This is a genomic window from Nostoc sp. CALU 546 (genome assembly GCF_048836525.1).
The window spans coordinates 1-57,671 of the sequence record NZ_JAWJTF010000003.1 but is presented as its reverse complement, the minus strand read 5'-3'; the positions used below and the strand labels follow the sequence as shown (position 1 = coordinate 57,671).

Below are 57,671 nucleotides of genomic sequence, written 5' to 3'. Positions count from 1 at the left end.
AAGTATAAGCAGCAAAAGCTATTTGTTTATTCTCGCTAGCTTCTAGGCGCTTTCTAAAAAAATTAGGCTCATAAAGTGTAACATTTTCTTTTTTAGCCCAAGAAGAACTAGTTACAGCAGTTTCAGTTGGCTGGGCTGGCTCAGGGGCAACATCTAAATGAATAATGTCTGAATCAATAACTTTTATATCTATAATCTGTGAACCAGGGTCAATAAATGGTTGACGACGATTCTTGTGAAATACATTCATGTTTGGTTCTAATTCGGGAGCATCTGTCACAGTAGAATCTCCTTTTTGTTGATCAACAAGGGAGGCAGGAGGCAGAGGGCAGGAGGCAGATCGCGCTTCGCGTCTCCCCTTGGGAGAAGGAAAACTGCTTTCTGCCTCCTGCCGCGACCGGAGTGAGCTTGGGTTTGAGTCCCTAACTGTTATCTCTGATTCAGTGGCACTCCTAAAGTGGGGGTCTAAATCCCCCACCAAATTCTTCCCTTCTGCCTCCTGCCTCCTGCCTCCTGCCTCCTCATCAATTGTTTTGACTGTGCCATCTTTGAGCTTGATAGTAAAACGTAAGCTATCAAGTTGATTTTGATGCCATTCTTCTAGAGCTATAGCCCCGGCAGATAGCTTTTCAAAACTTTCTCCTCCCTGTGCGGCTATAAAATCATCTACACCCTTATCTGGCCCTGGCAGCGTTACTACTTTAACGACAGCACCAAATTCTTGTAATAAGCTTCCTGTTTTCCAAATATCTCTTTGAATATTGAGCTTAGTTTCAGGCTTAGTTTCATAATCAAAGCAGATTTTGAAAACTCTATTAGGAGTAGCGAAAACAGCTAACTCATCAGCCAGATAGGAATCACCAATTTTCTTGCCCCACTCGTTTTTCGGTGAGCGATAGCCGGAGGAAATTCCCGGTAGTCCGATGGCTGCGTGACCATGCGATAGTAGACTAGCCGCCTTCTTCGCACCCTCTGTAATGACAAGTGGGATATTGTGTTTGCACACACAATACCAAAAACCACTCAAGCGATCGCTATCGCTGGGGTTTACTCCAGCTTTTGAGTAAATATTTTGGGCAATCACGCCTGGGACATCTAGCAAGAAAATACTCAAATCAACTGATGGTGGATGCTCATATTTGATGAACTTGCCTTCAACCAGAACAGTGAACCCATCTTTTTTTACGGTTTTGGGTCTAGGGCGGTTTGGCTTATAGCATCCCCATTCTTTAACTTGAGGTTGCTCACCAGGGGTAAGATTAGCAAATGTGCGCGGATCTACTCCAGAATTACACCACCAGCCACCTGCATCTAAGTGGGAATAGAGTTCTAAAAGCCTAGTAGAGAGGCTACCTGTATTTGTACGTGAAAGTTTGTCGCTGATCATGAGCCGTTCCCAAGCTTCATGTTCGCCACCGACATAGCTAAAATGAAGACTAGAAAAGTTGAGATGTGCAATATCTGGTGCGATCGCACTTCCTACTACGAGTTCGTGCCAATGTTGCGGATCAATATGTTCTGGGTGATGAGGGATATGTTGAGTATTTTGTGGCTCGAGTTTTTCACTAGTTATAGGAATTGTGTGGTTGCTAATCAACTCTACTGTTAAATGCTCATCGCCAACTTCATGAAAATTAGTCACTTCACTCTGCTCATAGTCTTCATGAATGTCATTCTTTTGCACAACATCTTTTTCTAAGATGGAGGAATTATCTACAATTTGAGCAAATGATATATCTTTGATTTCACCTGCATCCGTGACGCAATCATTTCTGTTTGTAAAATATTGATATTCCAGAGTATTATTGCTTTCGACTTGTATACTTAAAAAGTCAACGACTGTACCCGAAGGAGGAAGGTTTTTAGGAAAATTCGGGTTGGGTAAAACTGGAGGTAAATCAGGAACAGGAGGAAAATTTGACGGTGTTATATCATTACTACCGGGGAGAAGTTTAGGCAATAAATATGCCATCATCTCTTCTACTTGTTCTATTTCCTCATCTGTTACACCTTCAAAGTTACCTTTAGACCATTTCCAACCACCATCCTTATCAGGAGTAAGAAAATAAGTTTCTTCTCCTATTTCAATTTGACATTTTAAATCAATAGCTGATTCTATTGATTTGTAAATAAACTCTCCTAAAGGATAAATAAAAGCTCTAATAAAATGCTGACTAGCTCTAGCGTAAGCGGAAGTGAGTTGCAAATGTCGTTCATCAAACATATCTATTTGGGTGTAGCAGAGTAAAGGGTAAAGGGTCAAAAGAGGCTCTTGAGCAGGGGGAGCGGGGGGAGAGGAGAAGCAGGGAGAGAATTAAATTTTTCTCATTCCTCAAGAGCCTCCCTTGCTCAAGAACAGCTTCCTTTCTACGTTCTTGTCTAACCGCAACAGTTGCAGAATCGTCTTTGCAAATATTTGTTATGAACAGGGTTGTCGATGATGAGAGAACAAGCTTGACGTAATACCTCATATTGTTGCCAGTTAGCCCCTAAGCATTTGATATCCATGAGCTTACCTTGGGGTGTAATGCGATTAAAAATAATATGAATATAAATATTACTAGGTTGAATATCTAAAAAACAGATATACTGCAAATCATGCCAGCCGATACCGTGAATATATCGGTTAACAATTTTCAGACAAGATTCTTGATTTAGTTGGATGTAAGTGTTTTTTAGGTTGATGATAGTATATATGCCCAAATTCCTCAGCTTTCGTCTAGTTTTAGATAAAGTCTTAAACTCCTGAATAATCTGAAGGGGAGACAGACTAATATCAATAAAACTACCATTTGCTAAAATTTTCTCTTGAGATAGTGTTTGAATTAGTTCAAAATTATTAATTTTCAACTCTTCAATAGTCATTTTCATAACAATCAAATTCCACTATCAGATTTATTTTGATTAATCATGCTGCCGACTTCTTTGAATGTTAGTCCAGAATTATTAGAAATAGCTTGAGGGTTTTCGGGAAGCGGAAAGCGTGAATCAACTTGCTTAACTCGCAAAGCTAAATCTTGCTGTGAGGGAAATTTCTGTGTACTCTTTCTAGCTAATAAACTGACAATCCTTGCCCATTTAAGTTGATTGTATTTATCAATATTTTTGAGCGGCTCATTAATTTTGATAGTTTTGAGTAAAGGAACAGATCCCTCCTTTTGATTGGCATAAGCCGGATTAATAAAAACACATTTCCCAGCAATTAACTTCAGAAATTGAGCCGATTCAAAAAGCTTTCTAGTTTTCTCTTGGTCGCTGATGCTCGTGCTATTATTTTTACTACCAGTAGAACGGCTTTTTTGCTTGTACTTAATCTCTTCATCACCTAAGAAGTTGGAAAACAATTGCGCCGACTCGTTCTCACCAGGATTGAATATAAACTTAGTGCTGCAAGCACCAAGGATAGCCTTAGCGATATCTTTACCGTAGTTCTTCTCAAGCTGCCCCATATTTTGGAAGCCGATAATACCGCAGAAGCCCTCAGAACGAGATTCATTTAGCCATCTATATAAATCAGGTAAGTATATTGAAGGTAATTCATCCAGTGCAACGATGAGTGGATCAAGTCGCTTTTTGGCAATGTTACGGGCGATGGTCATGTGTAAAATGCTGGTCATGAGGGGCCCTACTGCATCTCGGCGTTCTCTGTCCAACCCAAAGATAATCATTTGCTTACCTTTAATTTCCAAAGGTAAAGTTGTCTTACCGATGAAACAGCCCAAGGTGTTTTTCGCCATAAAGCGAGTGAACATAATACTGGCGGTAGCGACAATGCCTGCAACGGTTTTTTCACTAGCTGCGGAACTGAACAACTGACCAAAGGCAATTTTTACCCAAGGGTTAAGTGAAGCAGCCATGAGGCGTTTGACCATTTGTTCACTAGAAAGTATCGCCGCGCAAGTCATAACATCCGCGAATTGACCGAACTCTTTAGCTAACATCAGAATTGCCTGAGTCAACTGATCCCCTGAAGGGCCGAAGAAACCATCTTCAGTTGAATTGCCCAGAAGTCGGAAATTCTTATTGATAACAGTGGAAATTTGTCGGGACGATTCGGCATCACTACTATCTCGAAGAAAATCTAGAGGATTGCAAACTTCAGATTCAGGAAATCCAGGTGCAAAGATGTGAACATCATAGCCCTTATATTTAGCATAGGCAGCAACTTTCGCTTGAGAAGGGTATTTGAAGTCATAAACTATACATGGAAATTCTTGATCAATTGCGGAGTAAATCATCGGGTTAATGGCGCTGAATGTTTTACCGCTACCGGGAGCGCCGATGACGGCTGTACCCCGTTGCACATCAGGGATATAGAAAGTAATGCCACCACCTTTTCTTTGATGCTTACCAATGTAAAGTGCCGCACTATCACATTGGGGATTGGCAATTTGCAAGATGGCTTTTTTCTGAGCAGTAGCAGTTTCTTTACTACCACCCCAATAACTGGTAGCGATTTTCTTTTTGTTATTATCGCCAAAAAATACCCTGAGCAAAATGTAAGCACCAAGCAAGGACAAAACTGTTAGTCCATTGGGGGTAAAAAGAGAGTGAGTGTACTTGCCAATTGCGTCATTATGATTTTGTAATTGCTCAAACTGAAATGTTTGACTAGTAGTTGTGTTAGTTGTCGCTAAAAACTTGCTCATAAAGGTATTGGAAATCGAAGGTCTACAAGTTTTGCTCTAACCGAAAATTCTTGAAGTAAAAATACTAAAGCATTAACAAAGTCGCAAGTCGCAAGTCGCAAGTAAGTTTTGTAACGGGGATTTAGAAAGAGCCACAAAACTTGCGGCTTGATAAAAGCCGGGGACTTAAACTGAACCGTTTGAAAGTTCTTCACTTGCGACTTGATGATTAATCTGGAAGTGTTGAGGGTTGACCGAAAATAATGGGGTCTTTTTCTTTGTATTCGATAAACGGAACAGGCCCGATAAAGTATGGGGAACAGGTGCGACCAACAAAGGGAATGGTTTTGCAAATGCGGAAGAACATGGCAGTTTCCATAGAACCGCTTGCTTCATGAATATCCCAAATCACTTGTTTAAATGCCGAACCAAAAGGATTTCTACCAGTTGGTTCTTGACCATCGTTAAGCACTTTCAAGATGCCAAAGCCACCTGTTACCTTCTGCACTTTGCCAGAAATCCATTGAGTACCTGTAGTCCTGCCGATACCTGCCACCTCTGCATGAGCGCAATTATTCTGTAGGCAAGGAACATTAAACCCTTGTTGATAACTACCGGAAATTGAGCGAGTCCGGTTTGCTTCTATATCTCGCAGTACAATGTCAACTTTACCGATGAATGAAAGGTCAAGTGTTTGCAGCCCTGGCAAATTATCCCAAGTCAGAGTAGACAATCCAGGTACTCCATTAATTTTGGAGTCTTGCCAATTCCAAAATCTATTAATAGATGTGTTTTCAATGTCGGAAATAGATGTTAGTGAGTAATTTTTTAAATTTATTACTCTTCCTAATGGAACGTCACGTAAACGAGAATCTCGGCTGGCGTTACCTATTGTGCCCCCAGTAATTCCAAATCTTCTCAAAAAATCGCTCACAGGTTTAACACTTGTAACATTTCTATTACCTAAGCCAGGAATCGCTTCGGTTAAAGATGGTAAAGTTTGCCATTGAGTTAATTGAAAATCATCTAATGTTAACCCACTTAAATTGATTCCTTGTACTGAAGCTATGGTTGAGATATTTAAATTTTCTATTGCTAATTGAGGTGTTTCAAAATCTCCCAATTCCATAAACTCGCTAATGCTTTGTCCTGCCGTCCAGGTTCTAGTTTCTGTACCTCTTGTGCCTGGGTAGGTAACACTGCCGCTAAGAGAAATAATCATGTCACTGAATTTGAAACGCGACCAATCAGGAGTAAACCCATTAGGAGAATTGATAACGGGTACTTGTGCTGAAGCCTTGGGCAGCAAAAAGCCTACAAAAGAATTCAATAGCCCATATCTTATGAAACTATGAATCAATAAGCTACCTACTAAACCCAAAAAAATGAAGTAACGTAAGGCGTTTTTATTGGGTCGTAAAGATGATTTCATAAGCCATTACCTTGCGTTAAATTATCAGAACTCTTACTCAAAGCAATTAATTTGTTAACTAACTCTTGAGAGATAGAAGCCTTATTAGCAGCAGTAGAAATGTCATCACCTGCTTGTAAATAACCAATTAACTTTTGCAAGCGCTGGTGTATTTCATCTTGCTGAAGAATCCATCCACTTTTAATAGCGACAACAATACCGCCTCGAATGTGGTTAATTGTTTGCTGTGTTTTAACTAATGATTGCAATTGAGGCTTCGGGGCTGTTTGTCCTCGTGCGACATCATTCTGAATTGTCACCTGACTATATTTAGGAGTGCCATTACTTGTTGCTAGTCGAAAACTGTAAGCTTTACGCTCCCCAGAGGATGACTGCGTAATTACTGTTAACAAAGTGGTAGATGTTTGCGGTATTCCGGGAATGTTTACTCTCTTGATCCGCCGCAGATGAATCAGCCCTGCACCGGGGCTAGAGCAATTCTGATCCAGTCCCTCTAAGCAACCGTCTGTGTCAAGCAGAATTTGCGACGGATCATCTAACCAAACTTTTTTAATCGTCTCTCCAATTTCATAGAAAGAAATTGCTACACCGTGACCATTCCAAACGTTGATAGTTTGTAGTTTGGCCTGCGTCCCACTAGCCATTGATTGAAAGATGGTGCGAACGACTGGTGCAGCAATTGTGGATAGTGGAGTCGCGGCGAGAGCCAACGCTAGAGTGCCGCTTGTAACTGTGGTAATTATGCTTTTCATGGCAACTCTAAAGAGCGATTTACATTAAAGGTAACTTTGGTTCCCTGTGGAATAAACCAAGTATTAGGGCGAGAAGTAATTTCTTGAGTATTACGTTGATTACGTTGGCTGATGTTTTGGCTAACTTGACCAAAAAACCCTGACATTAACGCACCAGTGAGATTGCGCTGATTGCCACTACTACGTTTGCGAATCCTGCCCGTGAATTCATCAGAAATTTCTTCTTCACTATCCGGTTGGTTCATAATCTCCCCAACCTTCCCTAATGCAGACACAGCACCGCCAAACAAGTCATTTCGTGCAATCTCGCCACCCCTGTCTTGAAATCTCCGAGCCAAGAGGGGTTTACCACCAACTCCTGTCACGGAAATCGCACCCGCAGAAATCGGATATTCTGTATTATCTAATATGATCGCTCTGACATAAGCGACAGCGTAACTGCCGCCATCAACCGAACCTAACTCGACTGCAAATATTGTTCCCGAAGGGATTGCCACTTGCCCATAGTTATCGCGTAAATCCTCTTGCAGTCTAGCGACAGACCTAGTGTTATTAGAGGTTGGTGTTTGTGTCTGTGTCTGCCCTGAATTATTAACTGTGGTTTGAACTAATGGGGTAACAATCACACCACTAGCAAAAGTGCCAACTGTCAAATAACGAGTTTGCTTACCTTGGAGAATTTGGCTTTCTTGAGGTAAATAATTGTTAGCTAAACTAATCTTGTTAACTTTAGGAGTTGCTTGCCACCTGGGGCGGATCTTTTCAATCGAGTCGCTTGAGTTTTGCGGTGTGGTTTGGTCAAAATTATTTGTATCTGTTTGTTCATTTTGTTCATTCGGTTGATTTTGAATTGCTTGAGCTTGAGCAAGATATGGATCTAATGAAGATTGTTTACTGGTGCTAGTTTCGGTGTATGCGATTTTGCCGTAAGAACCGATGCCTCGGAGTTTGTTCAATTGTTCAAGGGGATCTAGGGGCGTGAGTGTCCGTGCAGATATAGATGGTCTTGGAGAAAAACTCGTGCGTGTTGATGACTGAGTGTAGGTTCTAATCTGTTGTGGTGCAGTTTGAGTTACACGACGTGGTTGTGTATTTTGAACAGAACGTGGCGCAGGTTGTGGAGATGGTGGGCTAGATGGCACGACCTTTTGGTTTACTGAAACTGGTACTGGCGCTGGTTGGTCTAATTTATTTTTGTTAATGCGACCTAACTCATCTTCTTGATCCGACAGAGCGAGTTTTGCACGCGCATCACCGTCTCCCTCATCACTTTCTTGGGCTTGTTCAGTGGTCGGTATTTCCTGCGTTTTCAGAGCAATCTTTGGTGCTGGTGCGGGATTGAAAACACCATTGAGCATCAAAAATATTGCTAAAAATCCAACTCCAAAAGGGACAGCAATTATTGCTAGTCTTGACCAAGGAGAAGTGACAATTGTGTGCTTAGTCGGTACTAATAAACTTTCCGGTTCTGGTGCTTTATTAGCATTAGTTTTATTAGCATCATCTATTTCAAGCAAATCCTCTATAGTTGATACAGACCCTTTACCGTTGTCTTCGCTCATTTCCTTCTCCCGAAGTTTAAATCTACAATTTCTGTAATTTCTAATCCGGCGCGACGGGCTGCATAAATCTTCTTAGCTAACTCAGTGGTATTAGCTGGGATATATTCTGGATTAGAAATTGAAGAAACTGTAACGGTTTTATTGAAAGCAATTCCTTTACCTGAGTTATACTCACGGTCAAAAGTTACCAGTGTACCAATAAAATCTATTTCCCATTTCCCTGATTTAATTTGACGTGGTTGGGATATGAATCTGGGAATTAAAGATACTTGAGTATCACCATTGAAAATACCTGTCGGAGTGATTGATGCTAATTTCTTGAGAAAGGCGGGGCGAAATCCTTCATTTTCACTTAAAGCAAATGCAGCATCATAGGCTCTAGTCGCAACCCGACTATTAGATTTATTATTAAGTTTACCTACTTCTACCCCAGTATCTTGCTTAGTGATAGGTTCTCCTTTCTCATTAAATGCTTTTACTAATCCATCCCAATTAAACGTAGTAATAAATGTATCAGATACAAATTTTTTAATTACTTCATCAGACCGTTCTTTTGGGTCTACTGCTCTAGCGGCGATTGTCTCTCCTGATGAAAGTTGTACTAATGCCAATTGTTTTTTATTTAAAACACTAATTGCTCCATAACTTAGAAACTGTAATAACAGAGAAAGCGCAGCCATTGAAAATCCAGCTAGAGAAATTATTCCAACTCTTGTTGTTACATATTTGTTGTAACTAAGTAATTGTAATGGTTCTTTTGGTTGAGTTTTATTTTGATGATTTAGCATAGATTTTATTGTCAGAATTCAGGAGTCAGAATCCAGGAGTCAGAATGTTGGAGAAGAAGAGTGAATCCTTTTCAATCAATAGAAGAGTTATCCGCTCATTGCTTTTAAATTCTGGCTTCTGAATCCTGAGTGCTGAATTCTTACGTTTTATTTAGCTAATTTTCCGACTAAACTACCACCTTTAGTAGCAACACCTTTAGCAACCTCAATGGCAATCCCACTGTAAGTTTCAGCCGCTTTATTAATTTGAATTAAAACAGAAATACCACCACCAGCCGCTAAACCTGTAGCTAAGAATGGCGCAATTATACCAATTGTAAATAGGAAGAACATTGGCTGATAAGATTTAGAATCAGCGACTAATTGCCCGGCGAATCCAACAATGATATTGAAGCAGAGCTTGCCAAAACCTATACTGAAATATCCGACTAACCAACTGTAGATTGATTTAGCTCCGTAAGGTAGCAGAGAACCACCAACAGCTATAGGCCCCAGCAGCGCTGTTACGAGCATAGTCAATTCAATTCCCCATTGGTAAGCCCCATTCATTCCGACTAAAATTATCGTAACTATGTCAGTAACAGCAGACCCGACAAAAGCATTAATGGGAGATAAAATTAAATCAATTCCATTTGCTTTACCATCTTTCACATCATTAAAAGCATCGATAGCGCCATCAATGGCATCTACAAACCAAGAAAAAGCCCCATTATTTTTGTTAAACTTATCTGGATATTTTTTGGTTAAATCTTCTTTAGCTTGATTCAAACAGTTGATTTCTTCTTGTTGGCTTAAAGATGAATTTCTACATTTATTTACAGCAATACCAATAGCGCTACGTGCTGCTTCAGTTCCCAATGCACTTTCATACGCTTGCTTGAGATCGATTCCTGCCGCCGCTTCGCTAAGAACTATATTATTTACATTATTAATATAGTTTCTAATCCCCAAAGTTGACTTTCCTAGTACATCCCCCTTATTACTGAGCAAAAGAATTACTATTAACGGCCAAATAAAATCAGTATAAGCTCTTTGTTCTTCCCCCGCCATCATTTTTTTTGTCCATTCAACGACGAAGAAAGTTAGTGTTGCTATAGCGAATAAAGCTCCGACTGTACAAATTGCTGAATAAACACCACCTGTAATAGTTTCGTTCCAAAGCTCATCAAATCCTTGCGCTATTGAAGCTGCATTTTCTTTTGCTAAATCAGCTAAATCGCCACCATCTAATTGCGCTAGTAAAAACATGATTTGAATCCTTGCTCAATACAGTAATTTTGAAAGATATTTGAACGGTACATCAGTCAGCAGAAGTAGGATCTAGCCGTGCATTAAGTACGACTTCATGTAGTAGAGACAATCTGCCATCATCTTGGGAGTTCTCCTTTTTCCGTTGGGAGTCAAGATGATCTGCCACTTGCGTCAGCATCAGGTTAGAGTAAGCATTGTCCTGTCGGGCTAACAGCGAATCAGTACGTTGTTCTGCTAACATCGACACAATTAAGCCGTTCTGAGCAGCGATCGCTTTGAGGACGTTCTGAGAAGCGTCCATATTCTGAGCTTGGGAGGCGATATCACTGGCTTTTTGAGCAATTTGTGCAGTAGTATCAATTTTTTCTTGAGTTTGCTGCTGTCCTTTTTCGCTGACCACGCTAGCGACAGAAGCCAAAGCTAGGTCACGTGAGAGTTTCTGTGCTTTTTCTTGGGCGACAGGATAAGAATAATCATCCTTAAGTGAATCCTTCAATTGATCAGCCGAAGCAATCGGGTCAGGCGCACCCAATTGCCCGATAGAACTATCAATTGCCGCATTAGCGTTTTCTTTGATGTCTGCCCAGGCGTTGTTAATTTCATCAGATGCCCAGGCTTGAATTTCACCAACTTCACTTTGAAGATCCGAAACGATAGAACTAAAAAAATCGTTAATGCTGATGCCATAGCTAGGTGCAGCAATAAATAAACTGCCAAAAGTAGCAGCAGCTATCGCACCAATAGTTAATTTCTTCATGATCGGTTTCATATTAAGCAACCTGTTTGATTTTTGAGCGGGAAATCAAATTTTTAGCCAATTCTGATAACTCTTCCCCCCGAATCATTCTGATATAATCCTCACTAAATTTGACTAACCCAAGCAGAGGATTATCTTGATAGTGTTTGAGAAACAAACTGCGTAATTCCTGCTCGTTGGGATTATTAGCAACTGAGGCTAATAAACAGTAAGCAGGATAATAGCGACAGAAAGTTAGCTTGCCGTTATCATCAAGCAACCACTGAGAGTAAATCCCTGACTTTTTTGGATAAAAAGCTTCTGTACTATTGACCCTGATGATTTCGGTAGGATATTTAAAGCGAACAATGAACGGGTCAACGGCTGATGATTGAATCCTGCCTACTAAACGTGTAGTGATATTGGCAAATATCTTTTGTGCAGATGCGCTCTGATATATAGTCTCTGGTTCTTGGGCAGAAATAATAACGCGGATACCAGACTTAGCGCCATTGGCACACAATCGCCCAATTAACGAGGCGATAGCATCGAATTGGAATAAAATTGGTGCTTCATCCAGGAAGAATATTGAAGCTTTTGATGATAATGCGCGACGTAATGCAGCAGAGTATGCACTAAGAGCGAGTATGGCAGCATCAGCTTCACTCGATAAATTACGTAAAGCGAATACTAGCAATTTGGCATTAGTTCTAAAACTAGATGGGCGTGAGATGGATTGCCCGACCCTGGTACTCAACCAATAATTTATTCTCAGCCTGATTTGCTCTAAGGCTTCGGAAATCTCTTGACTCTTACTAGCAATAGAATCTAATTGTATAAAAGCTGGAGAACAAAAATTATAAAAATCTTTGAGCGTCGGAGTTTCGCTCCATTCTTTAGTCCCAAATCCAAAATGTATTGCTGACTTGTAGCGTGATTTAATTTCATCATCATTAAAAAACGTTTTTAAAGCTAAAGCAATGATTGACTCAATATTGGTGGTAATCGTTGGGCTGACACCAATCATGCTCGTCCCCATCACCATTGTCATCAGCACTGATTTGAGAAATTCCTTAAAATCGTTCAATCGCTCATTTCTCAGTTCTGCATCCAGAGGGCGCAAATCAGGAAGTTCAAAAAGATTGTTTGATTCTTTGGAGATGTCAAAGTATGCTCCATCTTCACCCAGCAGATTGGTGTAGTCGGTGAAAGTGGATGTCCCATCTGGCTTGGGATAGTCTAGTGCCACTACCGGAATATCTTGTGCTAGCGCCGGAGTAAGAATACCTGCCACCAGCACAGATTTACCTGAACGAGTTGCGCCGAAGACTGCCAAATTCTTATGATTCTGGTACAAGTCTAGATGTACTGGTGTGCCGCCTTCTTCTGCGATTAACTCAAACCCACTGCGATCGCCTGTAGCAGTCCTGATCAATGGCATCAGCCCTGGTGCTTCCGAACTAAAATATGGCAGTCGGCGGTTAAAAGGCTTGGTTAATAGTGGTTCCCAAACAAATGGGCAACACTGCAACCATAGTTTCCAGGCGTATTCTATTTCTCGGTCTACTACTGCCGGACGCAAGAAATAGCTGGCAAGATATCGGCAAGCTTCGTCTAATTCCCGTGGGGTTGGGCGGTGGACGAGGAAAGCAACTGCGGTATGCACTACTACACTACCTTTATATATTGTCTTCTGCGCCTCTACCGCTTCTTCAATATTCATCCCCGATTTGACATCAATATTTCCTTTATCTGTAGATAAAGAAGTGCTGGTAATTGATTGCTTGGTAATGCGTTGAAGATTTGTTTTAGAAATAGCTTGATTTGCCTTCGTTAGCTGACAAATAATCTCTGTATCAGAAATACTATCTCTAGAGATTAATTCCCATAGATATCGCAGTTGGGCTTGTTCGTCATACCATCCCCCTGGTTTTTGGCTGAAGTTAAGCGCCCCAACATATTTATTTTGTAGTCTTATCCATTTCCTATCAAAAAATGGCACAGATAGCTCATTCTCTAACAGATGGTGGCGGATATGAAAATCACTAGTTTGAGTTTCTACTAGTCCATTGGCGGAATCTATCTTTAGAGGATTAGGAATTGCTGGTGGCGATGACAGATTGAATTGCTGCCAAATCATTTCCCATATTTCTTGGGCACTCAGCACCCTAATCCCAAGTTTCATTTTACTACTTAGTATGGCTGACCATTGCAAAAAACCATTGCTAAAGGAATTTTGGAGGATATTTTCAATTCTAGTATTGTTATGGGCATGAATTTCTCCAGTAAAAGAAAACCAACCTTTTTCTAATTTTCTGATAACCGATTCGATAAAATCATGAGAGCGTTCATTATCAGAAATAACAGTGTATGTACACCATAGCCGGAGAAACTTATTCTTTCTAGTGCCACTTTGAGTTAATTCTTTAACTCGCAATCTTTCACTACGAATCAATAGCTTTAACGGATCTTGAGAGCAAGTTGACTCTAAAGAAGATAGTTCCTTTTGCCTATAATAATCCGAGGTAAAAGACCCTAAGTGTATTGTGAGACTTTCGCCTTCGGGAATTTCTTTTAACCCCGCTTCTATGCCCTCAAAGATCGGCAGCATTTGCGATGATTCTAAATTCGGATGAATTCCTAAACAATCAAAGCAGAATTTGATTTGAATATTTTCACCTTTTTTGAGAATTAATGCGCCTACGCCCTGCCTACCTCCTAAGTTGAGGTCGCAAATCCCCCCTAAATGGATAATATCTTCAAAGGGAGTGAGCATTTTTACAACACTAATCTGCTCGTTTTCTAATGCTACTTTACCTAATTTATCTTTAACTTTCTTAGAAGAATTTGGCATAACTTTACCAATCACTGAAATTTAACTAGAACCTAGAACTTATTTTTCTTCCGACTTCCGACTTCCGACTTCCGACTTCTGTTTCTGTTGTATTGATTGAAATCTCATATATCCCCTACTAATTCGAGGGACGCTGACGAACTTACCGAAAAAGTCTTTGTTTGTAGAAATTGTCCACCATGTTGCCCATCCCCAAGCAATACTTAAGCTAGTACCTAACCAACTTGTTTTCAGTAGATAATTGAACAGAAAAACATTGACCACTGCTATTAATGTCCAGGCAAATATTTGGTCAGCAGGGAATGGCCCTAGTCTTGGTCTTTCTCCTAAAATCCGATTTACTGTCCGAAAATCATGTGTTTTTGACATGTTTATTGATTTAATAAAGAGTTATCAGCTATTAATCCGAATGCGTATGTATCAATAACTGATAACCAAAAAAAACTTTTTACTGAACAATCAAGCCAGTAATTAAATCTCCAACGAAAACTGCCATAACTATGATTAATGGAGTTCTTGCTAGTGTCTGCCAGTCTTCATCATTGCGTGCGGACTGAATAATCCGAACTAAACTGATCCCAACATATAATAGGAATAAAGCTCTCAATACATTGAAAAAAAGTTCGATAACTTCTGATGTTTGTCCATTGCTGGCATTACCAAAAGTGGTGGTCATCCAAGTTTGAGCATTATTGAAAAACTGAGCATTAGCTGGAGCCGCCGCAAAATCAATTAGACAAATTACTGCTAACAGCGCAAACAACACAGCATAGAGATTAACTCCATACTTTCGTTGTAGTTTATCGAAGTTAGTAAATAATGCTTGTGATTGTTTCGGCAAGGCAATGACGATGGCGGACGCAATCATAAATCCACCCATCAATATATTGTGGACGGACATCTCTGCTATCATCAACACACCAGTCACACCCATGAGTGTAAGTGTGCTTTTTGTCGCCCTCTCATTCTTTGGAGAAGGTGAGAGGGTTGCCGTTGCCGAAGCGGAAAAACTTTCTAGATATTCGTAGTCAGTACGCATCTCGTTCTCCTGAACGATTGGATGAGGAATACGCACATTCTTAAATAAGTCAGCTTCAAGATGGAGACACTTTAGTACTAAAAAAAAATAGCACAAAAGTACTAGTATAATCTTGCTAACATTCATTCTCTAAGTATTTAGAAATCAATTATATTGTTAGCAACCTTTTTGCTTGACATATAATCCCTGCAATTATTTCTTAGTATAAATATTTCTGTAATTAGCTCAGTAAGGTAAGAATGTGGAGATTGACTTTTGCTTGGTTTTGTGTGTTAAAGCCTGTTTAATACAATACATACGTTTTTGGCAAATTGTCATCACAGCCTGATCGCAATCGATATCATTCTTTGGCTGATGATAACGGTTGGATGTTAAGCCGATCGCCAACCTTGATATTGGCAGCGCCTGTTGCTAGCTCTAGTACTTGATTGGCAACTTTCCCTTTGTAGATGGGGCAAGGGTTTTTGTAGCACGGTTTGGCATTGTAAACCGCAGTTGTCACCACATTGTCCTTAAGATAAAAGATGTCTAATGGAAAATTCACCTTGTACATGCAGAAAGGCACATTATAAATTTCTCCTCCCAAATTGAATAACATTCCGCCATCGCCGTTTAAGGATGCTCGAAATTTCAGCCCTTTCTCTAATTGCTCTGGTGTAGAAGCGGCTTCCAAGTTAAATGTGCGCTTGCCATGAGTGAGAATGTGCGTAACTGGTAAATCCTGGGGACGAGTTTGGACGTAACCAATCGCCACAGTGCCAATGATAATTGATACTCCAGCGACAGGGCCTAGTATGTTCAGTAACTTGAAGGCAGCAATGTATAAATCCTTTTCGGAATTAATTTTTAAAGTTTTCATGTTTCACCAAAAATATCAACATTGCCGAGACTATATATAGAAGAATCAATTGGACTAGATGGAAGGCCATGCAAAGCCGCAATGTTACGCATACTTTCAACTCGGTCAGCTTCGCGGATGGCCAGAGGATTCATACTCTGCCTTGCTGCCAACAATGCCGACAATGTAATTCCTAGTGGTGATAGTTCTTGAAGGGGAGAAACATCATCACCAAACATTTCACAGAAAGTAGAGATGGCCGCACGTTCAACAATGGCTTGAATCTCCGCCCCCACACATCGCTGCGTGGCTTTGAGTAACCTTTTCCATTCTTCTTCGCTGTACCCATCGCCCCGATCGCGGAAACGAGGATCGAAACGGGCTAAGTGAATCTTGAATATTTCGTGCCGTTCGCCGTAATTTGGGAGATCCACCTTGAAAATTTCATCGAAGCGTCCACTTCTGGTTAGCTCTGGTGGTAGCCATTGAATATTGTTAGCCGAAGCGATAATTAAAACCTCACTAGTACGTTCTTGCATCCAGGTCAAAAGCATACCAGCGAGGCGTTTGGATAAATCATCATCCCCGGCAAATCCCTTATCAAAATCATCGAGGTATAAGATTACACGGTTGATTCGGTCTACCAGTGCGAGTAAGTTCTTTAGCTTGTACTCAGCCAAATTACCGTAACTGCGGAAACTACCCCACTCCAAAATAATTAGAGGTAGCCCCAATTGTGCAGAACTTGCTTTAGCCGAGTAAGATTTTCCTGTTCCCGGTGGGCCGATTAGTAAAATCCCCTTGGGTAAGCGCAGATTATACGCTTTCGCCAATGAGGATAGAAGGCGCTTATAAGTTTTAAACGCTTGCTGGATAAGTTCTAAACCACCAATGGGTGTGCTTGGAGGTTGAAGGAACTGAATATTATAAATTCGCTTAAATAGGTCAATTTTGTAAGCGGACAGTTGAGACACTAACTCATCCGGTTTAATTTCACCAGGAGCGCTTGCCTGTCTGATTCCATAGTCAATGTCTGCCAAGTACATGCCTATTGAGGCGTTCGCCGTGGCATGAATATCGCCACAACTATAATTAGGTAATATTTGGGCTAAGTAAGTGCTTATTTCCTCTATAGCTGGCAGTTGTTGAATGACTGTTGGAACTTCGGGGGCAATGTCAGATGACACGGTGGCGTTTGACCCTAAGAGAATCGCTGCTTTGTTAGCATTGCAATTGTACAGCTTTAGGTTAATGAGCGCTGACTTAATCCACTCGGAAGTCAGAAAGAAATCGGGGTCAGTGGTAGACTCTCCCAGCCAGGGGAATATACCTTCTAGTATCAGGATTCCTGATAAATCAGTAGTTTTCCAAAACCGCAGAATTTCAAAGTAATGTTCGCGTCGATTCTTGGCGATCGCCTGATACTGCTCAACTCTTTGTAAAGTTAATCGCTCCTCATTAGTAGATAACTGGTGTAGCGCATCATCCTCCAGCGTCCACAGGTAACAGTTAATGTTGTATTGCTGGCATTCACTGGCGAGATTTGTCAAAAATTTGAGTCTTTCTTGTAATGGAGACTCGACAGCTATCAGCTTATTCTTAAGTTTGATTAGAGAGAATATTTGCTTTGTTAACTCATTACTCATCAGGATTTTAGCTAATTTTCACCCCAATATTATTGATAGCTAAAACTCTTTACTAGCTACTTTAGTACTGAAAAAATCGGTACTAGAGTAGCTTGACTTTTTTGCAACTATAGCTCTAATTCCTCGTGGTTTTGTTGTGAATAACGTTGTTGCGATTGATGGGAGAAATTGATTAACTGCGTATTCCAATCCCGACTTTCGCACTTGAGTTGAGTCGAGTGTGGCAGTAGCTCTTTAACAGCCCGTGCCGTAGTTGATTGACTAAAAGCTACCTGTACACAAGGAACATTACGTAATCTTTCAACAGGTAAATTTGAAGTGTCATCTACTGCCATGTAAACTGTTCTGTTTTCTGGTATTCCTTTAAAGAGATATTCCAACATGGCTACTGAAATGGTATCAATGGGAGAGTCAGACAGTACAGCAGTGCTAGTTTTATCACTAGGCTTTTTCCCCAAAGTAAAGTAAAACCAGCTATCACGGCGAACAGTACCTAACTCATAACCAGAGAATTTATTGGTTGTACCTTCTAAGAAAGCCCCTTTGGTATTCCCTTCCAAGTCCCGCATCACAAACACTACATTTGCTTTTGAGTCGGCATAAACTAAACCCTGGTTATGTAACATTTGTACGCAATCAGAAGGTATGCCTCGTTTCTGGGTTAGGTAATGTTCAACGCCTGACCAGTTAGCTTTATCCTCAATGGGTGGGGTGAATTGGGATGCTGGTTGAGTTTGGATAATAAGAGCCGCAACTTTTTGAGCATGAGCGCTCGCTGCACGTTTTGCGCCGACTTCACCAAATCGCTCCCCGATCCATGCGATCGCTTGGACTTGGTTGCATTGATTAACGTGTTTCACTAAATCAATTGCATGATTACCTTCAAAATTAGAACCGGGAGCAAGACCGCTAAATTTAGAGCCATCTATATTAATGGTGTGGTTTCCTCCTACCCATTCATTCCCTTTACGCCACAGTCCCAACTCCCAAGCAACATCATCTAAAGCTAAATCAGTTGACCATTCGGTAAGTTTTCGTAATTGTTGATTGTCTTGTTCTAATTGTGCAATTCTGAGCCGTAACTGTTCATTTTCAAGTGAAAGAGCTTTGGCTGTAGCTTCCATTTCCTGTTTTCGCTGATTCGCCCTGTCTCGGTCGGCAGCTTTGGCCTTCAATTGCGCTGCACTTAGCTCATCAACTTCTAAGTCACGCCCCTCCTCCACAATGCGGTAAAAATCCTTGATGTCCTGGTGCTGGGCTTTGCTTCCCTTGATACCCCGCTCTAGTCCAATTAGCCGCATTGTCTGGTAGTACGAATCCTGAAACTCATGAATTTTCTGCCGCCCGTCAAAGAAATGATTACAGCGCAATTGCCCCTGATCATCAATGGGCACAAAGTAAGCGTGAATGTGCGGGGTGGCTTCATCCAAGTGTAACTCGGCTCTCACAATGCGTGAGCCATATTCATCAGCCAACCACTGGTGAGTCGCTTCTACCCAGTCATCCAACTTTTGTTGTTCATAGTACCCAGCATTAGTTGGGCAGTCGGGACGGAAATAACTAGGCGATGCACTCAACAGTAACTCCACACAGTACACTGCATCAGTGCGAATCTTCCGCTTCTGCTCATGTTCCCCTATCTTGGCTAAGACTAAATCCTCTAGTCGTTCCTCTGGGTCGAGGCTACCGATGAACCGAATATTTTTTTGAGTCGGATCTGCATTCGGGGTTTCTCTTTCTCGTGCAGTGTGAGATGCACTCCCTGATATATTACCCCGCTTTAATTTTTTTAATCGCGCGATCGCGTAGCTCATGGCTTCACATCTTGGATAAACTTGGTATGATTTTGTTATCACGCTGATTTACCCAAAATCGGAGCAATTGCGACTAGTCGCCAAAATAGCTAAATTGCTCAAATGCGAAAAAGTGAAGATAGTCGTAGTAAGTACGATTATTTTAGCGGCTTGAAAGACTTTTTGAAGGAACTCTAATACCTAACTAGCTCAAGTGCTTACATAGCAAAGACCCCAGGCATTTAGTCGCCTGATTCTAAGCAGTGAATAATTTGGGTACGAATTACGCACGAATACTCATAAATGAGGGAAAAAGCGCAACGCAGTGAAAACACAGTGGAAACGCAATTGAGAGAAAAAGGGGGATTTCTCCGCCTAAATACTCATTTAGACTACCCGCAATACTCATTTTTGTATCAAGTATTGCAAATGTAAACAATAAGACAACTGTACTGATTTTTAAAAATGGACAAACAGGGAAGCAAAGACGTTGAACTGCCAAGAGTAAAACGGAGACATGATTCTTGGGATGGAAGAACTATTGAATACTTGGTGAATCATCGCTCAAAAAAGTCGGCAGGTGAACTGACAATGGAAGCAGTGACAAGTTACTGGCTAATAGAAGCATTAGTGGGAAAGGTAAGTAAAGAGGAATTTATTGAAGCTTGCTTGTCGAGTATTGGGGAATTGGAAGGAAAGCTAGTAAAGATTAGAATTTTAATGCAAAAGGTTTCTAATTCTTTTGAAGTAGAGAGTAGTGCGATTTTGCCACTACAACAAATAGAGCAGAACAAATCATCGATTTTAGAAAAAAGCTTGCCAATCTCAACAAATGTGATTCGCAAAGAGAAAGAAGAACAAGAGCAACTAGAGCAAACAAGTCAGCAGGAAGAATCCTTACTATCTGATGATGACTTGGGATTAATGGACTTGAAAATGACACCAGACTTATTAATGGCTACTCAATTGTTGGGATTTGACGAAACAAACGGTAATAAAAATTTATGACAACTACAAATACTAATCAGGACAAATCAAGCCAAGTCGTACAGTTTATACTGACGGCAGACTTGGGGGGTAGTTCAACCAAAGCGATCGCCCAGATTTATCCGGCGGGAGTGCCATTTGCATTGTGGATGAGTCCAGAAGTTGCCGATGTGGGAGAGGGTTCAACCAAACATTTAACTGTAGATGCGCTGCCTGATGATAGCGCTTGGGTGAGAATTGGTCAGGAATATTCTGTCTTAGGGAGTATTGCAAAAAGAGAGTTTGCTGGAACTGCGGCACTGCAAGATTTGAAGTCTGAATATGCCTTATCAAAGGTTGCTGGTTTGTTGTGGCTAGCTAAACGTCAAATAAATGTAGATATTCACGAAATGTTTCTCCAGATTTTGCTACCACCTGGAGAAGAGAAGAATGTACAAGATTTGGCTAAAAAGTTTGTCTTGAACTATAGGCAAGGAGTAATAACGCCAACAGGAAGAATGAAAATTAAGGTCAATAGCTTCAAAAATCTTCCTGAAGGAACAGGTATTATTTCTTACAGAAATCGCGCTCTAGGGAATGTATTTTCTCAAAAAAATATAGGATTGTTAATGCTGGGTCATCGTAATGCCAGTTTTACCCTTTCAGAAAAAGGGAAAGTAGCAAAGAAGGAATCGACAGACTTGGGGATGAATTGGGTGTTACAAAAGTTTGTCGAACGTACTAGCGTAGGACTATCGAAAGATGATCCGTGTATAGCGGCGGCTTTAGTGGAAGCAAGTAAAGGTAATTTCACTGCATTACGAAATTTGTCACGTAGGAATACACCATCAGGAATTAACTCGGATTTAGAGTTGTTTAAATCAGTTTTAGAAGTGATTCGGGATGAATACTGTCGAGCATTGCTGCGCTGGGTCAAAAACCATGTACCATTAGACGAAGTTCTCATCTGTGGTGGTACTGGTGAGTTTGTGCGTCGAGAACTGACACAATATTTTCAAACAGAAAGCATCCCTATCGTTTGGAATGGTGGAGTAGTTATTCCCAAATCATTAGATACTGTTGGCTTGGGTGAGCGACTGGCTGATGTTTGGGCAACTCATATTAGTTATGTGAGAATGCTGGATGAAAATTTTTGCTATGAGCGCAAACAGAAATTAGTACCAGATTCTTATTCTCCAGCAGTTAATCATCTCACTTCTATCAATAGAGTGTAGCTCATCTCTTGCACTTGATGTTAGACAGATATTCTGTCTAACATTGTAAAAGCCTCTCTTGGTAAGAGATATGCTTCAACTTGCACCTTACCTCATCTGAAAGTGCGATCGCTCTAACAGTAACAAGCGTGAACAATTAACATTGGCAAATTAAGATGGCTGAAACGACACATTTGCAAGTACAAGAATTAGCCTGCTTTGCCCAAGAGCAAGACTTCAATCAGCAATATCGACAGTATTTCGGGGATGTCTGGGAAGAAGTTGGAGTTAAAGATATCTCCAAAATGACCATCCAAGATGCCGAGCAAACCTTGAAGGTACTAGCTGATAGTGAAGCATCTCCCCAATTCATCAAATCTCTACTAGCACAAGCAGCAATTGATGGTGCTACACCGCAGGTTTTGGAGTATTTCTTGAGTAGTGACATTGACTCAGATGGGCGGACTCTGGCACAAGAATTATTTCAGGATCAAACGAACCCGTTGGAGGCGGATACACCTCTATCACCATCGAAAGCACAGGTTCTATCCCCATCTCTACAACCAGATTTTGAATGGGAAATATAGCATAAACTCGCTAACTTTACTAGTTACTCTAGTACCGATTTTTTCAGTACTAACGTAGCTAGTTCTTTTTAGAGGGCATATTTAAAATTCTTAAGTTAGGTATGAGTTCCACTTTTCAAAAAGCACACTAGCAGTCTGCCAACCCAAAAATGCGCTTTTTCAGACTGGGGAAAGGTAAAAGGATTTAAACCCTTTCCCCCTGCCCCAAATCCTTTACTTCGTGGGGGCCCCACCTTCCCCCTTACCCCGCTTTCGTCACGAAAGCGAACTACTAGGGTGTAGTTGAATTATCGATTACACCTGTTCCCTCAGCTAACTCAACAACTAAAGAAGGCCATACTATGACTATATTAGGTATTAATAGACCTTTAGATACAACCCAGGCAAAACTGTGGGACGAGCGCGATTTGTCTACAAGCGATCGCCGCCGGGAGCATCTAGAAATTCTCCTGTGCCAGAAAGTACAGATAGGTGAAGACCCTACCTTGTGTGAGAAAGTATTAGATTATCTATATTTGTCGGCATTTCAGCAAAATATCAATCGCATTACTGTCCAAAAGGAAAAAGAAAGGTCAGTATTTGCCTCCCTACAGCAAGTGATTATTACGTCTTTTGCTATTTTAGGGATGTTTGCGTTCCTTGCCGCCGCTTCTAACAAGTCAGTTGTGCGATCGCCTGGGGTAATCCCTCCAGCTATAGAACGGCAAGCCAATTAACCAAACAATCCGCTTTTTCGCCCAGTCGCAATACAACTCTTGGAGAGGCTACGCTCAGTGCAAGGGGAGCAATTGCAGATGTAAAAGGATGCCATTAAAAAGCTGAGAGCGTTGTTTGATAATGCTTTCAGCTTATATTATCACGGCTCATTAGCTAAACAATTAGAACTAGTGACATCGAATGATGCTAATGGAGAATATGAGGCAACTGATGAAAATAATGAATCTCCAAAAGATGATTTGTTAATGTATAAACTCATAAAGGCTGATTTAGTTGGGGGACATAATCAGCTTTTAGAAACTGAAAAAGTCAAGCAAGAACTGAGTAAATTTGTCCAAAGTGAGTGGAGAGATATAGCACTTGGGAGAACTTTAACATTTGATCGAGGAATGATTATCCCATCCAAAGAACTAAAAAATGGTGAAATTTGTGTCTCTTGGATGGATGAAAAGGAAAAAGTATTAAACTTTCGTTCTCCCTTTCTCAACTCTAATGGGTTGTGTGTATCTACCAATAAACATGTTTTAGACCGTTTAGCTCCAGACGGTGAACCATTGCAAGGAATAATTGTAGTCAACGATGAAGACCACAAACGTATACTTGCTAGGATTGAGGTGCTAGAAACTCAAGGCATTGAACACAACGAAGTCAATCCTCTCGAAACCGAATCAGAACGCCAAGCACGAGACTACGATGGTGATTGTATTGGTGTAGCACGAGCCAGCTTATATCCTAATTTAACAGCAGAGGCAGAGCGAAGAAATCTTCCCCAAAACGCCTATTCCCCCACAGTTAAGCTCAAAAAACAGTCATTTTATGATCCCAGCGATGGAAGCCAGCCCCCATTTGAAAAAATCGCTATCCACATGAGCGATAGCATCAGCGTAGGCATAATCAACAATCAAGTGACAGCACTAGAGGCATTAGAATCGGAAATTGAGGTACTTAAAACTTACGGAACTATCGAACAACAGTCAAGTTATCTAGACCAAGTTTCTAACCATTACGAAACCCTGTTTGAGCAAGAACGCCAGAAAGAGCCAAAGTTAATTCGAGAAGAATACAAGCCTTATATGCAAGGGTTTGTTGAACTTGCTCATTCTGAAAGAACCCCAGAAAATATTCAGCAGGCGATGGATGTTAACCGCTTGATGTACCGGAGCATGATTGAAGAAGGATGTTATCAAAACCAAATAGCGGTTGATTTATTCAAAAGTGCTAAAAAACCTGAGATGGATAAAATCAGGGAAAACAACCGCTACTTGTATCGTGATGTTAACTATATTAAAGATAAGAAGTCGCGTTCAGTTTATTTAAACACAGGTATAATACCAAAGGGCTACTCACCAGTAGAATTATTGATTAGCCAAACTAATAAATATTTCCAAGAATCACAGTTAGAATCGCGTCCCATTGTCCAGTTTAAAGACTTGTTCCAAGGAGTAGAATTTACACCACAGCAGAAATTTGCAGCGATCGCCGCCAAGTACGAGTTTGATCTGAAATTCAACGCTGCGGTTCGTGCCTCAAGGCGGCGAGAAACAGAGTCTGGCCCTAGCGCAGTTGTTCAAACAGATTCAGGAACGCAACTCGAAATTACCAACCTCACCCGCTACGGGCATCCCCTAATCTGGAAAGCCCAGACACTTAATATTCGCCTAGATGAGATTAAATTCACAAACAGTGAACGCCCCCATAAATTATTAGCAGTTGCACAGATAGATGGTGAGATTGGGGAGGATAAGAAACCCGCTTACCGCAATCTGGGGACAGTTAGCCAACAATCTGTGACTGACCATAACCTCAAGGCGGGGATGACCATGCAGGGAGCTAAACTCCTAGAACTAAAACCAGAACTTACTAGAAGCCAAACTAAATTACTTTTCGACAAGGCACTAGAGGCGGCTCTCGCATTTTACGCTTCTATCCCAGAGTCAGAAAAACTTGCATCCGCTGCCGCCGCTTGGAATATCTGTGCATCCCGCCAGGATGAACTCGAAGTTGCAAGGAAAGAAAACGCAAACCCCCAGGTGATCGCTAAAAAAGTTTCCAATTTCGCCTTCGCTGCTTTCCCCAATGAGATTATCTCCCGCTTGGAGAAACTGCAATTTAGCGAACCGAAGTTAGTCACACTTAATAATGAAGCAAATCAATTTTTGGGTCGAGACTGGAATCCAACCGAAAAACACCCGGTAGAAATCAGGGCTAGTCACCACCCACCGGGGCATGAGCGCCACGTTTCCAGGCTGTTGTTTGTACAGGATAGTGACGGCGAATATAAGGAATTCGCCATGCTCGAAACCAGAACTGCACAGCTTCCCATTGGAACGAAAGCGCAAGCAAGTATGGTTGGGGTAGAACCAGCCACAGCATCAGCAACTATTGGACAGCCAGGAAACGAGCCGGTTGAAATTACTATCCGCGAACTCAAGAACTTCTCTTATGCAGGACTTGTTTTTAATGCCGAACCCGTAAACTTAGAATTTGGCACTGTGCCAGTGACTGATAAAACAGTAAAAATCAAAATTGATGCTTTGACCCTGGGTGAGTTAGACAGTGATTTTGTCCAACAGTTGAAACAAATTGATTATCTCAAAAATGGTAATCCTCTAAAGTTAAAACTTACTTCTATCTCCGAAGCTGGAGATCAAGCTTTTGTGCTGGGTGAGTCCCCAAATGGTAATCTCCTCAAAATCAATAAAATCAACTTTTATGATTTTTCTGGTCAGTCATTCTCGGATCGAGATTACCGAAAACTGACTATTGAAACGCCACCTTTAAAAACTAGAGATGCAGTATTTCTCAATGGTGAACCCTTGGGGGTATTACATTTTAAGAAAGACAAAGACGCGCTCAGACAGCTTGGATTGCTCAAAACCGGACAACTTACCCCAGCCCCCGCTATTATTCAAAGTAATTTTTCTGTTATTTGCGCTCAAATTGACCCTAATACCGTTGAATATCCCCAAAAGTGGACGAAGGAATTTCAGGCTTTTGGGACTCAATCAGTTAATCCTCAACAGCAGGAGATGATTGAGAGTAGTGCGAATATTCTACATCAAATTAAAGAACGTCCTACTTTCTTATTTTCGACAGAATCAAATAAAAAACTCGGAGTCATGGGCTTGGCTGTTGACAACCAGAAAGCTGAGACTGTGACAAAATGGTTAACTGCTCAAAATGTTAAATTCTCGCTTGCCCCAACAGAAGATGTTATAAGGGAAACTAAAAAAGGTCTAGCGGTATTTAACTTGGTTGATAGCTCCATCCCTGCCAAAACTTTAGAGAGCATGACCAAGAAATTTGGGGCTGTGATTGAATCAACACATGAGTATCAGCAAAAAGTTAACTCCCTTACCACACGACCGCAATTTTTGAAACCACCAGAACAAACAGCACAATCCCCACCTAACCAATCTATAACTCCATTACTCTCCACTACTCCTTCTACACTAGACATTAGTAATAACGTGAAAACCGAACATCTAGGTCTAGAGAAGTCCGCGACAGTCACTATTGATGACTTGAGAAGTTGGTATAATGCCGCAGATAAGTTAGGGAAGTCGGAGAATTACAAAAAACGCATTGTAGAAGTGGCAAATGGGTTTAAAGCTGGTGAGCAATTGTCAGCCGAAGCGTTGACAGTAATGAAGAAAGATAAATTTGAGCTTGAAGCCATCAGTCGGCTGACTCAAATTGCTCAAAGGATTGGCATGGTTTGGGGTAAGTCTAATGAAAATGGTACTCAATTCCAAGGAAAGATTTATGACTTGGCTTTCAATACCCAGCAGAGAGATTTAATTATTTCGCAGAAAGATGGAGAGGTAATTTTAAACTTGCAATCTGGCAAAGTGCAGACTAATAAACTAACTCCACAGATATTGCAAACTTTGGAGGATGCTAATAATCAAATTGATCAAATATTAGCTAAATCTCAAACACAACAAATAGACTTACAAAGATAGATTTATCCTAGAATAGCCTTTTTAAGCAATAGAAAAGGAGAATAACACTATGGAGACGGCTAATTTAGAGCAAGCACAGGTTTCTTATAATCAAGGTCTAGCACATCTAAAGTCAGGTAATTTAGATGCAGTTATCGAGTGTTTTAGAGAAGCTTTACTACTTAATCATAATTTTGCTGAAGTTCACAATACTATAGGACTAATTCAGTTTCAAATCGAAAAATATGAAAATGCGATTCAGCTTTTTGATAACGCATTAGCAATGAATCCGAATTTTGCTGAAGCTTATAATAATCGAGGATTAGCTCGGTCAAAAATCTGTCATAAGTCAGAATTTCCCCAGGTGATTGAAGATTACACTAAAGCCATCGCTCTGAATCCCAAATTAGTCCAGGCTTATCTAAATCGGGCTGATACGTATAAAAATTTAACTGGTGACAACCCAGCAGCTATCTTAGATTACAATCAAGTAATTTTACTTGACCCAAACTGTTTATCAGCTTATATAAATAGGGCGAATATTTGTTTTTTATCTGGAGAATTAGAAAAATCACTCTTTGATTTAGAAAAAGTATTATCTCTAGATGCTGATTGTGCAGAAGCATACTGTGGACGAGGGATAGTCAGATTCCATCTGAGCGATATTGAAGGCGCTAAAAAAGATTTATTTAAAGCTTTTGGTTTGTATGAAGCGCGAGGGAATATGATTTACTGTGCTTTTACTCGAAGTTTGATTATGGAGCTTTTTCGAGATCATGAAGTTTACAAAGATTTGTTTGGAGTTGAAAGTAGGATAGTCAAATCGAAAAAGTAGCCACTTTTGTTGAGCGGCTACAAATTAAATTATTTCTTCATTTTTTTTGCGATGCCTGCGGTGTTCTCGTTGCCATCGCACGAAAGTTTGGTGTCTGCCTGTTTAGTGCTTGCCGTATCCGCGAATGAAATCGCCTCATCTAATTGCCTTCTTGCCACGCTGCCAAAACAAAAAAGGTATTCAGGAAATGGGGAATGAAAAAAAGGGCGATCGCACGTTCCAAGTGGGAATACTCAATTTATGTAGTTGAGGTTATTTCTAATGGCGGATAAACAAGAGATTAAATGTACATACTGTTTTGGCAAAGGTAAAATAGAACAACCCGAATCAATAGGTTCGTCTCCTATACCACAATACAAAACTTGTAGCTTTTGTGGTGGAACTGGAAAAATTATTAAAAAAAAGTCGTAGAAACATCTAGTTTACGTCATTTTGGCATAACAAACCCCTACTCTTTCGTTCTGTGTGACGGAGGAATAGGGGCTTGCGGTCTGTGGGCAAATCCAATCAGGTAAGGATGAAATGTGAATGTTATGCAGATGTTACAGGGTGCGATCGCGGTAAATTCTTGACAAAAAGCCTGGAAACAAACGCCTGCAAACGTTACGGCATATTCAAAGCAGGCATAAGGGCTTGTTGGGCTGAAGCTGTAAGACAACTGCAAAATCTGTTGATAAGTGATTTCTCGGTAAAGGGGTGTACAAGTCTAAAGAAATTATTAAGGGAATACCCAGGTAAGATGGGTAGAAATTGGGTAGTTCTGCGCTATTTTTACCCAAGCGATTGAGCGATAATTATGTGTATAAAAAGCGCTGGCAAAGATTTTAAGCTGGCATTTAATAAACTGCAATATAAAACAGAGCCCTGGATTTTTACAGGGCTTTTTAAATTGAAAACTCAGTTTTCGAGTTTAAAAAAGCGAATGATGGTTTGATTGTATCTTTTACAAACAAATGAAAGCGAGTTTTAATTAGCTGGATTGGAGTTGAGTACAAGATCAAGTAAAGTACGAGCAGGTTGTGATTTAAATAGTGCAGCTTGGTGGTCACTATAAGCACGAACTAGGCGATTAAGCGTGCTGGCACCAGTTTTGGCTTTTTCAATTTCTTCACCTCTGACGATTTCGCCATCAAGCATCTGCTCAATCACAAGTTTAATATCACCAGCTTCAAGGCGGACTTTTTGTAGCTTTTCTAAAGTGCTAAGTAAGGTTTTGAGTGAATTTAAGATTTCGTCACTATCTAGGGCATTTTCCACTGATTCAGCGATCCCTTGAGTTTGTGTCTCATCTGGAAGTGTCAGTAATTCAGCAGTAGATATTTTAGGTTTTGTCTCAGATTCGCTTGCCATTAATCCTGACTCAAGAAATCTTTCTGAGTGTATCGTTTAATTTAGCTTTTGTTTAGTATGACTTTTAGGGAATAGCAGATTCAGGTATGTTGTAAATTAGCCTCGGCGAAACAGAGCTTCTAGATAAACCTGGGAAACACGGCGATCTCCATCAGCATTTTGCAACAGAAACAGTGAGATAGCTGCGGTAATAAGGCGATGTTCATCCCAATCAGGATGCTGTTTTAGATAGCTGTTTAAAGACTGATGTAGTGTTTCAGGAAGATTAGTCAAGATGTTTTGGGTTGAGTTCATGGGAGCAAAGTTTCCGAAAAAGCAAATCAATAGGGACAATAAGCCAGAGATGAAGAAAGGGAAGGGGAAAGGGAACCAGTGACTTAAAAGCTCTTGTTTTAAATATGGATCGGAGGCGGAGCGGCTCCGGCTCCGTACTGCTAAGTGATCGCACTACATGCTTTAAAAATCTTCTTTTTTTATTCTCCATATTTAAAAATAAGGGCTTAATAGCTTTTGGGGAAAAGAACATTAGTGTATTGCCCTTTCCCCCTTTACCCTTCCCCTTTAACCCTTCTTGGTGATGCAGTAGTTGTCCTGTTTCACCCCATTCTTTAGTTGTCAAACCACCTGTGCTAGCAACTGAATAGTTTTATACAGTCGATGTTCAAGATGGAATAGACGGCAAAGGCTAGTCGATTTATTGTGTGCTGACTGGCTCGGTTTGTCAATGTTGCAAAATATTAAACATAAATATAGAAAAAATAAATAATTACGTGAAAGCTAGGGTTAGAGATAGATTTTGTTTACGCAACTTAACAAAAACTCCGTAAGACAGACTGATGGCTACAGTCATGACAAAATCCCCAGTGGATGAATAGAAGCTGATTATCTTGTCAAACAACTGTGGAAAACAGTAGAAGTAGCTGTGGAAAGTCTGTGGAATCAGTTAGAAAAAGTAGAGCTAATGATAAGAATTGCAAAAAGTTCTAATGTAAGCTCTGCGATTGTCAGGGGCTGAAAATACAGTAGATCCTATGCTACAGACAAATCTTCGGCTCAGTGACGACTCAAGTGGAAAAATTATTTTCGCGTCACGGTGGAATTAACCTCGTATGTAATTAACAACTTCCTTTGACGGTTACAAATCAAAATCAAGGCTGAATGTTTCCCCACCATAATCTTCTTCTTTCTCCTCTGGAAATGGAGTTGGAGTCCAAGAGGTGAGTTGGTTATCTTCAGTATTAATGGCTGTAGAAGCTAAAAGTTGTGCGGGTAATCCAGCCTTGATGAAAACAAAATAGCAATCAACTATAAAGTAAAGCGTGTCCAGGTAACTTTTATCTAGTTTTTGCGATTCTGCAAATATGCGCTCTCGGTAATTATCTTTAAGGCGAACTTTTTCCGGTGCTAAGTCTTTTTTATCTGCCATAGTTATATTCACTTAATAGATGTTGCAGGATTCTTGCTGCTAATGGTTTTTGCCATTTCTAAAAGCCCAAAGACATTGGCTTCTACCGGATTGTCCAGGATTTTGAAGCCGTTTTTCTCCAACAGCTTCTTAAATCCAGGTAAGAGGCAGCCTCCACCAATCGCCCAGATTTCATCCCCTTGGTGCTTGGCATCCAATGTGAGATTCACCACTTTCTTCAAGTATTTTTCATACCAGTCTTTCAAGCAAGCGCTGTATATATCTTTGATATCGATGTCACGGCTGTATCTGGTATGCCCCATTTCCAAACAAAATCGGATAATGGAAGGATCTCCGATTTTTCCGCCATTTAAATGTTTCATTTTTTGGGAGATATCATCGATGAGAACTTCTACACCGATGGGGTAGGCAGTGTGAACTTCTCGCTGACCCCGGTTGTAACGAGAATACAGGGTCGTACCATTGCCAAAGTCTAAAATAGTTAGCTTTTTCGGTAGTGGATGCCCAAACAATGCACCCATACCCTCTAGTACAACTTTCAGCACTTCTACTTTTACTTCTGATTGTTTGCCAGCAAGTATTGGCTGATATTCTCCATTGAGTACTTTTTGTAATTCTTCAGCCAGACCAACATCATGTAAGCTGACGACTAATTTTAAGTGCCAAGCTTTACGGTGTGGGAGATGTGCCAATGCACCCAATAAAGTCAACAACGCATTATTGACTTTATTTTCATTATTGTCTGTGTTGCGGTCAAAATAATTCCCTGTCCGGTAAGCTGACTCTCCAACTGTGTAAGCAGTACCGTTAAAAACTACACGCCCTGGCACATCTTCCATCTCGGCATTGGTTATATAGCTGGGGACACGAACTACTTCAAACCCTTCGACTAAAAGTTTAAGGCTTCCGTAACCGTTATCGAAACCCGCAGGAAAAATTTTTTGCAAGGTGTGAATGTTTGACATAAATACAAAAGTAATACACTTTGATTTGTGAAAATTATCTGTTGAAGTGATCTGCAAGGGCAAGAGAAAGAAGAATAAAATAACTTCCCCCTTCTTTCCTAATCTCAAGAGCTTATCATAACCTCTTGGGGGCTAAATGGGGTACAAAATTTTGACTAGTCAAATATACCCCATTTAGCACCTATATGTACCCTATATAGGGGTCAAAAATTCCCCAAAGTCTTGAACTAGTGTTGGGGTATATATAGCCCCCATATAACCCCCAATAAGAATTTTTGAAATTTTTTTTATCAACGCAGCAGAAATTAAATTAGATCGTTGTTAACTCTTTGATTTATACTCTACTGTCAAGGTCTAAATTAGCTTTACGCAACGCAAGATGGCGAGCTTTGGCTCTGATACACTTGGAATTTACCTACGAGAAATTGGTCGCATTGATAGGCTATTACCTGAACAAGAAATTTTCTATGCAAGACTTGTAAGGTCTATGCTGGCACTTGAGCAGCAAAAGAATCTTCTTGTGCAACGGCTAAAGCGTTCTCTAAATGGGTCTGAACTCTCTGCCGAGGTGAATAAAACAGAAGCAGAATTAACCCAAATCCTTGAACAAGGGCAACTGGCAAAACATTTAATGATTACTGCCAACCTCCGTTTAGTGGTTGCAGTCGCTAAAAAATATCGTTGGAGTAAGCTGGAATTTTTGGATCTGATTCAAGAGGGAGCAATAGGTTTACAAAAAGCGGTAGAAAAATTTGAGCCGAATCGGGGCTATAAATTTTCTACTTATGCAAAAGGCGTGGATTCGGCAAGCAATTACCAGAGCAGTTGCAGAACAATCCCATACTATTCGCCTACCCCATGACCTGACCAAAAGATTGATGCAAATCAAAAAGGCACACGTTGAACTTTTTCAAACCTTGGGAAGAACACCCACTATTATAGAAATCGCTGAAGCTGTTGATGCATCACCTAAACAAGTTGCCGAATGCCTAAACGCATTTCGTCCGTTAGTTTCTTTAGAGCTAGGAATTGGAGAGGAGCAAGAAAACCAACTGCAAAAGATATTACCCGACGAAAGAATCTCCGCACAAGAGTATGTTGCTCTAGAATGTCTCCGGTCAGATTTACAGGATTTATTAGCTACCTTGAAACCAAATCAACGCCAAGTCTTAATGTTACAGTTTGGGTTGTCGGGCGAGGACAAGTTGACTGCAAAACAGGTTGTACAAAGACTTAATCTCAGTCATTCCAAGGTACGCTCTGCTTATGGGCAGGGTATCAAAGCTTTACGACGTGAGCAAGACAAAATTAAAGATTATTTGGCTAGTTGAAAACTGTTTATGTCCAAGGTGAAGGTATCGCTGTTGTTGAAAGTACTTCCCTTGCTTGTAGTCTAATCGCTGTTTGCTCACAGTTGGGGTACTTAAGCTTAATCTAGATGATTGAAGGTCGCCCATTATATTCTCCAACTACAGGTTCACTCATAAATTTGCAAAGTATTCCTGTTGCAGTTCTTGTACTCAAAATATAATCCGCCTCACTGGTTTGTTGCAGCTTAGAAATCTCACATACTGAAACCGCTTGAAATATTCTGAGCTTTCAACACGGTGTTTAGAAGCTTGCTGCGCTTTGGGCGACTGTGCTGACTCATGAGCAGCACTGCGATTGCTGCGAAGAATAATGTTAATCGCCTCCTGTACATTTCGGGTCAACTCTATTGACCATCAGTTACATTTAGAAGCTCTGCCTCTAACTGATTAGCATCAGGGGTTTGTTTTAGTTTTGAACTTGGGTGTTTGAGCTTTGATTGTTTGGGTGGAGTTTGCTAGATTTCATGATGTTTGCCGTAAAACCTTCTTTAATAAACTATCTTGAATGGAAGACACAATAAAAAAGACAAGTAATTAGTTGGATCATATATTGATATATGATCTCAGCGTCACAATATATGATTCGGAAATAGCACTTAAAGCGAAGCCATGCAAATTCGACTAGCTGTAATTAGCAATGCTGGAGGCAGTGGTAAGACTACACTTTCAGTTCATTTAGCTTACGACTTAGCTAAACGCAAGTACAATGTAGCCCTACTAGACCTAGATCCACAAGGCTCATTAACGTTATTCTGTGGTTTGAATCCACCAGAACCAGAACAGACTTTAGCAGGAGTTCTCAAAGATCAATTTGACGGTGTTTGGCCATTAACTCCTTGCTGGAGCCAATACACTAATAATGTTGTCGTATGTCAAGGGGGAATGGTATTGACCCAAACAGCAGATGAACTTGTCCTACACAAAAGAGGAGCCTACCTTTTAGCCGACTGTTTAACAGATTATCCACTAGCACAGGACGTAGTTATTTTTGATTGTCCTGCAACCCTTGGCCCTTTACCTTTAATGGCTCTAGCCGCTTGTACACATATTATTATCCCCGTACAGCTAGAACCAAAATCAATTCAAGGTGCAGCACATTTATTGGAATGGTACTACTATCATTGCAAACACTTACGTTTAAACCCAACTCCAGAAATTTTAGGATTTGTTCCCAATCAATATGATGTTCGCAGAAGTACTCATAGACAGATGCTAGCAGGATTGCCTGAACAGTTGCAACAGATGAAGATTCGAGCATTTCCGGCAATCCGGGATAGCGCAGAATTTGTCAATGCCAGTGGTCAAGGTTTACCATTGCATATTTACCGTCCTAGTCATCCTGCTAAAGATGATTTTAAAGAAACTACTTCTCATATTGTGACTTTAATTGGAAAACCTAAGACAAATAAAAAGACAAAATAATTATGTGCGCTCGTAACACTCCCAATCTTACAAATTATTTTTCAGGTGCGAAGCAATCTCAGCAATTATCTGAAGCAGAGGAAGAAATACAGCAATTAAGAGCAGAGATTGAAGAACTTCGTGACAAAAATTCTGGCGAGTTGGAAAGACAATTGGAAGAGTTGCGAACACAACTTCAGTCACAATTAGGTATTTTGTCAATTCCTATCGAGCAAATAGAGCCAAATATAGAACAACCTAGACAAACATTTTTAACTGAAAGTCTTGAATCTATGTCTCGCTCTTTAACTAGTGATGGACAGTTACAACCAGTTATTCTGATTCAAAGGGAGAATCATCTATTAATATTTGACGGAGAGCGACGCTGGCGCAGTGCTAAAGCTTTAGGTTGGCAAACCTTGTCAGCAGTTATTATTCCAGAACCAACTGGTTTACATCGTAAAGCATTACTAACTTCTCTACATCGAGAAGACCTTAATCCTTTGGATAAAGCGGAGGCGATCGCGCGCGAATTGTCTACGATTACTGGATTAGAACTTCAAGATATTCCGCGTATTCTTTCAACAGTAGTTCGACGTTTGAATAGTCAAAAGCGTATAACATCGCTGGTGGATTTAATAACAGCAGATGCAAAGAAACAAGAAAAAGAATTAGAGTCTTTAGATTTAAGCGACTCAGAACGAGCAATCTTGAGTCTACTGTTAGATTTACAGCTAAATCCTGCTTCTATCGATGCTAATATTTTTCCAATGCTATCTTTAGCAGAAGACCTAAAACTTGCCATAAGAGCAGGACTGAAAGGTGTTCATGCAATGGCTCTACAAAAACTTTCTGCAAAAAATTTGGGATTAAATGAACAAAAAGCTCAATTAATCAGAGAGAAGACTACACAAAAAGTAGTAGCAGAGAAATTATCTGTTATTGCTACACGGAAATTAGTAGCAGAGGTAATAACATCTCATTCTCAGTCAGAGGTAACAAATACTACTAAGGAGAAAGTAGTGTTACAAGTATCTCGTCGTTTAGAACAACTTTCTTTAGAGACGCTTAAGCAAGCTAACCCTACTGAACTAATAGATTTACAGGAAGTCTTACGCAAAAAATTAGTAGAAATAGAACAAGTACTGAAACAAAATTAAAACAATCGAAAAGAGAATCTAATCAAGATACGGAGTCAAAGGAGATATGCATAATGGCAATTCAACTTACCCAAGCATTCCCGAACTCATATAAACTTTTAAGTATTCTGCAATATAAGCAGTTTAATTGCTACACAACCATTCAAAAGTGGCTTTTAACTGACAAACAGGAGGCTTGATAGAAATAATTGGATCTGACTGAGACATTTAAGAAAATTATTATTACTATTTTCTGTTCATTGAGTGGAAACTCTTATTTGCCGTAAAAATAAAATACTATCTCATTAAATCTGATAACATCTGCTCCAAAATATCTGTTCACAGCATCAATTTGAGGTGTGATTAAAATGGGTTGTAAATACAGATAAAATATTATTAATCACTTCCAATTAATTCTTAATAATCCAATTAAATGACTCGATTTGTACATGACGAATTTGCCAAAGATTACCTGGAAGAACTGCTAAAACCTTATGGGGAAGTAAAGTCATCATCAAAAATATCAGGAGAGATCAAAGAAATTGATGTATTATTTACCCCTTCAGTACAGCAGAACTCTAATTTAGAATTGTTAGGGTTACTTGGAAGATTTACAGAGTTTCCAGCAATATTAGAGCCATTTCGCAATGCCGCTTCTGGTGATGAAATTTGTGATTGTATTCAAAAATTACTAGAAGTAAAAGCTCTTTTGCGACGAGACGCTAAAGCGAATAAAACCAGACTCCAAGAGTCAGATATTCCGAAACTATGGATTCTTAGTCCAACTGCATCCCCAGCACTACTATCGAGCTTTAATGTTAATCAGAAATCGGGGTGGTTGCCAGGAGTATACTTTTTAGGTGATGCTCTACGGACAGCAATTGTAGCCATACATCAACTACCACAAACACCGGAAACCTTGTGGTTGAGAATTCTTGGCAGAGGGAGTGTGCAGTCACAGGCAATTGTGGAGTTATCAAACTTACCATTGAATCACCCATACAAGCAAGCAACGCTAGAATTAGTTTACAACCTGCGCCAGAATTTAAGAGTCAATCAAAATTTAGAATCAGATGACAGGGAGTTAATTATGCGATTAGAACCACTTTATCAGCAAGACCGTGAAAGAGCCAAACAAGAAGGACAACAGGATTTAATTATACGTCAACTAAATCGTCGTCTTGGTGAAATTGATGCATCTTTGATTGAACGAGTTCGAGGATTATCTATTGAGCAATTGTCTATTCTAGGAGAAGCGTTATTAGATTTTTCTGTTGTGGCGGATTTAGAAGTTTGGTTGAATCAGCAAGCATGATAACAACATGACCCAGATATCCATTCTATAGAGCATGGTAGTATTTGGGGGTGTTTATCTTGGCTTTTAAAATGGCAATAGAAGTGTTTCCATCATCATTTTATTGCGACTGTGGACATAAATCGTATTTCTTTGAGAATACTGTCTCTGAGATGGAAAAAATGAGCAGAACAAAACTTGCCACTTTAAGCGACGGACAAGATAACGAACACAAAATTGTTTTTTTCAAGGGTAAGGCAATAGAGATTATTTGCTCTAAACTGGGAAACTGTAAAATAACCGACTCACAGTAACGATTTTGATGGAACAGTGAACTACTGTTACCTACACCCCCACCAACCAATCGCACACCACAGACCTACACTCGCTCCCAAAGTTAACCCAAACTTGCCACTGGTTCAGACACCCATTCCAGTAAGGCTCCCCATCAGCAACGCCGACAGCCTCACCTACCTTGGAGATTAACTCGCTGTAGGAAGAGCCAATACTGTCCACGCCTTGCTGCAATTTCAGTTTCAGCCCTTTCCAGGTTTGTCCTTGGGGACTGGACACTACTTATTCTAATATTTGGGAGTTTGTGTCACTGATAGGTGTCGATAAAACTATATTATTAGTGACTGACACCAACTCACTTTGAAGTGCTTCATCCCGATTTAACCACTGGCGAAAAATCGAATCACGCTCGTCATCAGGAGCAACAAACCGATAAACGCACTCCCGATTTTCACGCTTGCCTAATCGACCCACATAGTCCAATTTCAAATCAATCTTGGCAAGTAATTTCTGTGCGATCGCTATGGAAGTCAGTTTTTCCGAGATAGTCACATTCAGATAATTCTTGATAACGTGCCTGTGCTGAACAGCCAGTGCCTTAAATTCCACCATCTTGTCGTCGCTGCCACGCAACTGAACGTCTGGTGTAAGAAACTGCAACAGATTCAGGTTTTCCAGTAACAACACAGCAGGTAATAGCTGTCCCTTGTTAAAATCCGGCTTCCAAATCGAATTCTCCCCAGCTTCTAACTGCGATGCTGCCCGTTTAGCATCACGGTTGGTCAAAAATTCCCGTCCCAGTGTCAAATAATAGTGCATTCGCAGTTGAGGATACCAGCCGTCGTCATCTTTCTCGATTAAATCAGGGGTTACGTCAATTTCATAGCGACGAGACAATTGGGCCTTGCGTTGCTGATGTCGTTCGATTTTCGTTTTCGCCCTTTTATCTTGCAGTTTTTTCAGTTCAGTTGGGGAGAGTTCATCAGAATCCGCGATCGCTTTACACTCCGCAGTATACAATTCCTGACTAGCCGCCTTAACCGACTCGATTACAGCCCCACTCTCATCGTCATCAACATCGTCGGCATCGATAATGGTGTACCCATCCTCGACCAACCCCGCAAGCACAGACTCTCGATAGCGCCGCATTTCGACGTTAATCACAGAACCACGCTTACCCCAAGTCTGCAATGACTCCGGTTGAAAATTCTGGTCAACAAAGCTGTAGTCGTCATTATCCGCCGCCGACAACAGCGCAATGTTCGCTTGTGTTGCAACGTGCTGGCTTCTGAGCAATCCTCCTATGGATGTGGAACCATTGCCTACAACCGACATCCCCCATTCTCTAACCCAAATGTGACGGTCAACAGTTTCTCTAACCCGCGCCAACATCTGACGCACAGAGTTAACCGGCTGCACACCTTGAAATATCCCCCAAACACCATCAAAATGTCCTCGAATGTCGATGCTGACCCCAGTTTCTAAACTTGGAGAGGCGATAACCAAATCGTACTGGGTAAGAATTTCGTTCAAGTGAGCGATACAACCGAAAGCCGCTTTACCAGTGCCTTTGACGGTCACTTTCCCAGATAGGGAGACGTTAAAAAACCCGGCTTCAACAAAGTAAGCCGGGGTAAGCACTTATAAAAAATGACAGTTAAACCTTAGCCGTTGATAAATATGCAAGTTTCCATTGACCAAATCCCCTCACGGGGACTGAAATGCATCAATTAAATTTTGTAGTGGCACTCCTATATAGTTTCCATTGACCAAATCCCCAGCCGCGATCGCTATGTTCAAAATTTCTTCAAAAGTGAGATAATTCGGGAATTAGGCTATTTTCGGCTATTGGCTAAGTCTTCATTGTGGGATGGGTATCATGTTCCGTAAAGGCGTTTGATCAAGCGAACGCTTAAAACACCCAAGGTTTTTCCTCAAATAAACACTGGTATTCTTTTAGGAATTATGGCTACGGTTATTACTGAGTTGCTTCAGTGCTGATGAGCTATTAAAAAATTTAAATTATACAAATTAACATCCGGAAAACAAAGATGAAGTTAGGAAAAATAGTGAAGATATGATTGTAACTTTCTTTGATTGAGTTTATATAAAAGGCTTTTACAATGGTTACTACTCCTGTATATTATTTGCAATTTCTGGACAATCCGAATATTGAAATTTCTCAAGATGAGTTGCGATCGCTTTTAGGAGAAATAGAAGTACAACTGCATCGTAGCAGAGTTTATCGACGTGCTTTAGCGATTGTGCAGAAGTTAATAGGTGAACAAACAGATCAGGCTCAAGATTTATTAAAAGCCGTAGGTAGAGAAGCAATCGGGTTAGCATTTCAACGATTTGCCCAACAATCTCAAAAAGTTGAAACAGTTACAGATAACAAGCAAGCCACAGAAACAGTGAATTCTTCACCAGAGATACAACAGGAGCATTGCGCTCTCCGAGAGGAACCCTCTAAAAATACAGCAGAAAATTCGCTGTGGAAAAAAACACTACAATTGCTGAATCATCAGAGAATTTCTCAAGCAGAACTTGCTGAACAAGCTGAACTTGCAGCTCAACAACGCATGGTGTGTTTACGTCAAATCGGGCAACAACTCCAAAAAACCCGTCAATCCAAAGGGCTTTCTTTGGATCACATCCAGCTTTCTACTCATATCCGAACGGAGCTGATAGAGGCATTAGAAAACGGCAACTGGAAAGAATTATCAGATGACATTTTTGTACGTGGATTTATCCGACGTTATGGAGATGCTTTAGGACTTAATGGTGTTGCTTTAGCTGCCTCTTTGCCATTCCTAGCAGCTATACCAGTAACTCAGCCTTTTTCGGATCAATCTAAAAAAGGAATGGGATTGGAAATTCGTCCGACACATTTATATGTAGGTTATACAGTTCTTCTTGCTGGCGCAATGGGAGGATTAACTTTGATGTCCCAGCAACAAGCAAATACCAATATATCGAATGAGCAAGATAACTCTTCTTCTGTTTTACAATCGTTAAAACAACAATCCCCTACTGTTAAACCAGGGATTAAATATACTAACACTGGTGTGGCTGCCGGCTCTGATATTTCCCCACCAGAAGGATTATATTAACGAACTGCACGTGCCTGATAACGGCTCTCGTGTGGGCTACGCCGCCAATTTTAACTGTTAAGCTGATGTGGACTATTGGAGTCATGAGTGGTGTTTTGTAGCCGCAGCTTATGCTTTAGCTAGTGAATGTGGTTGTGACATGGGTTGTCCAAGATGCTTACATTCAACTGCTTGTCCTCAGCAAAATGAATCACTGCTCAAGGATGTAGGTTTGTTCTTGTTAGAGGTTATTAGCCAAGCTGCACTCAATTCTCAAAATCTAAGTTCAATTTTTGGTGGTTAATTCACGCTAAATACCAAAGGCAGCACTTGCTTAGAATGCAACAACCTGCGACCCTATGTCACAAACCTGGATGTGACGACGAGAGACAATTTGCAACTCGTGAGGGTAACGCGGACGCGGATCATTCACCAACCAGATTGGAGGAACCATCGTGGTTTCATAGTAATCAATCTGATGCAAAACCCCAGGATTATTTTTGAGTTCTACCACTGTCCCCGGCAGATACTCAAATATTTCATCCCAATCAATAGCCGAATCGACGTTCATCACACTCAACCTGTTTAATACCTGAATACTTACTTGCCCATATCAGCCAGACCTTGACCTTGCATTGTTAACCTGGCAAATAAAACATTAGCGAAATAGCTGGTGGGTATATCAACCGTGCTTTTAATTAGCAATAGAAATCACTGCGATCAAGTACCACTTCACCGTAATCTGGCACCCAGGCAACCCAGGTCACTGGGGATTCCTGGCAGAGCAACTTGGCTTCCTCAAAGGCATAGCCACTGGGAGGTTGGAGCAACTTTACCCAGGTATCTCGGTTGTACGTAATGTGGCAGACTGGGTTCCAACCTGAAGTGATCTGGTTTGCCAGAGTCGGGGCGGTCGAATTAACCGAAACTGTTTGATGGGACATAGGCTTTCTCCGTCTGTAATCTATTAAAACTTGCAAGCATTACTCTCTTTAACTAGACCAGAAAGAGTAAAATAAATAATTTCTGTATCTATATTTACAAAATTGGGGGTAAATAGCTCAATCACCTTGAATAAGTTAACAAATCCTGACATAAGAGATAATAAGTCCTGATTTATTGCTTCTGATGCTGTTCAAAATTCTGGTTATCCTGCATAGTCTGGGAGCCACCGTCTGGACGGGTGGGCATTTGGTGCTTGCCGTTAAGTCCTATACTGGCAGTCAGTAACAAATAATTTACTGCTAGCAAAAACGTAAATTTGTGACTGATAACAAACCAACCGATTACGCCGCAATTATCCGTGCCGTCAACCAAACTATTCCAGAACCCCCTGAATGGCTAAGTGCAGGTAGATATGTGTACTCACCAGAGTATGGAGTTGGGGAGGTAATGGCATTATTGGGCAGACGGTTGATTGTCAAGTTTGTAGAAGAAGTTAAGCCAACCCAATTTGGAGATTGGGAGCAGGCTCTAGCTTTAGGATCAATTAAAGCAAGTAACGCCAACTTAGTTTCTTCGGCAACATCATTTGAAGAGGATAACGCCGCAGTCACAACAATTGGGGAGCGCATTCAACAAATCCCCCAGGTAGTATTTCAGTCTGTAGCGCAAGAACTGATTGCAAGCATTAGGGCGATAGATATCAAAAATGCTAACCAAGGGATAATTCACCCCCTACCGGGCGATTTACCACCTGCTTTACGTTTAGCGTTACAGAATAACGGTATCACTCAGATTTATTCTCACCAATTAGAAGCTCTAACAAAGTTACGTGCTGGGTTTGACTTGAGTATCACTACGCCTACAGCAAGCGGAAAGACGCTGTGCTACAACCTGGCTATCCTGGAATCGTGTATTAAGCAACCGCAAACAACAGCATTGTACATTTTTCCACTCAAGGCATTAGCTCTAGATCAAATGCGAAAATTGCAGTCGCTTGTCAAGGCAATGCCTAACACTCGTCTTAAACTCGCATTGATGACGGGAGATACACCAGCTACTGAACGGCAGCGTTTTTTTATCCCCAACCCTCCAAACATCTTGGCAGTCAGCCCCGACTTGTTGCATTACTATCTTTATAATGTGCGCCGTCGGGATGAAGGAGTTGGTTGGCGACAATTTTTAAGACAGTTACGTTACTGTGTAATTGATGAAAGCCATACATATACTGGGGCTTTTGGCGCACACTTTGCTAATCTCATGCGGCGGCTAAGGTTAGCAGTTGATGCAGTTGGTGGTAATTCCCAAAGACTGCAATTTATCTGTTCTAGTGCCACGATCGGAAATCCTGAAGATATGGCATTGCGGTTTAGCGGCAGAACCCATCAACCCCAAAGATTACACCTGATTGAGGATAGTGGCGCTCCCTATAAAGGACGTACCTTATTATCTCTTGCTCCGAACAATGCAGCTAATGTTGAAGCTACTAAAATAGTGATTTCCTGGTTGCAGCATAATTTGAGTGGAATTGTCTTTTGTAACTCTCGTGCAGCTGTTAAAGGTTTACTTGGGTTAATTCAAAGAGAAACACAACGCATTGGATTAGGTTATTTAAGCAGCAAGGTAGCAGTTTTCTACAGTTCCTTAACGGGCGATCGCCGTAGCGAGATTATTCAAAAACTCCAAGGTGGACAAATCAAGGTAATTATTTCAACTTCTTCCCTAGAAGCAGGAATTGACTTACCGGAACTAGACTGCTGTTTAATTCGGGGGTTTCCAGGTAGCCTGATGTCATTTTGGCAACGAGTTGGTCGAGCCGGACGCAAACAGCACGGGCTAGTGATTTATCTGCCATTAGGACAAAACCCGATTGATGTATACTACGCTCGACATAACCAAAAGTTGCTATCAGGAGAAGTTGAATCTGCCGCATTTAACCCTGACTATCCAACCATTCTAGGTAAACATTTAGAATGTGGTTGCATTGAAAGTAGGTTCTTGGCAACTTTTGGTGATGATGAAAGGTTACGCGCTTTAAGGCAGAGGGCAGAAGGCAGAAGGCAGAAGAAAGAAAGGAATAAGTAGTAAATTCAAGCTTTAAGTTTGTTTAAGCTTGCAACTAATATACTTTGCATTTCCTCAACTTCATTTAATAGGGGTGTGAAAAGATTTTTCTCAGCTAAATCTACTTCTTTGGCAATGATTAATTGGGTATCAAGTTCTCTCAAAGAACCTAAAGCAATATGTAAAAACTGTATATATTCTGGCTTTGAGCGCCTGCCATAGCCTTCTGCTATATTAGATGCTACAGATACAGAAGAACGGCGTATTTGGCTAGTTAAGCCATACAATTCTGATTGAGGAAATAGGCGTGTAAATTTATAGCAATTGATGGCAAGTTGAACTGCTCTTTGCCAAATGAACTGATTTCTATAGCTCATAACTAAGTTTGAAGTCAGAATTCAGAATTCAGAAGTCAATAAAAAGTTTGAAGTACAAGAATTATATCCTTTAGGTTGCTAACAAGAATCGTCGCTCAAGTAAATCTATTTTGGCGCGACCATACATCTGTCGCTTTAACATTTTCAAGCGATTAATATGCCCTTCAACTGGGCCATTACTAACTGACATAGTTACACCCGCCTTCACAGCGTCGTAGTCTTCACGCAATCGTTTAGCAAAGCGATGAAAAGCAGTCAGATTGCTCATGTCTGCTTGAGTCAGCCAAGGCTCAAGTTGTGAAGGCTGCCGTTGGCGCACAATTTGGGCAAAGCCCTGCGCTAACTCAATAGCTTCGGCTAAATCTGGATGTTGTGCTGTTAGTAATGCAATCAGTTGCTCCGAATCAGGCGGTTGTGACTCCTGTTTCCCTAGCACAATCCATACTGCACGACGAGGTGTCAGACAAAGTTTTTTGGGTTGAGTGACTTTCGGTAAAGACTTAATTGAATATAGTTTTCTAGGCTGAATTCCCTGGGCAGTACGGATTCGACGAGTATAACGGGCTACCGTATCATAACTACCTTTGTAACCCTGCTTTTGGATTTCTTCAAACAAGACTAATCCTTCGTGGCAACCTTGATTCCAGCGTTGAAGGATATATTCATGATATGGAACTAGAATACTTCGACCGAGGCTTCTTCGTCTAGTTGGTTCTGGAAAGGTGGGAGTACGCAGACAATTAAACACACTTGTTACACCAATACCAACTTGACGGGCTATAGCTTTTGCTCTCCAACCTTGTTGATGTAAGTCCCAAACTTGCTGATGGATAGCAAGTCTTCTAGCATAGCGTTGTTCTGCTAATAAGAGTGCCTGTTGTTCACGGCTTGGTCGTGGTACTCGCACACTCGTAGTACCGTCGGTTTGGGTTACTGATGAAAGACTGTATGCTTCATCGACAGCTTTGAGAGCTTGATGATGTGTACCAAATACTTGGTTAAGTGTTTCAGCTAAGTTCTGCAATAAGTGAAAACGGTCTGCAACGTGAATGGCTTCTGGCGCTCCTTGGCGAATACCACTTTCATAAGTTTTTGATCTATCTCGTGAGACGATTTTGATACCAGGGTGAGCTTTCAACCATTCTGCTAGGGTTTCGGCTTTTGCATCTTTGAGTAGAGCGATTGGTCTGCTGCGTTCTAGGTCAATTAGTGCTGTGCCATAGGTTTTACATTTACGAAAACAAAAGTCGTCTACCCCAAGAATCTGTGGCGTTACAATTGCTGGTAGTGGGATTGAGCGGACTAAATTTAATAGTGTATTACGAGAAGCTGTTACCCCCAATTGCTCTGAGAGTCTTACCCCTGCTGCACCGCCCAGAGCTAAACCAATGGCGCTCAGTCGTTGAGCTAAACGCAGAGTTCTTCGCGCCCAAGGTGCGGTCACACTGTTGAGCCTTTCTGTAAAAATGCGGCGTTTACAATTAGCGTTGATGCAAAAAAACTTTCGCACTCGCAACTGTAGCCTAATGCTGTAATCAGCCCACGGTAAGTCTGCTAATTTCCGCTCGTAGCGGCTATGAATTCGGTGAGTTGTTAAGCTACAAATTGGACATTTAACAATAGTTTGTGTGGAAGAAACAATCAACCTAATGGTTGCTTGCGTTTCATCTATCAACCAATTTTCAAGTTTAATGTGCGTTCTATCGGGTAACAGGTGGCATAGCAATTCCATACCAAAATTTGATGCGTATCCCTTAAAAGTTTGATGTCTGTCAGAAGTTTGAAGTAATTCAATTATACTACTTATTCCTTTCTTTCTTCTGCCTTCTGCCTTCTGCCCTCTGCCTTAAAGCGCGTAACCTTTCATCATCACCAAAAGTTGCCAAGAACCTGAAAGTAGTTTAACTTTAGGAGAACTGAATACTCGTTTTGGAAAAACAGCCGGTGCAGTCGCAGATTCTCTTTTACAACAAAACAAAATTTTCTTAAGTGGTAACGGGAAACTCTGGGGAAGAGGTTATCCTCATAAAGAAATTAATATCAGAAGCAGCACTCAAAGGTCAATTTCTCTAATTAACAAATATACTGGCGAAATTTTAGAAAGTATGTCGCTACCATTAGCCCATCGAGAAGTATTTCCTGAAGCAATATATATGGTGCAAGATGAAAGTGGGCAATTAATAGCATACCGTAGTGAAAGCCTAAATTCAGACAAAGGAGAAGCAATACTAACATTTCTAGGAAAAGATACAGATTTATTTACTGAAGCAGAGTCAGAATTAGATATTCAACCACTTTCTACCTTGGCGGAATCTAAAATTATCCCTACTAATATCAAAGATGCTCGTTTACGTTTAACTCTTGTCTGGGGAGAAATTACGAATTCTGTAATTGGTTATAGATTGATGAAGCGTACCTACGGAATGACTTGTAAAAATCAACGTTGTACTAATTATAAAAAACCACTTGAAGGAAAAAGCTGTTCATTGTGTAAGCAGGCGCTGAATGCAGCAGAAGTGACAAAACTTCAAAAAGAAATCGCATTTTCAGAGGCATACGTCACAAAATACCAAGCGCCTTGCGTACTAGTAGAGTTAAATGAGCCGTTGCAAAAAGCTCTGCAAATAACTGTCAATAAATACAAACAAGAAATTATGACCAACAATGGAGGTGAGATTCCAGAACTTTATCAATCCTTGTGGAGTAGCAGTGCTGAAGTCACGGCACTGCATAGTATCCAGCACCAGATAGTTAAAGCTGTGCCTTTGGTAGTTTTATCCTCCAGTTTGGATGTAGATGAATTGGCCATACAAAAAGAAAGCAGAAACATTGGTTACTTTTTTGACACCTGTGAAGGTGGGAATGGTGCAGCAGAAGCTATTTTCTCCGACTTCACAAAATTTGCTGCTGCATCTTATGCTTTAGCATCTGAATGTGATTGTGAAGCTGGTTGTCCAAGATGCCTACATTCAACGGCTTGTCCACAGCATAATGAACCATTGCACAAAGATGTGGGTTTGTTTTTATTGGATGCAATTAGTTCAGCGAAGCAGAATACTTAAAACCTATGTTGAAATAAGCAGAGCAGCAAGGTTAGAAAAATTCTTGAGAAGTTGAAAACAGGCAAGCAGTCAGCAGCCAAGGTAATTGACGCTTTTATTGAGAAGCTGGGTGCTGTCAGGGAGTAACAACAGCCAGCAACAACGGAATTAGATGTAGCGAGTTAGAATTTTTGTGCTGGCGACTATTAACCAGTTAACTTAATCACACCTTGGTTGACTAAATGTTCAAGCTGAGAATGATACTGTGTTTGCTCCCGTAGCAACTTGAGTTGCTGGTAAGTGAGAATGTGTAATCCGGGGCGAACAACATAACCTTCAATGGTAATGCTTTGTGGTTGCTGGCTATCGGTGCGGTTGTAGGAAATTGAAGGCATATTTACAATTATGTAAGTTAGAACTGATTAGTAGAAGAAAGTTTAACGAACAGAATTCAGGAGTCAGGAGCCAGAATTCAGAAGAAGGTTAAGCGAGTGGCGGATAGCGGAGCGTTAGCGAGTCATCGTTCGCGCTAGCGTCTCGTAGAGAGCGTCTGAATAAACGGCGTTTTTGCTCCCCCACTAAATCGGAGATTTAGTAGTCTTGAATCGAGTGGTGGATCTGAATCCCCCACTAATTCATTCTGACTCCTGTTAGCGATAGCGGGGCGTTTAGCCCATTCTGACTTCTGAATTCTTCTTTAATTCTTCATTCTCTTACAGCTTCACACAAGTTCCTCTTAAAAGGTGACAATAGGATAAATCAATGCCAAAGCATACAGAAAATTCCTAATAGAGCGCCTATGTTATGCAGGTTCTGTAAAAAATAGGAGCAAAGGATTAGGTTACGATAAATTTATACAACAAGGCTGTTAATAGTCGGCATGGCTAACACTCTATAGATTTGTAATACATGGGAGACAAACGTTATCGCAATTCCAAAACAACTAATAAACTCGCAAATCAAGTCACCCCAAGTTTTCTTGATTGACCATGAGAATAATAATCGTGGTTTGACCGATACCAATGAAGCATTACAGTTAGCCGAAAGCCTCGAGTTAGACCTAGTATTAGTGTCTGAAGGAAAAGAGGCTCCAGTTGCAAAGATTCTGAATTATGGCAAGCTTCAGTATCAAAAGAAAAAGCGTCAGGCACAAAGTGCTAGACCAGTAGTAAAAGAAGTTCGGTTTGGTTTGAATATAGGTGTGGCTGATTATAAGTTACGCATTGAACAAGCCGTTGGGTGGTTGAATAAAGGCGATTCGGTAAAGTTTGCTGTTCGTTTACGAGGTCGGGAACATCAATATCGTGACCAAGCTGGAGAACTACTAGACCGGGTGGTAACTGATCTCAACTCTGTAGGAAAAGTTCAATCACTTGATAAGCGTTCACTAATTGCTTTAATCATTCCTGCCTAAATTACTTTTTAAGATATCTCTTAACTCTCGAAGTGCGATCGCTCTATTCATGCTTGTGAAGCGTCGGCGTTAATTAAATAGACTTGTCCGAAATATTAACTTAGGAAAAGAAAAATGGTAAAACGTTTAAGTAAGTGTCTATCATTTTTCTGTATTAGTTATGGTTTTTGATTATATCCAGAAGTATCCACACCAAACGAAACAAATTCTAGGGATTAGTTACGAGCAGTTGCAATCACTGTTAAATTGTGCCATAAATCGTTACAAGGAAATTAAAGCTAAACAAGAAAGTCAAAAAATTAGAATCAATGCGTCTGGTGGCGGTCGTCCAGAAAAATTATTAATCCAAGAGCAGGTATGTTTATGCTTATTTTATTTAAGACAAATGCCCACATTTCAAGTATTAGGAATGTTCTTTGGTATTTCTAAGACAGGAGCTAATGATACATTCCATAATTGGATACCCATTCTTCGTGATATCTTACCATCTAGCTTATTAGAACAAGTCTCAAATAATGAAAGCGATTTACTGTTTGTTCAAGAAGTCTTAACGAACTTCAGATTATTGGTCGATAGCATGGAACAGCCGATAAATAGACCTTCTGACGATAAAGAACAACAAAAATATTTTTCTGGAAAGAAGAGGCAACATACTTTAAAAAATCAAGTAATCGGGTTGCCATCAGCTAAAGATATTGTCGAGGTAGACGTAGGCTCTCGTGGGCCAACAGCAGATATAAGTTTGTTCCGTAAGTCTCAGGAAAAATTTGATAAGTCTCAACCATTTTCAGGGGATAAGGCATACCAAGGTGGTGAAAATATTACTACCCCTCATAAAAGAAAACCTAAACAAGAATTAACCCAGCAACAGAAAGATGAAAATAAGGCTTTATCTAGTAATCGTATATTTATTGAGCATTTGATTCGGTTGCTGAAAATATTTCGCATAGCCTCACAAAGATTTCGCTTAAGAATTGATACTTATGAACAGATTATCTTAACAGTTTGTGGGTTAGTTAGGCTAAGAATTGGTAGTTTAGTTTTACCAAATTAATTACTATTAATAGTAATGCTAATTTAGAGCTGATTCGTAAAGAAAATCTAAAGAGAACTGAATTTGACTTTACTCAGGTTATAGGCTAAATCGAGTGTAGTTATGTTGTTATCGATGAGCCGTCTACCAGAAATTGAGAATCCGCACCGCAAACCCTACCCAAGTGATTTAAGCGATGCCGAATGGTTAATTCTCAAGCCTCTTCTACCTACACCAAAGGGATTTGGGCATCCGGTAGAAGTAGATTTAAGAGAAATTCTCAATGCTATTTTCTACGTGCAACGTACCGGGTGTCAGTGGGAAATGCTACCTCATGACCTTCCTCCTTATACAACGGTGTACGGCTACTTTCAGAAATGGCAGCGCAAAGGTATTTGGCAACAGATTCACGACCAAGTGCGCCATCATCTACGACAAAGTTTAGGCAGAGATGAACAATCTACCGTTGCGATCGCTGACTCTCAATCAGTGAAAACAACGGAAAAAAAGGGGAGGTCTACGGTTTCGACGGTGGTAAGAAGGTTAAAGGCCGTAAGCGACATATAGTTGTGGATTCTCAAGGTTTGTTGATTGGCGTTTTAGTGACTGAAGCCAATGCGTCGGAACGTTTGGGGGCTGTGGTTGTACTGCATGAAGCGGCTGAGGAATTGTCCAAATTGGAAGTTGTTTGGGTAGATCAAGGCTATTCAGGAGAAAACTTTGCTCAAGCCGTCAAGCAAGTTTGCGGAGAACAGGTTCGTGTTGAGGTGATTGAAAGAATATCGAAAACATTTGAACGATTACCCAAGCGGTGGATTGTGGAAAGGACATTCGGCTGGCTCAATCGATTTCGGCGTTTGAGTAAGGATTATGAGTTGTACACAGAGATAAGTGAAGCAATGATTTACGGCTCATTGATTCGTCTGATGGTAAAACGAATGGCAGCTTAATCTTTTGTTTACGAATCAGCTCTTAGATAACTAGGAAGTATTATTTATGGCTCTAAACTATCAGTAACTATTTCAAAGCCTTATGATTACGTTTTCACGAAGATATCAAAGCTTGCTCTTAAAGCTTTGAACAGTCTGGCTTTGGAGTTTTCGGACAAGTCTAATTAAAGAGTTCAAGTGTTAGTTTCAATCACCAATGCTGTTTGGATCTTGTCAAATCGGGAGCAAAGGAGCGCATGAACTTTTTCTTTGTGAATATCTTTGGTGTTGCGCTCGGCTATACCGACATTTATTCTACGCGACAAAGGTGATGAAACAAGGGAGCTGTGCGGTTTGGTGATGGGGTTGGACTGTCTAATCAGCAGTAGCAGTGCATTGTTAATTTTCGTATGCTCTTGATTGTTAGTTGTTTTCCCCCTATCCTCACAAAAGGTAGTAATGGTAAAGTAAATTTCCAATACTGGCAATGTTTCAGGGTGATTTATGAACAAAGGCGAACTAGTGGATGCTGTAGCATCAAAGACCAACATCACAAAAAAGCAAGCTGATGAAATCATTAGTGCTTTTTTGTCAGTTGTTACCGAGGCTGTAGCTAATGGTGAAAAGGTAACGCTCGTCGGGTTTGGGTCATTCGAGCGACGCGAACGCTCAGAACGCGAAGGGCGTAATCCGAAAACCAATGAGCCAATGACTATCCCAGCGACTAAAGTGCCTGCATTCTCTGCTGGGAAACAGTTTAAAGAAAAAGTAGCGCCATAGATGAATTGCTTTACTATTAGGGAGCGATCACTATAAAGCTGTAGCAATTGCTGTTTTTCAGACAGCGTGGGTAATGGTAGGCGCTAAACTTTATTAGGCGTTATGAAACTCAGTATTAGGCAATGTTTGCAGAGGATTAAGAAATTCTTTCAATTCGTCCCACCGCAACTCTAATGCTTGACGAGTAGATGTTTTAGCGACGATTTCCAATCTGATTCCGTCTGGATCATCAAAAAATATTGCGTAATACTCAGGATGATATTCGGGATATCGTTTGGGTTGGCTAACATTGATTCCTACTGATCTGAGTTTCTTAAAGCATAAATCTACGTCAGTCATTGTCTCTACCTGAAAGCAGAGATGATGCAAACCAGGAGCATAAGGATCGTGTTTTTGTGCTGACCTTGCAGGTCGAATCGTTAACTGAAATTGCGGGCCGAAGTAATGAGCGTGTGGTTCTTCAGCAATAACTTTATCGCCCTTGTGTTGTCCGAGTTCTCGCATTACCAAGTCGTAGAATGTCTCAGATTGAGAAAAATTAGATACTGACAGGTAAATATGGTCGATTGTTTTTAGCAAGTTATGTTGTTTCAAAACTTCATTATAATTGGGTTAGTAGGATTATCTGCTCCGGCATAGCTCGCCGCAGGCATGGCTTTTAACTCTGCTGGTAGTAAGGATAGACAAACGTAAGCCTTCAGCAAAACTTTGACTGTAACTTTCGTTGGCATTTGTTATCTAATATAATTGTGAAATATAACAATATAGATTACCTATCTAAATATGTAAAATTAGGAAATAATGTTAAAAGTTATTCAAGAGGTTAGTTATGACAAAAGAATATATGGAGTCTTTAGAGGCAATTGTTGATCAATTAACATTAGCCGCAGTTCTAGAAATGTTAGAACGAATCAGTCATAAAAAAGCAGAAAATCTCAGAAATCATTGGAAAGATGAGGCTTCTGCAAAGCTGTGGGATAAAGCTGCGAGACAGATAGAACAGATGAATATTGATGTTTAATTAAAAATTTGGTTGTATTGCAAAGCTGTAGCGTTGACTTACAGCCCTTCTCAAAAAAAGAGGCGCTGTTCACATTTGGGCATTCTCTGGCAGGCGTTGGCGCAGCCATCACTGTATTAAATAGAAGTTTCTCTGCACTAATCTATACTCTGATTAACGTGTCATTCAAATTCCTATGAGTTGCGAACATTTAGACAATCTAACTACAGAGACTCTGATTTCTAAAGCAAACTACCCAGTATTTCGTTGTGAAGAATGTATCCTAATAAACAGTCGCTGGGTGCATCTCCGTATTTGTCAAAGTTGCGGCAAGATGCTGTGCTGTGATTCTTCTGTTCATCAACATGCCCGACGGCATTACGAGGAAACTGGACATTCAGTAATTAGCTCGGCTGAATTAGGAGAACAGTGGTTATGGTGTTTTTTGGATGAGCAGGCAAAAAACTACTAAAGTGAGGCAAAGGCGCTTCACTGCCAAAAGAGGGCGATTGCTATCTTCCTAACGCCTCAGCCAATTGCCCTTTTATGGAGAAAGCTTTGACTTTTTGCCCAAAACCAGTATCATCTGAAATTTTATGCGAAGAATTATTATTGGGGTTATGGGGAGAGGAAAAAATGCGACAGCAAATGATTTACAAGATGCTTATATATTAGGTCAATTTATTGCCAAACAAGGATGGGTTTTACTCACTGGTGGTAGAAATGTAGGGGTAATGGATGCAGTAAGCAAAGGTGCAAAATCTGCTGATGGTTTAACTATTGGTATTCTTCCAGGTGGAAATCAGGATGGTATGTCCTCTTGGGTGGATATTGCTATTTTCACAGACATGGGTAATTCTAGAAACAATATTAACGTTCTTACCAGTGATGTGATAATTGCTTGCGGAATGGGTGCAGGAACCGCTTCAGAAATTGCTCTAGCTTTGAAAGCAAATAAGCAAGTAATTTTGTTGAATAATGATCAAGAAAGTAAACTTTTCTTTAAAAAACTGTCGCCAGAAAATGTTTATATTGTGGAGAGTGTGGAGCAGGCAATCGCTACTGCCAAAATAATTTTATCTTAGTTACGAATTAGTGTATCAGTAAAGTCTTCTCAAATTGGGAGGCTCTCGAATTGATTGGGTTTAAATCCCCATCTGTTGCGTTAGGTTCCCGAAATTTAAATTATATTCCGGATCAGACTGCTCCAAGGGAGTGTATGTATAAAAAAGAGAACTATATTCCCAGATGATTAACCAAATTACCGCTTTAGAATCCTGTTGGCATATTTCTCCTGAGTGGGGTCAGACTATGCCTCCAGTAGCAGTAAGAATGTTAGAAAAAGTTTTGTTGCCAATCTCAGACTTATCAGGCTACTGCTGTGGTGTTTTGTGGGAAAAACAGGAATGGATTTATGCAATTGTTTGCCAGAATGAAACTCTCTACTTAGCTGAACAAGAATTTTATACAACAAATGTACTAAAAAAGTCCACTGTTTCTACTCCAGCTTTTAGATTGGGGGACATAGTTGAGGTTGATTTCGGTGAACGGCCGACACGCCGTATTATTCAAGGAATTTTTAGTCTCAAAGATAATTGGCTTTATGGGGTAGAGTGGCGCTCCCCAACTTTAGAAGAACTGTCTGCCCAAAGTAGAACAATATGGCTTGCTGATGTTGATTTAGTTAATGTTAGTGTATAAATATTGTCATTTGATATTCCAGAATAAGGCTATAGGTTACTATCACCCGATCCTCTTGGTTTTGAGTGAGTTTAAGATGTCGTCACTACCCAGGAAATTTTCCATTGGTTGAGCCACATCTTCAGCATTTTCTACGAGTTGGGGTTCTGCTGCATCTGAAAGTTGCGATACTACAATAGTAGATGTTTCCGCTTTTACCTCGGAGGTAATGATAAGAATTGCAAAAAGTTCAGATTTGTAATCTCTGCCGTTGCAGTGTAATATCAGCCTCAGTATTCCCAAGGAGCTAATCATGAAAGGATGGGTAAACGATCCACATTCAGGAGGAGTAAAAATCCCGGAGCAGGTCAAACAGAGAACAAAGCACCGGATATTAGCTTATGCAGAGCAGCATTATGCAGGAAAATACATACGTATTGATGTGCGTTTTAAGGGATATTTCTGTTACATAGATGCTTATAAAGAACCATTTTTACCAGACAATGATGACCTATCAATGTTTAAAATAACACGCTCTGAATATATAGAGAGAGCCAAAAATACACCAATTCATCTGTGTCGATTGCGGTACAAAGGGAATGAAGAGAAATGGACAAAGGCTTTTTATACTTATAGTAATGAAAAGTACGAACCTAGCGTATTTAACAATGGTACTTTTTATGGAACACCAGAAGAGGCATTTCAAAGTTCAGCATTGTATTTAGATTAATCAAATTTCGACAGATTTAATTATTTTTGAAATAGAAATATAAAATTGTTTGGCTGATAAAAAAGTAACAATATCGATCAATATGCCTGAATCTTATTGGCAGTAACATAGTTAAGACAGAATACAAGCGCTTGTTTGGCTGAAGCTGTAAAATTATTTAAGCTGGCACTTTTCTATTAGGTGTAAGTTCTGCGCCATAAGAGATAACCTTGAATAGCTTAGAGCTTATCTTTTGGTTCTTCGGTTACTTTTATGGAGAATTAATAGTAAAATGCCAATTTAATAAACTGCGTAATCGAAAATTGCTAAAGTTACGAAAGCCATATCCTAGTCTTTTAATTAACTTGAGTTTATTATTAATTCCTTCTACAACACCACTTGTAGTTCTCCCGTCAAAATAGCCTACTATTTCACCAAACCATCTAACCATTGTACCTATACTTTTGGGAAAACATAAAAGTGAATTATGCATCCAATCTAATAATTTAATTAGGCGTTGTTGCATGAATAGAGAAAAATGGTAAATTTTACTTATTCCTTCCTACCTCTACTAATCCCCTCCTAGTTTCTTAGTTGGACTATGAAGACGAAAGCCAAAACTAACTACAGAGTCCGTAACTGGCAGGAATATGATGCGGCGCTCAAGCAGCGAGGGAGCCTGACTTTCTGGGTGAGTGAAGAAGTAATCGAACAGTGGCGCAACGAAAAGAAAACAGGACGGAAAGGAGCCTCCAACTATTACAGTGACGTGGCGATCGCTACGATGGGAACTGTACAATCGGTATTTAACTTAGCAGGGCGGCAGACGGAAGGATTTCTAGAATCACTGTTTATCTTGATGGGAATTGAGTTGAAGGTACCAGATCACTCCACCCTATGCCGTCGTTTGAGCAATTTATCGGTGGAACTGCCCGTAATCCCAAAGGATGACGCAATCCATGTTGTAGTGGATTCAACTGGGGTAAAAGTGTATGGTGAAGGAGAATGGAAAGTTCGCACACATGGGGTAGGTAAACGACGGACGTGGCGGAAGTTGCATCTGGGAGTTGATCAAGGAAGCGGAGAGATTTTGGCTGCGGTGGTGACTACTAATGATGTAGCTGATTGCGAGGTACTACCCGACTTGTTGGAGCAGATTGACTCCAATATTGAACAAGTATCTGGTGATGGCGGTTATGACACAAACAAAAGTTACGACACAATCACTCAACGCCAAGCCAAAGCAGTGATTCCACCTCGCAGTAACGCTCAGATTCAACAGCCTCATAACTCTGAACTGCCTCCACATCAAAGAGATGAAAATTTGCGTCGGATACATCAAATTGGTCGCCAGCAATGGAAGCAAGAAAGTAGATATCATCGACGTTCTTTGTCTGAAACAGCTATGTTTCGACTAAAAATTATTTTTGGGGGTAAGCTAAGACGACGCTTTTTTGACAATCAAGCTGTTGAGTTATTTCTGCAATGTGCTGCACTTAATCGCATGATTCAGTTAGGCAAGCCAGATAGCTACAAAGTGGAAAAATAATTACTAACTCTGCTAAGAGTTGGTGTGCCTTTTTTCTGTTTCATGCAACAAAGCCAAAGGGAATCGAAAAGTTTGATCCCAACCGAGGCTATAAACTATCAACCTACGTTTACTGGTGGATTAAGCAGTCAATAACACGCGCGATCGGAGAAAAGTCTCGCACTATCCGTCTGCCAATCCATATCAATGAGAAATTAAACAAAATCAGGAGAGTACAGCAGCAACTGTCTCAATCTTTAGGTCGTCCTCCAGTTGTAGCAGAAATTGCCGAATCCTTAAATCTATTACCCAATCAAATACGGGAATATCTTCACGTTTCCCGCGCTCCAGTGTCGCTAGAAATGCGAGTTGGGGATGAGCGTGAAACTGAACTAGCTGATATTTTACCGATGGATGGTATTTCCCTAGATGAGCAAATAGCTCAAGAGCTTTTACATCAAGACTTGAGTAAGTTGCTGGCATTGCTCAATCCAAGGCAACGAGAAGTATTGACTCTACGTTTTGGATTGGAAGATAATCAGCAACTAACCTTGAGTCAAGTTGCAAAACGCCTAAATCTTAGTCGAGAGACAATTCGTAAGAGTGAACATCTTGCTTTAAAAATTTTGCGCTCTCATCAAAACAATATTAAAGACTATCTTCTTAATTAGGACTAACTAAGGGTTATTGAACTCTAGTTTCATTTATATAAGTCGAATTCGCTACTTCAAAGACTAAAAGCAGTCGCCACTGCTGTTACAGATGCCTCCAATTGCGGTTGTCAGGAGTGCGATCGCGTATTCGCACTTTCCGGCGGCATTGCCTCTGCTTAATCCCCGGCGAAAAACCATCAGATTGTTACTGTTTCAATCAAATGGTGCATGAATATATTGATGCCCAGAAACTATCCTTATAAATAGAACAGCGATTATAGAACCGATGCCCAGCAAAACAATTGATGTCCGAGAGTACACCGTTAGAGCGCACAAGCGGGAAATTCACACTCGCGTTTTCAACTTCGTATGTAAGCAGTGTGAACAGCCCACACAACGAGAAACCTTTGGTGTGCGACCACTCTACTGTGAGCAATGCCGTCCGCCACAAGCACCTAAGCAATCGAAATTAGTCCCTATAGGCAAGAGGAAACCCAGAGCTATGAACTATAAAAGCGGGAAGGATATCGCTGGGTGATTTGTTGTCTCTTGGGTGAGTGAAGCAGTGCGCTCATTCGCCCAACCTAACTCAAACTGGTAAAAAGTAACTCTAATGTTTAGGGTCATTCAGGAGATGCAAACTGTGCAAAGACCTCGGCCCCTGTCAGGTTTTTAGTTTCATTGGCAAAACAGTAATATTGGGGCTTTTCATCAATGAATACCTGATGATCGAAAACAAGACCTTCAGAACTATCGAATAGTCCAACAGGCATGAAATACTGGTTACTTTGTTTCAATTTGTAAAAGAGATGGCTACCACACTGCTTACAGAATCCACGTTCTGCCCATTCTGAAGATTGATAAACTCCGATATTTTCTTCACCAGAGAAGCTAACATCACTTTCACAGTCAACGACTAACAAAGGCCCTCCGCCCCAATTGCGGCAGATACTACAATGACACGCTCCCACACTTTTACTCATGCTAGTTGTAGAAAGACTTACTGCTCCACACAGGCAACTACCTTTTGCAATGCTTACGTTAGACATATTATTTTCTCTGACTCCACGCAGGCGCTCCAATTACTCACATTTTCCCCTATTTCATACTGGAAATGCCAAGAATATTAAGTAGTTCGCTTTCATGACTTTGCTCTTTTAAAGGTAAAAGCAAAGTTACGAAACAACTTTTACAATTTATTCTCTAGAAAGCTTGCTGAGAGACTATTTATAAAGTAAATCTTTAGAGAACAAGACGACGCAACATAATTCTGTACTTGGCATTAGCGAGAAACGGGATATCAGATACAGGTTTTGGTTAACATAGAAATTCCCCTGACATTGCAAATCAACTATGCCCAAGACTTGGAACATCAAGATAGATAACTATATTCAAGCCAACCCCAATTGCATCATCGCCACCGCCCATGTAGATTCGTTCCCTATAGACCTCCCTCTAGAACCGAACATCCGCGAACCGAATCGCAAAAGCGCGACCTACAGACAAGTCTTCGACTCCCTGACGACCGAACCTGGAAAATTCTTCTCTCGCCACAGTGGAATCGTTCTGTCAGCCAATAAAACTAAACCTGTCAAGAACAAAACTGAA

At 40.5% G+C, this 57,671-nt stretch carries 58 protein-coding genes and 2 pseudogenes (1 of these 60 running past the window's edge); 29 read left to right on the top strand and 31 right to left on the bottom strand.

Going from position 1 to position 57,671, the window contains the following annotated elements; translation table 11 throughout:
- From RRG12_RS02405 to mobV, 15 genes are all read right to left on the bottom strand, one after another.
- Positions 1-2,224, bottom strand: partial view of a DUF3854 domain-containing protein gene (locus RRG12_RS02405; RefSeq protein ID WP_420758205.1) — the 5' portion only. It extends 1,616 nt beyond the left edge of the window; only the first 2,224 of its 3,840 coding nucleotides appear in the window; the start codon lies at positions 2,222-2,224; the stop codon falls past the left edge of the window.
- A gap of 155 nt (positions 2,225-2,379) precedes the next feature.
- A complete protein-coding gene (locus RRG12_RS02400; RefSeq protein ID WP_420758204.1) occupies positions 2,380-2,871 on the bottom strand; it encodes a relaxase/mobilization nuclease domain-containing protein in 492 nt (163 codons plus the stop codon).
- A gap of 5 nt (positions 2,872-2,876) precedes the next feature.
- The gene (locus RRG12_RS02395) at positions 2,877-4,649 is read right to left on the bottom strand and encodes a type IV secretory system conjugative DNA transfer family protein (RefSeq protein ID WP_420758203.1); all 1,773 of its coding nucleotides are present in this window, start codon (positions 4,647-4,649) and stop codon (positions 2,877-2,879) included.
- A 208-nt stretch (positions 4,650-4,857) separates the two neighbouring features.
- A complete protein-coding gene (locus RRG12_RS02390) occupies positions 4,858-6,060 on the bottom strand; it encodes a hypothetical protein (RefSeq protein WP_420758202.1) in 1,203 nt (400 codons plus the stop codon).
- Entirely contained in the window at positions 6,057-6,812 is a 756-nt protein-coding gene (locus tag RRG12_RS02385) for a hypothetical protein (RefSeq protein WP_420758201.1), read from the bottom strand. The genes RRG12_RS02390 and RRG12_RS02385 overlap by 4 nt, the downstream gene beginning before the upstream one ends.
- On the bottom strand, positions 6,809-8,374 hold the full coding sequence (locus tag RRG12_RS02380; RefSeq protein ID WP_420758200.1) for a TrbI/VirB10 family protein: 1,566 nt from the start codon (positions 8,372-8,374) through the stop codon (positions 6,809-6,811). The genes RRG12_RS02385 and RRG12_RS02380 overlap by 4 nt, the downstream gene beginning before the upstream one ends.
- Entirely contained in the window at positions 8,371-9,162 is a 792-nt protein-coding gene (locus tag RRG12_RS02375; protein ID WP_420758199.1) for a hypothetical protein, read from the bottom strand. The genes RRG12_RS02380 and RRG12_RS02375 overlap by 4 nt, the downstream gene beginning before the upstream one ends.
- Positions 9,163-9,309: 147 nt before the next feature.
- Positions 9,310-10,410 carry a hypothetical protein gene (locus RRG12_RS02370; protein WP_190965623.1) on the bottom strand — a complete coding sequence of 367 codons (1,101 nt, stop codon included), beginning with the start codon at positions 10,408-10,410 and terminating at the stop codon, positions 9,310-9,312.
- Positions 10,411-10,462: 52 nt separating this feature from the next.
- On the bottom strand, positions 10,463-11,182 hold the full coding sequence (locus tag RRG12_RS02365; protein ID WP_420758198.1) for a hypothetical protein: 720 nt from the start codon (positions 11,180-11,182) through the stop codon (positions 10,463-10,465).
- A gap of 1 nt (position 11,183) precedes the next feature.
- Complete coding sequence (locus tag RRG12_RS02360; RefSeq protein WP_420758197.1) at positions 11,184-14,003, bottom strand: hypothetical protein; 2,820 nt, start codon at positions 14,001-14,003, stop codon at positions 11,184-11,186.
- Between the two features lie 39 nt (positions 14,004-14,042).
- Positions 14,043-14,372 (bottom strand): hypothetical protein, encoded by a 330-nt coding sequence (locus tag RRG12_RS02355; RefSeq protein WP_420758196.1) that lies wholly within the window; start codon positions 14,370-14,372, stop codon positions 14,043-14,045.
- Positions 14,373-14,451: 79 nt separating this feature from the next.
- Positions 14,452-15,042: a hypothetical protein gene (locus tag RRG12_RS02350; protein ID WP_420758195.1), complete on the bottom strand. Its 591-nt coding sequence runs from the start codon at positions 15,040-15,042 to the stop codon at positions 14,452-14,454.
- 340 nt (positions 15,043-15,382) lie between these two features.
- Positions 15,383-15,901 carry a DUF192 domain-containing protein gene (locus RRG12_RS02345; protein WP_420758194.1) on the bottom strand — a complete coding sequence of 173 codons (519 nt, stop codon included), beginning with the start codon at positions 15,899-15,901 and terminating at the stop codon, positions 15,383-15,385.
- Complete coding sequence (locus RRG12_RS02340; RefSeq protein ID WP_420758193.1) at positions 15,898-17,526, bottom strand: ATP-binding protein; 1,629 nt, start codon at positions 17,524-17,526, stop codon at positions 15,898-15,900. Before RRG12_RS02340 ends, RRG12_RS02345 begins: the two co-directional genes overlap by 4 nt.
- Before the next feature lie 107 nt (positions 17,527-17,633).
- Entirely contained in the window at positions 17,634-19,382 is a 1,749-nt protein-coding gene (gene mobV, locus RRG12_RS02335) for a MobV family relaxase (RefSeq protein ID WP_420758192.1), read from the bottom strand.
- Positions 19,383-19,784: 402 nt separating this feature from the next.
- Between mobV and RRG12_RS02330 the strand changes: the two genes are divergently transcribed.
- From RRG12_RS02330 to RRG12_RS02300, 7 genes are all read left to right on the top strand, one after another.
- Positions 19,785-20,327, top strand: a complete 543-nt coding sequence (locus RRG12_RS02330) for a hypothetical protein (protein WP_420758191.1) — start codon at positions 19,785-19,787, stop codon at positions 20,325-20,327.
- Positions 20,324-21,520, top strand: coding sequence for a hypothetical protein (locus RRG12_RS02325; protein WP_420758190.1), 1,197 nt, complete (start codon positions 20,324-20,326; stop codon positions 21,518-21,520). The genes RRG12_RS02330 and RRG12_RS02325 overlap by 4 nt, the downstream gene beginning before the upstream one ends.
- A gap of 155 nt (positions 21,521-21,675) precedes the next feature.
- Positions 21,676-22,086 (top strand): hypothetical protein, encoded by a 411-nt coding sequence (locus RRG12_RS02320; RefSeq protein WP_420758189.1) that lies wholly within the window; start codon positions 21,676-21,678, stop codon positions 22,084-22,086.
- Positions 22,087-22,427: 341 nt separating this feature from the next.
- The gene (locus RRG12_RS02315; RefSeq protein WP_179069388.1) at positions 22,428-22,802 is read left to right on the top strand and encodes a hypothetical protein; all 375 of its coding nucleotides are present in this window, start codon (positions 22,428-22,430) and stop codon (positions 22,800-22,802) included.
- 171 nt (positions 22,803-22,973) lie between these two features.
- Positions 22,974-26,768, top strand: coding sequence for a hypothetical protein (locus RRG12_RS02310; RefSeq protein ID WP_420758188.1), 3,795 nt, complete (start codon positions 22,974-22,976; stop codon positions 26,766-26,768).
- 49 nt (positions 26,769-26,817) lie between these two features.
- The gene (locus tag RRG12_RS02305; RefSeq protein ID WP_420758187.1) at positions 26,818-27,582 is read left to right on the top strand and encodes a tetratricopeptide repeat protein; all 765 of its coding nucleotides are present in this window, start codon (positions 26,818-26,820) and stop codon (positions 27,580-27,582) included.
- A 517-nt stretch (positions 27,583-28,099) separates the two neighbouring features.
- Entirely contained in the window at positions 28,100-28,369 is a 270-nt protein-coding gene (locus RRG12_RS02300; RefSeq protein ID WP_420758186.1) for a hypothetical protein, read from the top strand.
- Between the two features lie 179 nt (positions 28,370-28,548).
- Here the strand turns inward: RRG12_RS02300 and RRG12_RS02295 are convergent, their stop codons facing one another.
- The 4 genes from RRG12_RS02295 to RRG12_RS02280 form a co-directional block, all read right to left on the bottom strand.
- On the bottom strand, positions 28,549-28,932 hold the full coding sequence (locus RRG12_RS02295) for a hypothetical protein (protein ID WP_069074866.1): 384 nt from the start codon (positions 28,930-28,932) through the stop codon (positions 28,549-28,551).
- A gap of 96 nt (positions 28,933-29,028) precedes the next feature.
- Entirely contained in the window at positions 29,029-29,226 is a 198-nt protein-coding gene (locus tag RRG12_RS02290) for a DUF2811 domain-containing protein (RefSeq protein WP_420758185.1), read from the bottom strand.
- 841 nt (positions 29,227-30,067) lie between these two features.
- On the bottom strand, positions 30,068-30,358 hold the full coding sequence (locus tag RRG12_RS02285) for a hypothetical protein (RefSeq protein WP_069074899.1): 291 nt from the start codon (positions 30,356-30,358) through the stop codon (positions 30,068-30,070).
- Positions 30,359-30,366: 8 nt separating this feature from the next.
- A complete protein-coding gene (locus RRG12_RS02280) occupies positions 30,367-31,323 on the bottom strand; it encodes a ParM/StbA family protein (RefSeq protein WP_420758184.1) in 957 nt (318 codons plus the stop codon).
- 379 nt (positions 31,324-31,702) lie between these two features.
- Here RRG12_RS02280 and RRG12_RS02275 point away from each other — a divergent pair, with 379 nt between their 5' ends.
- The 5 genes from RRG12_RS02275 (at position 31,703) to RRG12_RS02255 (ending at position 36,548) form a co-directional block, all read left to right on the top strand.
- On the top strand, positions 31,703-32,185 hold the full coding sequence (locus tag RRG12_RS02275) for a sigma factor (RefSeq protein WP_420758183.1): 483 nt from the start codon (positions 31,703-31,705) through the stop codon (positions 32,183-32,185).
- Positions 32,109-32,654, top strand: coding sequence for a sigma-70 domain-containing protein (locus RRG12_RS02270; RefSeq protein WP_420758182.1), 546 nt, complete (start codon positions 32,109-32,111; stop codon positions 32,652-32,654). The genes RRG12_RS02275 and RRG12_RS02270 overlap by 77 nt, the downstream gene beginning before the upstream one ends.
- A gap of 648 nt (positions 32,655-33,302) precedes the next feature.
- Complete coding sequence (locus RRG12_RS02265) at positions 33,303-34,115, top strand: ParA family protein (RefSeq protein ID WP_190937269.1); 813 nt, start codon at positions 33,303-33,305, stop codon at positions 34,113-34,115.
- Positions 34,116-34,117: 2 nt separating this feature from the next.
- Positions 34,118-35,254, top strand: a complete 1,137-nt coding sequence (locus RRG12_RS02260) for a ParB/RepB/Spo0J family partition protein (RefSeq protein WP_420758181.1) — start codon at positions 34,118-34,120, stop codon at positions 35,252-35,254.
- A gap of 412 nt (positions 35,255-35,666) precedes the next feature.
- A complete protein-coding gene (locus RRG12_RS02255) occupies positions 35,667-36,548 on the top strand; it encodes a DUF4351 domain-containing protein (protein WP_420758180.1) in 882 nt (293 codons plus the stop codon).
- A gap of 324 nt (positions 36,549-36,872) precedes the next feature.
- Here RRG12_RS02255 and RRG12_RS02250 read toward each other — a convergent pair whose 3' ends face one another.
- Together RRG12_RS02250 and RRG12_RS02245 are read right to left on the bottom strand one after the other, a co-directional pair.
- Positions 36,873-37,100 (bottom strand): hypothetical protein, encoded by a 228-nt coding sequence (locus RRG12_RS02250; protein ID WP_420758179.1) that lies wholly within the window; start codon positions 37,098-37,100, stop codon positions 36,873-36,875.
- Positions 37,101-37,103: 3 nt separating this feature from the next.
- Positions 37,104-38,462 carry a plasmid replication protein, CyRepA1 family gene (locus RRG12_RS02245; protein ID WP_420758178.1) on the bottom strand — a complete coding sequence of 453 codons (1,359 nt, stop codon included), beginning with the start codon at positions 38,460-38,462 and terminating at the stop codon, positions 37,104-37,106.
- Positions 38,463-38,944: 482 nt separating this feature from the next.
- Between RRG12_RS02245 and RRG12_RS02240 the strand changes: the two genes are divergently transcribed.
- Both RRG12_RS02240 and RRG12_RS02235 read left to right on the top strand, forming a co-directional pair.
- Positions 38,945-39,934 (top strand): helix-turn-helix domain-containing protein, encoded by a 990-nt coding sequence (locus RRG12_RS02240; protein ID WP_420758177.1) that lies wholly within the window; start codon positions 38,945-38,947, stop codon positions 39,932-39,934.
- Between the two features lie 67 nt (positions 39,935-40,001).
- The gene (locus RRG12_RS02235; protein WP_420758176.1) at positions 40,002-40,217 is read left to right on the top strand and encodes a hypothetical protein; all 216 of its coding nucleotides are present in this window, start codon (positions 40,002-40,004) and stop codon (positions 40,215-40,217) included.
- A gap of 30 nt (positions 40,218-40,247) precedes the next feature.
- Here the strand turns inward: RRG12_RS02235 and RRG12_RS02230 are convergent, their stop codons facing one another.
- The gene (locus RRG12_RS02230; protein ID WP_420758175.1) at positions 40,248-40,484 is read right to left on the bottom strand and encodes a hypothetical protein; all 237 of its coding nucleotides are present in this window, start codon (positions 40,482-40,484) and stop codon (positions 40,248-40,250) included.
- Positions 40,485-40,611: 127 nt separating this feature from the next.
- Positions 40,612-40,857: a hypothetical protein gene (locus tag RRG12_RS02225; protein WP_420758174.1), complete on the bottom strand. Its 246-nt coding sequence runs from the start codon at positions 40,855-40,857 to the stop codon at positions 40,612-40,614.
- A 319-nt stretch (positions 40,858-41,176) separates the two neighbouring features.
- Here RRG12_RS02225 and RRG12_RS02220 point away from each other — a divergent pair, with 319 nt between their 5' ends.
- Positions 41,177-42,940: a DEAD/DEAH box helicase gene (locus tag RRG12_RS02220; protein WP_420758173.1), complete on the top strand. Its 1,764-nt coding sequence runs from the start codon at positions 41,177-41,179 to the stop codon at positions 42,938-42,940.
- A gap of 5 nt (positions 42,941-42,945) precedes the next feature.
- Here the strand turns inward: RRG12_RS02220 and RRG12_RS02215 are convergent, their stop codons facing one another.
- Positions 42,946-43,296 carry a four helix bundle protein gene (locus RRG12_RS02215; RefSeq protein ID WP_114085619.1) on the bottom strand — a complete coding sequence of 117 codons (351 nt, stop codon included), beginning with the start codon at positions 43,294-43,296 and terminating at the stop codon, positions 42,946-42,948.
- A 70-nt stretch (positions 43,297-43,366) separates the two neighbouring features.
- Positions 43,367-45,028 carry an ISL3 family transposase gene (locus tag RRG12_RS02210; protein ID WP_420758172.1) on the bottom strand — a complete coding sequence of 554 codons (1,662 nt, stop codon included), beginning with the start codon at positions 45,026-45,028 and terminating at the stop codon, positions 43,367-43,369.
- Between the two features lie 373 nt (positions 45,029-45,401).
- Here RRG12_RS02210 and RRG12_RS02205 point away from each other — a divergent pair, with 373 nt between their 5' ends.
- Positions 45,402-46,358, top strand: coding sequence for a Zn-binding domain-containing protein (locus RRG12_RS02205; protein ID WP_420758171.1), 957 nt, complete (start codon positions 45,402-45,404; stop codon positions 46,356-46,358).
- A gap of 185 nt (positions 46,359-46,543) precedes the next feature.
- On the opposite strand, the gene RRG12_RS02200 is transcribed toward RRG12_RS02205, so the two are convergent.
- On the bottom strand, positions 46,544-46,732 hold the full coding sequence (locus RRG12_RS02200; RefSeq protein WP_420758170.1) for a hypothetical protein: 189 nt from the start codon (positions 46,730-46,732) through the stop codon (positions 46,544-46,546).
- Between the two features lie 503 nt (positions 46,733-47,235).
- On the opposite strand from RRG12_RS02200, the gene infC reads away from it, so the two are divergent.
- From infC to RRG12_RS02180, 4 genes and pseudogenes are all read left to right on the top strand, one after another.
- Positions 47,236-47,751, top strand: coding sequence for a translation initiation factor IF-3 (infC, locus tag RRG12_RS02195; RefSeq protein ID WP_420758280.1), 516 nt, complete (start codon positions 47,236-47,238; stop codon positions 47,749-47,751).
- Between the two features lie 160 nt (positions 47,752-47,911).
- Positions 47,912-48,805, top strand: a complete 894-nt coding sequence (locus RRG12_RS02190; RefSeq protein ID WP_420758169.1) for a transposase — start codon at positions 47,912-47,914, stop codon at positions 48,803-48,805.
- Positions 48,806-48,907: 102 nt separating this feature from the next.
- Positions 48,908-49,734: pseudogene (locus RRG12_RS02185) on the top strand (IS5 family transposase).
- A gap of 483 nt (positions 49,735-50,217) precedes the next feature.
- Complete coding sequence (locus RRG12_RS02180) at positions 50,218-50,493, top strand: HU family DNA-binding protein (protein ID WP_420758168.1); 276 nt, start codon at positions 50,218-50,220, stop codon at positions 50,491-50,493.
- A 93-nt stretch (positions 50,494-50,586) separates the two neighbouring features.
- Here the strand turns inward: RRG12_RS02180 and RRG12_RS02175 are convergent, their stop codons facing one another.
- Entirely contained in the window at positions 50,587-51,087 is a 501-nt protein-coding gene (locus RRG12_RS02175; RefSeq protein ID WP_420758167.1) for a VOC family protein, read from the bottom strand.
- Complete coding sequence (locus RRG12_RS02170) at positions 51,084-51,224, bottom strand: hypothetical protein (protein ID WP_159402653.1); 141 nt, start codon at positions 51,222-51,224, stop codon at positions 51,084-51,086. Before RRG12_RS02170 ends, RRG12_RS02175 begins: the two co-directional genes overlap by 4 nt.
- 98 nt (positions 51,225-51,322) lie before the next feature.
- Here RRG12_RS02170 and RRG12_RS02165 point away from each other — a divergent pair, with 98 nt between their 5' ends.
- From RRG12_RS02165 to RRG12_RS02150, 4 genes are all read left to right on the top strand, one after another.
- The gene (locus tag RRG12_RS02165) at positions 51,323-51,514 is read left to right on the top strand and encodes a hypothetical protein (RefSeq protein WP_114081252.1); all 192 of its coding nucleotides are present in this window, start codon (positions 51,323-51,325) and stop codon (positions 51,512-51,514) included.
- Positions 51,515-51,689: 175 nt separating this feature from the next.
- Complete coding sequence (locus tag RRG12_RS02160; protein ID WP_084227073.1) at positions 51,690-51,965, top strand: UBP-type zinc finger domain-containing protein; 276 nt, start codon at positions 51,690-51,692, stop codon at positions 51,963-51,965.
- A gap of 124 nt (positions 51,966-52,089) precedes the next feature.
- Positions 52,090-52,578: a TIGR00725 family protein gene (locus tag RRG12_RS02155; protein ID WP_420758166.1), complete on the top strand. Its 489-nt coding sequence runs from the start codon at positions 52,090-52,092 to the stop codon at positions 52,576-52,578.
- A gap of 163 nt (positions 52,579-52,741) precedes the next feature.
- Positions 52,742-53,194 (top strand): DUF1392 family protein, encoded by a 453-nt coding sequence (locus RRG12_RS02150; RefSeq protein ID WP_420758165.1) that lies wholly within the window; start codon positions 52,742-52,744, stop codon positions 53,192-53,194.
- Positions 53,195-53,236: 42 nt separating this feature from the next.
- Here the strand turns inward: RRG12_RS02150 and RRG12_RS02145 are convergent, their stop codons facing one another.
- The gene (locus tag RRG12_RS02145) at positions 53,237-53,488 is read right to left on the bottom strand and encodes a hypothetical protein (protein ID WP_420758164.1); all 252 of its coding nucleotides are present in this window, start codon (positions 53,486-53,488) and stop codon (positions 53,237-53,239) included.
- Here RRG12_RS02145 and RRG12_RS02140 point away from each other — a divergent pair.
- Positions 53,487-53,903 carry a hypothetical protein gene (locus RRG12_RS02140; protein ID WP_114080950.1) on the top strand — a complete coding sequence of 139 codons (417 nt, stop codon included), beginning with the start codon at positions 53,487-53,489 and terminating at the stop codon, positions 53,901-53,903. The two genes, RRG12_RS02145 and RRG12_RS02140, sit on opposite strands and share 2 nt — an antisense overlap.
- Positions 53,904-54,153: 250 nt before the next feature.
- Here RRG12_RS02140 and RRG12_RS02135 read toward each other — a convergent pair.
- Positions 54,154-54,396, bottom strand: a pseudogene (locus RRG12_RS02135) (transposase); the annotation flags it as partial.
- A gap of 87 nt (positions 54,397-54,483) precedes the next feature.
- On the opposite strand from RRG12_RS02135, the gene RRG12_RS02130 reads away from it, so the two are divergent.
- The 3 genes from RRG12_RS02130 (at position 54,484) to RRG12_RS02120 (ending at position 56,601) form a co-directional block, all read left to right on the top strand.
- Complete coding sequence (locus tag RRG12_RS02130; protein ID WP_420758163.1) at positions 54,484-55,431, top strand: IS5 family transposase; 948 nt, start codon at positions 54,484-54,486, stop codon at positions 55,429-55,431.
- The gene (locus RRG12_RS02125; RefSeq protein WP_420758279.1) at positions 55,428-56,081 is read left to right on the top strand and encodes a sigma-70 family RNA polymerase sigma factor; all 654 of its coding nucleotides are present in this window, start codon (positions 55,428-55,430) and stop codon (positions 56,079-56,081) included. Before RRG12_RS02130 ends, RRG12_RS02125 begins: the two co-directional genes overlap by 4 nt.
- A gap of 268 nt (positions 56,082-56,349) precedes the next feature.
- Complete coding sequence (locus RRG12_RS02120; protein WP_185583233.1) at positions 56,350-56,601, top strand: hypothetical protein; 252 nt, start codon at positions 56,350-56,352, stop codon at positions 56,599-56,601.
- Positions 56,602-56,686: 85 nt separating this feature from the next.
- On the opposite strand, the gene RRG12_RS02115 is transcribed toward RRG12_RS02120, so the two are convergent.
- A complete protein-coding gene (locus tag RRG12_RS02115) occupies positions 56,687-57,112 on the bottom strand; it encodes a GFA family protein (protein ID WP_322698193.1) in 426 nt (141 codons plus the stop codon).
- Positions 57,113-57,416: 304 nt separating this feature from the next.
- On the opposite strand from RRG12_RS02115, the gene RRG12_RS02110 reads away from it, so the two are divergent.
- On the top strand, positions 57,417-57,671 hold a 255-nt coding region (locus RRG12_RS02110), incomplete at its 3' end, for an AIPR family protein (RefSeq protein ID WP_420758162.1).

Coding starts and splice junctions, on each gene's coding strand:
- RRG12_RS02395 (WP_420758203.1), bottom strand. CDS start 4,649: ATGAGCAAGTTTTTAGCGACAACTAACACAACTACTAGTCAAACATTT.
- RRG12_RS02180 (WP_420758168.1), top strand. CDS start 50,218: ATGAACAAAGGCGAACTAGTGGATGCTGTAGCATCAAAGACCAACATC.
- RRG12_RS02300 (WP_420758186.1), top strand. CDS start 28,100: ATGAAATGTGAATGTTATGCAGATGTTACAGGGTGCGATCGCGGTAAA.
- RRG12_RS02275 (WP_420758183.1), top strand. CDS start 31,703: ATGGCGAGCTTTGGCTCTGATACACTTGGAATTTACCTACGAGAAATT.
- RRG12_RS02160 (WP_084227073.1), top strand. CDS start 51,690: ATGAGTTGCGAACATTTAGACAATCTAACTACAGAGACTCTGATTTCT.
- RRG12_RS02210 (WP_420758172.1), bottom strand. CDS start 45,028: ATGGAATTGCTATGCCACCTGTTACCCGATAGAACGCACATTAAACTT.
- RRG12_RS02345 (WP_420758194.1), bottom strand. CDS start 15,901: ATGAAAACTTTAAAAATTAATTCCGAAAAGGATTTATACATTGCTGCC.
- RRG12_RS02375 (WP_420758199.1), bottom strand. CDS start 9,162: ATGCTAAATCATCAAAATAAAACTCAACCAAAAGAACCATTACAATTA.
- RRG12_RS02380 (WP_420758200.1), bottom strand. CDS start 8,374: ATGAGCGAAGACAACGGTAAAGGGTCTGTATCAACTATAGAGGATTTG.
- RRG12_RS02240 (WP_420758177.1), top strand. CDS start 38,945: ATGGTTACTACTCCTGTATATTATTTGCAATTTCTGGACAATCCGAAT.
- RRG12_RS02290 (WP_420758185.1), bottom strand. CDS start 29,226: ATGAACTCAACCCAAAACATCTTGACTAATCTTCCTGAAACACTACAT.
- RRG12_RS02255 (WP_420758180.1), top strand. CDS start 35,667: ATGACTCGATTTGTACATGACGAATTTGCCAAAGATTACCTGGAAGAA.
- RRG12_RS02270 (WP_420758182.1), top strand. CDS start 32,109: ATGCAAAAGGCGTGGATTCGGCAAGCAATTACCAGAGCAGTTGCAGAA.
- RRG12_RS02320 (WP_420758189.1), top strand. CDS start 21,676: ATGGCTGAAACGACACATTTGCAAGTACAAGAATTAGCCTGCTTTGCC.
- RRG12_RS02285 (WP_069074899.1), bottom strand. CDS start 30,358: ATGGCAGATAAAAAAGACTTAGCACCGGAAAAAGTTCGCCTTAAAGAT.
- RRG12_RS02130 (WP_420758163.1), top strand. CDS start 54,484: ATGAAGACGAAAGCCAAAACTAACTACAGAGTCCGTAACTGGCAGGAA.
- RRG12_RS02115 (WP_322698193.1), bottom strand. CDS start 57,112: ATGTCTAACGTAAGCATTGCAAAAGGTAGTTGCCTGTGTGGAGCAGTA.
- RRG12_RS02265 (WP_190937269.1), top strand. CDS start 33,303: ATGCAAATTCGACTAGCTGTAATTAGCAATGCTGGAGGCAGTGGTAAG.
- RRG12_RS02145 (WP_420758164.1), bottom strand. CDS start 53,488: ATGATTAGCTCCTTGGGAATACTGAGGCTGATATTACACTGCAACGGC.
- RRG12_RS02305 (WP_420758187.1), top strand. CDS start 26,818: ATGGAGACGGCTAATTTAGAGCAAGCACAGGTTTCTTATAATCAAGGT.
- RRG12_RS02365 (WP_420758198.1), bottom strand. CDS start 11,182: ATGAAACCGATCATGAAGAAATTAACTATTGGTGCGATAGCTGCTGCT.
- RRG12_RS02140 (WP_114080950.1), top strand. CDS start 53,487: ATGAAAGGATGGGTAAACGATCCACATTCAGGAGGAGTAAAAATCCCG.
- RRG12_RS02230 (WP_420758175.1), bottom strand. CDS start 40,484: ATGAACGTCGATTCGGCTATTGATTGGGATGAAATATTTGAGTATCTG.
- RRG12_RS02280 (WP_420758184.1), bottom strand. CDS start 31,323: ATGTCAAACATTCACACCTTGCAAAAAATTTTTCCTGCGGGTTTCGAT.
- RRG12_RS02340 (WP_420758193.1), bottom strand. CDS start 17,526: ATGAGTAATGAGTTAACAAAGCAAATATTCTCTCTAATCAAACTTAAG.
- RRG12_RS02315 (WP_179069388.1), top strand. CDS start 22,428: ATGACTATATTAGGTATTAATAGACCTTTAGATACAACCCAGGCAAAA.
- RRG12_RS02155 (WP_420758166.1), top strand. CDS start 52,090: ATGCGAAGAATTATTATTGGGGTTATGGGGAGAGGAAAAAATGCGACA.
- RRG12_RS02360 (WP_420758197.1), bottom strand. CDS start 14,003: ATGCCAAATTCTTCTAAGAAAGTTAAAGATAAATTAGGTAAAGTAGCA.
- RRG12_RS02390 (WP_420758202.1), bottom strand. CDS start 6,060: ATGAAATCATCTTTACGACCCAATAAAAACGCCTTACGTTACTTCATT.
- RRG12_RS02330 (WP_420758191.1), top strand. CDS start 19,785: ATGGACAAACAGGGAAGCAAAGACGTTGAACTGCCAAGAGTAAAACGG.
- RRG12_RS02200 (WP_420758170.1), bottom strand. CDS start 46,732: ATGCCTTCAATTTCCTACAACCGCACCGATAGCCAGCAACCACAAAGC.
- RRG12_RS02350 (WP_420758195.1), bottom strand. CDS start 15,042: ATGCGTACTGACTACGAATATCTAGAAAGTTTTTCCGCTTCGGCAACG.
- RRG12_RS02215 (WP_114085619.1), bottom strand. CDS start 43,296: ATGAGCTATAGAAATCAGTTCATTTGGCAAAGAGCAGTTCAACTTGCC.
- RRG12_RS02400 (WP_420758204.1), bottom strand. CDS start 2,871: ATGAAAATGACTATTGAAGAGTTGAAAATTAATAATTTTGAACTAATT.
- RRG12_RS02260 (WP_420758181.1), top strand. CDS start 34,118: ATGTGCGCTCGTAACACTCCCAATCTTACAAATTATTTTTCAGGTGCG.
- RRG12_RS02295 (WP_069074866.1), bottom strand. CDS start 28,932: ATGGCAAGCGAATCTGAGACAAAACCTAAAATATCTACTGCTGAATTA.
- RRG12_RS02190 (WP_420758169.1), top strand. CDS start 47,912: ATGGTTTTTGATTATATCCAGAAGTATCCACACCAAACGAAACAAATT.
- RRG12_RS02325 (WP_420758190.1), top strand. CDS start 20,324: ATGACAACTACAAATACTAATCAGGACAAATCAAGCCAAGTCGTACAG.
- RRG12_RS02385 (WP_420758201.1), bottom strand. CDS start 6,812: ATGAAAAGCATAATTACCACAGTTACAAGCGGCACTCTAGCGTTGGCT.
- RRG12_RS02370 (WP_190965623.1), bottom strand. CDS start 10,410: ATGTTTTTACTAGCGCAATTAGATGGTGGCGATTTAGCTGATTTAGCA.
- RRG12_RS02150 (WP_420758165.1), top strand. CDS start 52,742: ATGATTAACCAAATTACCGCTTTAGAATCCTGTTGGCATATTTCTCCT.
- RRG12_RS02205 (WP_420758171.1), top strand. CDS start 45,402: ATGTCGCTACCATTAGCCCATCGAGAAGTATTTCCTGAAGCAATATAT.
- RRG12_RS02355 (WP_420758196.1), bottom strand. CDS start 14,372: ATGTCAAAAACACATGATTTTCGGACAGTAAATCGGATTTTAGGAGAA.
- RRG12_RS02170 (WP_159402653.1), bottom strand. CDS start 51,224: ATGCCAACGAAAGTTACAGTCAAAGTTTTGCTGAAGGCTTACGTTTGT.
- RRG12_RS02120 (WP_185583233.1), top strand. CDS start 56,350: ATGCCCAGCAAAACAATTGATGTCCGAGAGTACACCGTTAGAGCGCAC.
- RRG12_RS02225 (WP_420758174.1), bottom strand. CDS start 40,857: ATGTCCCATCAAACAGTTTCGGTTAATTCGACCGCCCCGACTCTGGCA.
- RRG12_RS02165 (WP_114081252.1), top strand. CDS start 51,323: ATGACAAAAGAATATATGGAGTCTTTAGAGGCAATTGTTGATCAATTA.